We start from the raw sequence: 56633 nt of genomic DNA, 5'->3' as shown, positions 1-56633 counted from the left end.
GATGCCGGGCATGCCCGCCACCTACCCGGCCGTCGACACCCTCGTCGACCGCGCACGGAACCGGCCCGGCGTGCTCGTCGGCGCGATGATCTCGGGCGACTCCTTCGTGGACGGCCGCACCGTCGAGGCGCACCGGGCCACCTTCCCGCGAGCCCTCACCGCGGACATGGAGACCTGCGCCATCGCCCAGGTCTGCTACTCCTTCGGCATCCCCTACCTCGCGGTGCGGGGCGTGTCCGACCTGTGCGGGCCCACCGCCGGTGACGACTTCGGTCTCGCCGTCGACGACGTCGCCGCACTCGCCGCGGACGTCGTCCTCGACCTCCTCGACGTCCCCGCGCCCGTCCTCAACGGCTGACCGGCTCCCGCCCTCCCTGCCACGCCCGCCGGCGAGCGCCTGGCGCCCTCCTCGTGCCACCTCCGGCGCCCGTGGGTACTGTCACGGCAGAACGCCGACGACGAAGGAGGGTCTCGTGGGGACGTCACCGGAGACAGCGAGAAGCACCGACACCGAGCCGGCGGGGACCTCCCCCGCCGGGGAGCGCTGGTACCAGTCGATCCACCCGCAGGTGTTCTGGCCGTCACTCGTCCTCATCCTCGCCTTCGTCGCCCTCGCGATCATCGGCGGCGACACCGTCGGTGACGCCATCGGGACGGTCCAGAACGGCATCGTCAGCTACTTCGGGTGGTACTACACCGCTCTCATCTCCGCCTTCGTGGTCTTCGCCGTGTGGATGGGCCTGAGCCACTTCGGGGACATCACGCTGAGCAACGACGACGAGGGGCCCGAGTTCGGCCTCGGCTCCTGGCTCACCATGCTGTTCGGGGCCGGCATGGGCATCGGCCTGGTGTTCTGGGGGGTCGCCGAGCCGCTCCACCACTTCGCCGGCATCCCCAACCGCGCCTCCCGGATCGTCGCGGGCGACGAGGCAGGGGCGCAGGACTCCCTCGTCATCACCTTCCTCCACTGGGGCCTGCACCCGTGGGCGATCTACGTCGTCGTCGGCCTCGCGATCGCCTACGCCGTCCACGTCCGCAACCGGCCGATCTCCATCCGGTGGACGGTGGAGCCGGTGCTCGGGAAGGCGGCCAAGGGGTGGCTCGGCGACGTCGTCGACGTCATCGCCGTCGTCGGCACCGTCTTCGGCATCGCGACCTCGCTCGGGCTGGGCGTCACGCAGATCGCGGGCGGCCTGGCGTTCCTCGACATCATCTCCACGCCGAGCAACATGGTCCTCGTCATCATCATCGGCATCGTCACCGGTCTCGCCCTCTTCTCCGTCGTCAGCGGGGTGTCGAAGGGGATCAAGTGGCTCTCGAACATCAACATGTCGATGGCGGTCGCCCTCATGCTCTTCATCGCGATCGCCGGCCCGACGATGTTCCTGCTCCGCGAGCTCATCCAGGCCTCGGGCGCCTACTTCCAGAACCTCATCGCGCTGAGCTTCCGCACCTCCGCCCTTGCCGGGGAGCAGGGGATCGAGTGGCAGGGCTGGTGGACGGCCTTCTACTGGGGCTGGTGGATCTCCTGGGCGCCCTTCGTCGGTGTGTTCATCGCGCGGATCTCCAAGGGCCGCACCGTCCGGGAGTTCGTCCTCGGCGTCCTCCTCATCCCGACGATCTTCAGCTTCATCTGGTTCACCGTGCTCGGCGGCAGCGGCCTGTACCGCGAGCTGTTCGGCAGCGGCGGGCTGGTGGGGACCGACGCCGAGGGCAACGCCACGGTGGACGAGACGAACACGCTGTTCGTCCTCCTCGAGAACCTGCCCGCGGCCGGTCTCGTCATCGGCGTGGCGATCCTCATCGTCATCCTCTTCTTCGTCACCTCCTCCGACTCCGGGTCCCTCGTCGTCGACATGCTCGCCTCGGGAGGCGACGTCGACCCGCCGGTGTGGAGCCGCGTGCTGTGGGCCGTGCTCGAGGGCGCGGTGGCGGTGGCGCTCGTGCTCGCCGGCGGGCTGACCGCCCTGCGCGGTGTCGCCATCTCGATCGCGCTGCCCTTCAGCGTCGTCATGATCGTCATGTGCTTCGCCCTGGTCCGGCAGTTCCGGCACGAGCGGCACAAGACCCTGCAGGCGGAGCTGCGCCTCCGACGTGAGCAGTTCACCGCCCACGTCGCGCAGACGCTGCAGGAGGACGGCGGCCTCCTCACGGACGACGACACCGCACCCGCGGCCCGCCGCCCACGCCGGCGTCGGCGCACCTGACGCCACGCTGCCCGTGGGCTCCGCCGGCCCGACGCCAGCCGCTATGGTGAGCTGGATCACGGCCGGCGGCGGGGAACCCGCAGGCCCGACCGGTCGTCAACGACGAAGATCGGAGTGACGTGAACTCACTGCTTCTCGCCGCGATCGGCATCGCGATGCTGCTCGCCGGCTACTTCCTCTACTCCAGGTACCTCGGCAGCCGCGTCTACCGGCTCAACGCCCGCCTCCGCACACCGGCCCACGAGTTCCAGGACGGTGTCGACTTCGTCCCGACGAACAAGTACGTCCTGTGGGGCCACCACTTCACCTCGGTCGCCGGTGCCGCGCCGATCGTCGGTCCGGCCGTGGCCGTCATCTGGGGCTGGCTGCCGGCCTTCCTCTGGGTCACCCTCGGCACGGTGTTCTTCGCGGGCATGCACGACCTGGGCGCCCTGTGGGCCTCGATCCGCAACAGGGGCCAGTCCATCGGGACCCTGTCCGGCCGCTACATCGGGGCACGCGGACGCAACCTGTTCCTCGTCGTCATCTTCCTGCTGCTGCTCATGGTCAACACGGCCTTCGCCGTCGTCATCGGCGGGCTGCTCGTCAACACCCCCACGGCGGTCATCCCGGTCTGGGGCGCGATCCTCGTCGCGTTGCTCATCGGCCAGGCGATCTACCGGTGGAAGCTCAACCTCGTCGCCGTCTCGGTCATCGGCGTCGTCGCGCTGTACTCCCTCATCATCCTGGGCGACAACGCCCCGGTCGTCCTGCCCGAGACCGTCATGGGGCTGTCGGCAGAGGCCTTCTGGGTGCTCGTGCTGTTCCTGTACGCCGGCGTCGCCTCCATGCTGCCCGTGTGGATGCTGCTCCAGCCGCGGGACTACATCAACGGCCTGCAGCTGTTCATCGGGCTGGGAATCCTCTACGTCTCGGTGCTCATCGCCTCACCGGAGATCGTCGCCCCCGCGATGAACTCCAACGTCCCCGAGGGCACCCCGAGCCTCGTGCCGCTGCTCTTCGTCACCATCGCCTGCGGTGCCATCTCCGGCTTCCACGGCATCGTCTCCTCCGGCACCAGCGCCAAGCAGCTCGACAAGGAGACCGACGCACGGTTCGTCGGCTACTTCGGTGCGGTCGGGGAGGGCCTGCTCGCGCTCGGCTCGATCATCGCCGCCACCGCGGGCTACCGGACGCTCGCGGACTGGGAGGCCGTCTACTCGGCCTTCAACCAGGGTGGGGTCGCCGCGTTCGTCGAGGGCGGTGGGGCCATCGTCAACGCGGGCCTGGGCATCCCGGCGTCGCTCAGCGCCACCATCCTGGCGACGATGGCCGTGCTGTTCGCCGCCACCACCATGGACACCGGTGTGCGCCTGCAGCGCTACGTCGTCCAGGAGGCCGTCGGCCTCGCCGGCAAGCGGATCGGCACCGTCCTCGCGACGGTCATCGTGCTCGCCTTCGGCCTGGGGCTGTCCTTCAGCATCAGCACCGACGGCGCGGGCGGCATGCGCATCTGGCCGTTGTTCGGCACCACCAACCAGATCCTGGCGGGCCTGACGCTGTCGATCGTCGCGGTCATGCTCATGCGCAAGCGGCGCAGCCCGCTGCCTGCGCTGGTCCCGCTCGTGTTCGTCTTCTCCATGTCGGTGGCCGCCGCGATCGTCCAGGTCGGCCAGTTCTACTCCGACGGGGACTGGCTGCTGCTCGGTCTCGACGTCGTCATCCTCGTCGCCGCGCTGTGGGTGATCGTCGAGGCCGTCGGCTCGATGGCCAGGGCCCGCAGGGAGCCGGCCGACGAGGAGGACCCGGTCGACGCCGAGCCGGCCGTCGAGCGATGAGCGGAGGGGGCGGCGACCGCAGCCGCGCGGCACGGCTCGCCGCGGGACTGCGCGAGTTCTACGTCGCCCCCTACCGCCGCACCTTCGCCCGGGCGCAGCGCGACGAGGACGACCTCTTCATGATGATCGTGCTCTCCGACATGCTCGGCGTCCCCAACCCGGCCAGCTACTACACGGTGGAGCTGCTCCCCCTGATGTACGACCGCTTCCACGAGTGGCACCGCCGCATGGGCATGGACCACTCGCCGCTGGACCACGTCTCGTGCTGCTAGAGCTGGCCGCCCAGCGGCAGGTGCTGTTCGTCGGCGGCAAGGGCGGGGTCGGGAAGACGGCGGTGGCCTCCGCCGTCGCCCTCGCCCAGGCACGGGCAGGACGGCGGGTGCTCGTGGTCTCCACGGACCCCGCCCACAACCTCGGCCACCTGTGGGAACGGCAGGTGGGTGACCGGGAGGTCGCCCTCGCGCCGGGCCTCGACGGCCTGGAGATCGACCCCGCCCGCACCACCGACGAGCACCTGCGCGAGGTGGGCCACACCCTGCGGCGGCTCATGCCCGAGCACCTCTCCCGGGAGGTCGACAAGCACCTCGCGCTGGCGCGGGACGCCCCCGGCACGCACGAGGCCGCCGTCCTCGAGCGGATCGCCGAGGTGCTGGAGTCCTCAGACCACGACCTCGTCGTCTTCGACACCGCACCCTCGGGCCACACGGCGCGGCTGATGTCCCTGCCGGAGACGATGTCCGCGTGGACCGAGGGCCTGCTCCGGCGCCAGGACCGCTCCGCGCGCTTCGGGGCGGCGTTGCGGGGACTGGACGACGACGGCGCAGCAGCAAGCATCGTCGGCACCGGACGGCGGCGGGACCAGCGGGCGGACCGCGACCAGGAGATCCGCCGCATCCTCCTGCGCCGTCGCACCCGTTTCGCCCAGCTGCGGGACCTGCTGGCCGACGACACCCGCACCGCCTTCGTCATCGTCCTCGCGGCGGAGCGCCTCCCGGCCCTGGAGACGATCGAGCTCTACGGACGGCTGCTGCGCTCGGGGGTGAGCGTCGGTGCGCTCGTCGTCAACAAGCGGTCCCCCGCGGACCGCGGCGAGTTCCTCGCGCGGCGACGTGCTCAGGAGCAGGTGCACCTCGAGACGGTGCGTGAGGCCTTGCCGCACGTGCCGCTCCTCGAGCTGCCACTGCTCGCCGAGGACATCGTCGGCGAGCCCGCGCTCGAACGCCTCGCCGGCGAGATCGCCCGCGCCCGCTGAGCCCTGCGCCTCAGACGGCGTCCCGGCGACGGAAGACGACGGCACCCAGCGCGACGACGACCGCGGCGAGCACGAGCAGGTAGACCGCACTGTGACCGAAGGACAGTGCGTGCTCGGTGTAGTCGCACATCATGCCGTTGGCGTCGGTGGTGCACTCCTCGACGTAGTAGGTCGTCCCGTGCTTCACCCAGCCGCTCACGTTGGTGGTCGGGACCCAGGGGGCGGTGCGAGGCACGAGCCCCTGGACCATCTGGCTGGCGATGAAGCCGACGACGACGAGGCCCAGGACCGCAGCGGTGTGTCGCAGCAGGAAGCCCAGCGCGGCGCCCACAAGAGCGCCGATCACCGCGAGCCCGAGGATGCGCAGCACCATCCACCCGGTGTCGGCCCACTGGGTGGCCCCCATCCCCGTGGCGAGGTCGAAGTGGTCGGCGACCAGCCACGCACCGCCGGTGACGACGGCGAGGGCCAGCACGGCGGCAGGGAGCACACCCAGGGCGGCGGCAGTCACCTTCGAGGCGTACACCCGCAGGCGCCGCGGCTCGAAGCTCAGCCACGTGCTCATCGCTCCGGTGCTGATCTCCGCCGCCGTGAACGTCGCACCGACGAGACCGACGGCGAACAGGAGGACGGTGGACACGGCCTCGAGGGAGAAGGGCAGCGTCTCCTCCAACGGCGGCGCGGTGTGGATGTACCACTCGCGCTCCGGAGCGGTGTGCCCCTCCTCGCAGCCCCAGTCCGTCGCGTCCTCGCCCAGCCGCTCGGCCTCCTCGGCCTCCGCCTCGAGGCAGGCGGCCAGGTCCTCGTCGCCGTGCTCCTCCCAGTACGCCAGCTCCTGCTGGTACATCTCCTCGGCGAGGGCGAGGTCCTCGTCGGACATCGGCTGCGAGGACTCCCAGACCCCCCAGAGGACGAGCAGGGACGCCGCGAGCGCACCGAGCATCGTGAGGACGGCGAGGCGGCGCGAGAAGAGACGGCGCAGCTCCACACGGAGCAGGCGCATCATGCGGGGTCACCGCCGTTCGTCGCCGGCCCGGCTGGTCGCCCGTGGCGCCCTCCGGAGTGCTCGTCCAGGCCCTCGCCGGCGGTGAGGTCGAGGAAGACCCGCTCCAGGTCCACGCGTTCGGCGCTGAGCTCGTTGACGTACAGGCCCTGCTGGGCGAGCAGCTCGGTGACGCGGGCCGGGTCCTGGACCCCGCGCACCCGCAGCAGGCCGCCGTCGACGCGCACCCGCAGCCCGGCCCGGGCGAGGACCTGCTCAGCCGCTGCGAGGTCCGCGACGCCGACCTTGACCGCGCCGGCCTCGGAGCGGGAGCCGATGACGTCCACGACCCGGCCCTCGGCGAGAAGCCGGCCACGGCCGATGATGGAGACGGTGTCGGCGACCTGCTCGACCTCGGCGAGGATGTGGCTGGAGACGAGGACGGTGCGCCCCTCGTCGCCGAGGCGGCGCATCGTCTCCCGGATCTCGCGGATGCCGCCGGGGTCCAGGCCGTTGGTCGGCTCGTCGAAGATGAGGAGGTCGGGGGACTTGAGGAGCGTGGCGGCGATCGCCAGGCGCTGTTTCATGCCCAGGGAGTAGGTGGCGTACCGGTCCCCGGCGCGCTCCGCGAGCGCCGTCGACTCGAGCACCTCGCCCACCCGGCCACGCGGCGCGCCGATGGCGCCGGCGAGCAGCTCGAGGTTGCGTCGCGCGGTGAAGGTGGGGAAGAACTTGGGCGACTCGACGATCGCGCCGACCCTGCCGATGACGTCCGGCAGCCGCTCGGGAACCTGCTCGCCGAAGATCCGCATGGTGCCGGAGTCGGGGCGGATGAGACCGAGCAGCATGCGGATCGTCGTCGTCTTGCCCGAGCCGTTGGGACCGAGGAAGCCGTGGACGCCGCCGACCGGGACGCGGAGGTCGAGGTTCTCGACACCGACGCTGCGCCCACCGCGACGACGGTAGGTCTTGCGCAGCGCAGAGGTGTCGACCGCGAGGTCGCTCATGCGGGGCTCCAGGGGAAGACGACGACGGCCGACGGGAGCCAGCCTCCGGGGAGGCTACCGGCTCCTGGCCTGCTCGGACCCCGCTTTCGCGCGCGTCGTCGGGCGGGCGCGCGCCCACCTCGCGTCAGCTGTGCGCCGAGCTCGCGGTGGGTGCCGACCGCGCGGCTCCTGGGTCTAAAGTCGGGACTGTCGTCCCATAGTTGGGTATTGGGCCTGCGCACCTCCTCCTAAAGTAGGAGATATGTCACAGGCGAAACCGCTTGTCCCTCCCATGCGCCCCCCGCAGACTTCATCCGATCGCATGGATCTGCGAACCCTGGCCCCAGCCCGGTGACTCCCATGGAGGGAACCCAATGGCTTCGACATCTTCGACGTCCCGATCGGCACGCTACGCACGGTGGCTGGCCGTCCCGGTCGGCCTGGTCGTCAGCGCGGTGCTCATCTGGCAGGCCTCCTACGCGGCCTTCATCGACACCACGGAGAACGCCGGGAACTCCTGGACCGCGGGATCCGTCACGATCACCGACAACGACGAGGGCGCGGCCATGTTCACCGCCGCGAACCTCGTCCCCGGGTCGGACGAGTCCCAGGAGATCACCGTCACCTACGAAGGCACGGCCAACGCCAAGGTCAAGGTGTACGGGGCGGGGTTCCAGGTCCTCGCGCCTACGGCAGACGGCCAGTCCCTGGAGCCGGTCAGCACCACCGGCACCACCCTCGCGGACAACATCGAGATCACCATCGAGGGCAGCGAGGGGGGCACGTTCGTCGCGGGCTCCAGCGGAGAGCTCTTCACGGGAACACTGGCCGAGTTCGCGACGTCGCACGCCAAGGCGAACACCCCGATGCACTACGACGTCGCCGGGGAGAGCAACAGGCAGGGCACCTTCCGCTTCACCTACAGGGTCAAGGACGACGCCCCGTCATCCGTCCAGGGCCAGCAGGTGCGCCTCGACTTCGTCGCCGAGGCCACGAGCACCCGCTGACCGCTCCGGCCGCCGGGAAGGAGCACGCCATGAGCGAGGCGCCCCCGAACCGGTGGGTCCGGCACACCGTCGCCCTGTGCGCACGGTCGGTGCTGGCCACCCTGGCCGGCCTCCTCGTCTGGACGGTGCTGCCGGTCCTCATCGGCTGGCAGCCCGCCGTGGTCCTCAGCGGCTCGATGGAGCCGGCGATCCGCACCGGTGACGTCGTCGTCACCCGCGAGGTCCCCGCGAGCCGCTTGCGTCCGGGCCAGGTCCTCCTCGCCGATGCCCCCGGCGAGGAGGACAGCCGGCTCCTCCACCGCTTCGACAGCACGGACGACGACGGCGCGATCGTCCTGCAGGGCGACGCGAACGCTGCGCCGGACACCATGCCCGTCACGGCGGACGCCGTTCACGGCGTCGGGGTGCTGCGCGTTCCCTGGGTCGGGCTGCCGTACGCGTGGACGGTGCAGGGGCGATACCTTCCCCTCGCGCTCAGCGTCCTGGTGTTGGGCGCCTGCCTCGTGCTCGGCCGGGTCCGCGAGCTCGACGGGCGCCGTAGGGCCCCGGCCCACGCGGCTCGCCGGCGCACGTGGGGTCCGCTGGCCGCGGCCGCACTCCTCGCGGCGGCGGTCCCCGCGACGGGCAGCGCCGACGCGGCCTTCAGCTCCTCCGTCGTCTTCCCGGTGACCTTCACCGCACAGGCCCCCGCCGCGCCGTGACCCTGCGTGCGCCGCCGGCGACGCAGGCGGAGCATGGCACCCATGGCTTCCGAGGACCCGGCGACCGCACGCACGTCCCCCGCAGCACCCGGGAGCACCGGCGAGGTCGGTGGCTTCCTCGGGCAGCCACGCGGACTGGCGAACCTCTTCTCCGTCGAGCTGTGGGAGCGGTTCTCCTTCTACGGCATGCAGGGCATCGTCCTGCTCTACATGTACTTCGAGGTCACCCAGGGTGGCCTCGGGATCGACCGGACGGTCGCTGCCGGGATCGTCGGCGCCTACGGCGGGTCCGTCTACCTGTTCTCCATCCTCGGCGGCTGGGTGGCCGACCGCCTGCTCGGCGCCGAACGCACGATGTTCGCCAGCGCCGTCCTCATCATGCTGGGACACGTCGCGCTGGCGGTGGTGCCGGGCGTCGTCGGTCTCGGCATCGGGCTCGTCCTCGTCGCGATCGGCTCCGGCGGCCTCAAGGCGACCATCACCAACCTCGTCGGTGCCCTGTACACGGCCGACGACCCACGTCGTGACGCCGGCTTCTCCATCTTCTACATGGGGATCAACATCGGCGGACTGCTCGGGCCGCTCCTCACCGGGCTCGTCCAGGAGAGCTGGGGCTTCCACCTCGGCTTCGGCCTCGCCGCCGTCGGCATGGCCATCGGCCTCGTCCAGTACTCCCTCGCGCGCCGCCACCTGCCCCACCCCACCCGGCGGGTGCCCGACCCGCTCCCCCGCGAGCAGTACGGGCGGTACGGGGCGATCGCCGGCGGCGCCGTCGTCGTCGTCGCCGTCGCGGCCCTCACCGGGCTGCTGAACCCAGGAAACCTGTCCGACGTCGTCGTCGTGGCCACCGCCGTCGCCGCCGTGGTCCTCTTCGCGATCCTCCTCACCAGCGCGAAGGTCACGGGCGACGAGCACTCCCGGGTGGTCTCGTTCATCCCGATGTTCATCGGGTCGGTGGCCTTCTGGGCGCTGTTCCAGCAGCAGTTCACCGTCATCACGATCTACTCCGAGACGCGCCTGGACCGTGACCTGTCGCTGCCACTGGTCGGGGACTGGACGATGCCGATCCCGTGGGTGCAGTCCTTCAACCCCTTCTTCATCATCGTCCTCGCCCCGATCGTCGCGGCGCTGTGGACGAGGCTCGGGCGCCGGCAGCCGACGACGCCGGTGAAGTTCAGCCTCGGCGTCATGCTCATGGGCGCGGCGTTCCTCGTCTTCCTGCCCATGGCCGGCACCACCGCGGTGCCGGTGCTGTGGATCGCGCTCATCATGCTCGTCGCCACGTGCGGCGAGCTCCTGCTCTCCCCGGTGGGCCTGTCGCTGTCGACGAAGCTCGCCCCCACGGCCTACCCGGTCCTCATGGTGTCCCTGTTCTACCTGTCCGTGGCGCTGGGCACCGCACTGTCCGGCTCGCTCGCCTCGTTCTACGACGAGGACAACGAGGTGACCTACTTCGGGACGCTGGGCGCCGTGACGATCGGCGTCGGGCTGGTCCTGCTCGTGCTCGCCCCACGGATCACCCGGGCCATGCGCGGCATCAGATGAGGCGATGCCCCTCACGGCGCGCCTCACGCCAGTCGCGGAGGAAACCTCGGGCGATGAAGAAGAGCACGCCGGCCACGACGGCGGGCCACATGAGTACGTAGAAGGTCAGCATGTCTGCCTCTCAGCGGGTGGGGTTGGGGACGGGGTCAGCGGTGGGGACGTCGTCGTCCTCGTCGAACTCGCCCGTGCGACGGGCGATGAGCGAGAAGTCGAAGCTCTCGCGGTTGCGCAGGGTCAGCGCGACACACACGAGCGTGCTCACCGAGTACGCGACGAGCGAGGCGCTGAGGACCGTGTAGTCGTGGAGGAAGCCGATGCCGAAGGGCGCGACGACGACGGTCGCGAGCACCCCGACGACGAGAGCCACCCGGGTCCCGAAGAAGCCGAAGCACATGAGCCCCAGGACGACCCCGACGCCGATGACCGCGAGCACGTCGACGAGGAGGCCGATCGGCCCGGTCATCGGGACGAGCTCGAAGCGCACCGGGACGAACAGTGCGATCGCGCTGAGCGTCGCCGCCGTGAACGCCACGTTCGTCACCCGGCCCCAGTAGAAGCTGGCGATGACCGGGAAGACAAGGGCACCCCACAGCGCACCGACGAAGACGAGCAGATCCAGGATGTTGAGCTGGCCGCTGGCGAAGTACAGGCCCGCTCCCGTCGCCACGATCATCGTCACCCGCCCGACGAGCAGCATGGTGCGCGGGTCGGCCTTCTTCCGGCCGGCGACGTTCTGGCCGTAGACGTCGGCCATCATGATCGAGCTGAGGGCCGAGAGGTCGGAGTCCGCCGTGGAGGACAGCGCGCCGATGATCATGATGAAGAAGACGGCGAGCAGCACCGGCCCCAGGTAGGTGGCGGCCAGCTGCGGGATGAGGTTGTTGACGTCGCCCCCCGTCGGCTCGATCCCGAGGTAGAGCGCGATGACGCCGAGCATGCCGATCCCGATGATCGTCGCGCCGTAGCCGACGGTCGCCGTGACGAAGGTCGGCTTGATGAGGTCCTCACGGACGGCGAAGAGCCGCTGCGCGATCGTCTGGTTGCCGATCGCGTAGGCGAGGACCGCCGCGATGTAGGGCGCGCCCTGGTTGAGGAAGGCGTCGGAGGAGAAGAAGCTCTGCTGCTGCGGCGTGACGTTCGCGGCGCCCGCGGTGAAGAGCTCGGGCCCGCCCGCCGCGAAGAAGACGACGGGGATGATGACGACGACGGCGCCGAGCATCGCCATGACCTGGGTGAAGTCGGTGAGCACCGAGGCGCGGAAGCCGGACCACAGCGTGTAGAGCAGCACACCACCGGCGATCGTGACGATGCCCTGCTGGAAGCTGAACGGCGACAGCATCGCGACGAGCGCGCCGCCGGCGATGAAGTTCGAGGTGAGGCTGATGACGCTGCCCAGGACGTTGGAGCCGGCCAGCATGAGCTGGCTCGAGCGTCCGTGCCGGGCGTACATGACCTCGGCGAGCGTGTGGGCACGAGGGGCGACCTTCCGGATGCGCCGCCCGAAGGGGTAGATGAACAGGATCATCAGCGCGCCCCACAGCCCGTAGTGGATGGGCCCGGAGACGCCGTAGGTGTACCCGGCGGTGGCGGAGGCGTACATCGAGGAGGCCCAGATCCACGTCGCCGTCATCGACGCGGCGGAGACGCCGAAACCGATCTTCGAGCCGGCCGTCATGTAGTCGTCGGCGTTCTCCTTCTTCCTGCTGATGGTGAAGGAGATGAACAGGGTGCCGCCGTAGAAGAGGACGAGCAGGGCGATGATGAGGGGAGCACTCAGCTGGCCTGGAATTCCCTCGGGACTCATGGACTTCCTCTCCTCGGCGGGCCCCGGGCGGCCTCGCGGTTCTCCGGGCACGCGGGCGCGGCGGACTGCCGGAACCGCCTCACGGGGCGACCTCCGGGCATCCGTGCACACCGGGCGTGCGGCTCCCCGACATCGGGCCAGGAAGCCCGGTCAGCGTGCCCAGGCAAGCCCTCCAGCCGTCTGCGAGCGGGGGGCGCGGGCGCCGACCAACCCGAGGGACACTAGCAAGTTCGGTCAAAATTCCCTAAACGGCCGGCGAGAGTTCGGGCATGCGATCGCCGGTTTTCCGCACGACGACGCGGTGATCTGCCGCCCGGCGACCGTTCCTCAGGCGGGGGCGCGGTCGGGCGGGAAGCCGCCGGTGGCCACCGGCCCCCACCCGGTGACGGTGATCCGCAGCAGCGACTTGCCCTGGCGGCGCATGGCGTCGCGGTACTCGGCCCAGTCGGGGTGCTCGCCCGCGATGCAGCGGTAGTACTCGACCAGCCCGTTCTCGGCCTCGGGCGAGGGCATGTCCAGCACCTCCACGGTCCCGTCCACCTGCACCCACGCGTCGTCCCAGTCGTCGGAGAGCACGAGGACGGACGCCGCGGGGTTGCGCCGGAGGTTCACCGCCTTGGCGCGGTCCGGGTAGGTGGAGATGACGATCCTGCCCTCGGTGTCGACACCGCCGGAGACGGGCGAGAGCTGGGGGCGTCCGTCGGCCCGGCTGGTGAGCAGGACGAGGTGGTGCCGGTCCTGCACGAAGGCGAGGAGCTCCTCGCGGGTCACGCGGTCGGCGGTGGCGATGCGAGGCATGACGCCATCGTAGGTGCGGCGCGCAGGCTGCGCCGGGTCACTCCCCGCGCATCCCGAGGGCGAGCCACGAGCCGCCGAGCAGGAGACCGCCGAGCATGACCATGAGGCCCAGGCCCTCGGGGCCCGACTCCGGCAGCTCCGCGAGCGCCTCGACCGGCTCCATCACGTCCACGTCCTCCGCGGCCGGCTCGGGGGCGGCCGGAGGAACGGTGACCAGCGGTGCGGCGAGCGCGAGATGCCCGCCCGACTCCTCCGCCGGGTCGCGCGCCGGGACCTCGGCGGGCGCCTCGGCCACCGCCGGCGCCGGCGGCTCCTCAGGGGACGGAGCCGGCTCGGCCGTGGCGGGTGGCACGTCGGTGAGCACGAGAACCACCTCGACGGGGCCCCCCGCGCCCGGGACGGCCTCGACCGGGAGGCCGCCGACCTCGAGGCGGTGCCCCTCGGCGGCGGTGACGGTCAGGGTGACCGTGGCCTCGCCGTCGACGTACTCGGCCGTGACCGGGTGGATGCCGGCGTCGAGGACCTCGCCGGCGGCGTCGCGCACCACCTGGGTGGTGGCTTCGGGCACGACGACGGCGTCCTCACGCCCCTCGCCGTCGAGCGCGGTGGGGGCGACGAGCGCGGACGGGGCCCGGGGGTCGAGGACGGCGCGGACGAGGGAGGTCGTCCCGTCCGGCGCGAGCAGCGCGTGTCCGGGGGCGGCGACGACGGCGAGCACGAGCCGCTCGACGTCCGCGCCGAGAGCGGCGGCGCTGAGCTCGTACCAACCTCCGCCGGGCGACTCGACGAGCCGAGCGGCGGCGCCGAGCTCGTCGACGCGCACGCCGTCGACGAGCCAGGTGAAGCCTCCGTCCCCGAGAGGCAGGACGTAGCCGGGAGCGCCGTCGACGACGCCGCGGACAGGCTCGGGCACGACGACGAGAACGGGGCCGACCGGCTCCGTCTCCTCGCTGGGCGCCTCCTCCTCGGGCGCCTCCTCGGTCGGGCCGTCCTCGGCCGGTGGCTCCTCGTCCGGGCCGTCCTCGGCCGGCGGCTCCTCGACGGGCAGCTCGTCGAGCGGCGGCTCCTCAGCGGGAGGTTCGTCCACGGACGGTCCGTCCGCCGGAGGAACCGCCGGGCCGCCGTCCGTGGGACCGTCCGTGGGGTCGTCCCGGTCGGGCTGCTCCGGGACCTCGGGCTCGGGAGTCTCCTCGGTGGGAGCGCCGACAGGAGGAGCCGGGTCGGTCTCCGGCGGCTGGAGGTCGTCACCGGGAAGGGCGCTGCCGCCGGCGAGGAGGAGGGCCGCCGTGCCGGCAGCCCATCGGCTCGACCATGCGCTGGCGCTGATCACGGCGGGCTCCCCAGGGACGTCAGGCAGAAGGGGGCGCTGACGCGCCCACCGGACCTATCGGCAGGCTCGGGCCGACTTCAAGAGGTCGCGGCGAGCAGCTGGGCGAGGACCTCGCGGGCGCCGCGCCCACTTCCCCCACGTCGCCCCGGACCTGCGCCGGGGGGTGGCGGTGCAGGTACCGGGAGAACGCTGCCGGTGGCCGACGCACGAACGGCGGGGGCATCGCCGTCCGGGGCGACCTCCCGGCGGGTGGGGAGTGGCTCGAGGTCGGGGTCGGCGGCGATCGGCCTCAGGTACAGCCGTGCTCGCCTCATCGACCGTCTCCCTCAGCGGCTCCGTCCGCGAGTGGCCGATCCACTCCCGTGCCCAGTCCATCGGTCGCCGGTCCCACGAGTTGAGGCCTCGACGTGCGTCGTCGTGCTCGTCCCGAGGAGCGCGGCGTCGTCCCGCAGGTCGATCCCGCCGCCTTGCGGCAGGCTGGTCGGGGTGACCGTCCTGCTCCTGCTCGGTGGGTTCGCCGTCCTCGTCGTCGGCGGCGAGCTGCTCGTGCGCGGGGCGGGGGCGCTGGCGCGCTCCTTCGGGATGTCCCGGCTGGTCGTCGGCCTGACGGTGGTCTCCTTCGCCACGTCGGCGCCCGAGCTCGCTGTCACGGTGGACGCGAGCCTGTCCGGCAGCCCCGGGCTGGCCGTCGGGAACGTCGTGGGCAGCAACATCACCAACGTCCTGCTCGTCCTCGGCGCGGCCGGCCTGATCCTGCCGGTCGCCGTGCACCGCCCGGTCATCCGGCAGGACGTCCCGGTGATGGTCGGGATGTCGGTGCTGCTCCTCCTCCTCAGCCTCGGGGGCTCGGTGAGCAGGCTCGACGGCCTCGTGCTGCTGGCCCTCCTCGTCGGATACGTCGCGTGGCGCGTCGTCGCCACCCGCGGCAGCAACCACGACACTGACGACGACACGCCGGCCCGCCCGGGGAGCCCCTGGCTGAACGCTCTCCTCGTCGCCGTCGGTGTCGCGCTGCTCGTCGTCGGGGCGCGGTGGCTCGTCGTCGGCGCCACGGACGTCGCCACCGCCCTCGGCCTCAGCGAGCTCGTCATCGGCCTGACGGTCGTCGCCGTGGGCACCTCTCTGCCCGAGCTGGCGACATCGGTCATCGCCGCGCTCCGCGGGAACGTGGAGATGGCGGTGGGAAACGTCGTGGGGAGCAACATCTTCAACATCGGCGCCGTCATGGGCATCGCGGCTGGTCTCTCGCCCGGCGGCGTCCCGGTGGAGCCCGGAGCCGTGCGCTTCGACCTCCCGGTGATGATCGCCGTCGCCCTCGCCCTGCTGCCCGTAGCCTTCACCGGCTTCTGCGTGGCGCGCTGGGAGGCGGCGCTGTTCGTGGCCTACTACGTCGCCTACGTCGTCTACCTCCTGCTCGACTCCGCCGGCCATGACGCCCTGCCACAGTTCAGCAGCGTCATGCTCCTCTTCGTCATCCCGATCACCGTGCTCACCCTCGTGGTCCTCACGAGCTACGAGGTCGGGCTGCGCCGCGGGCGCCGTACCGCCGGAGGTGACGAGGCCCGACGTGCCGGGTCGTCAGGGTGACCGAGGGCGAGGAGCGAGGGCCGCGCCGAGACGGACAACGAAGACCCGGCCTCCTTGGTGGTGGCGGCGAACTGGCCGCCGACCGGGGAGCCTGCTGGTGGCGTGCCTGGGTCTCGTTGCTCACACCCCGCCTGTGTGCGGCGTGCCGGGTTGGGCACAGCGAAGGGCCCCTCCGGCTGGTGTGCCGGAGGGGCCCAGGTGTCGCTAGCTGCCGGTCAGATGACCTGGTCGCGGCGTCCGCGCAGGACCAACCACGCGGCCAGGATGAGGCTGCTGCTGACGGCTGCGAGGGCGCCGGCCTGACCGGCGCCGGTGTCGGCGAGCTTGTCCGTCTCGCCGACCTTCGGCGCGCCAGGCGGGTCGCCTGCGTCAGCGGGCTTGCCACCGGTGGGCGGGGTGTCCTCGTCGCTGTCGTCCACGGGGGTGATGACGACGGGAGTGGTGCCCCCGTCGTTGCTGTCACCGGTGTCGGGCGTGCCGGGCTCGCCTTCCCCGTCGCCGGGCGTGGAACCCTCGTCCTCACCGGTCTCCTCGTCCTCGTCGTCTCCGCCCTCCGGGCCGGGGACGTCGGTGAACGTGAGCTCGACGTGGAAGATGGCTGCCTCGCCGGGCTCAGAGTCGCCGACCTCGCCGCCGAAGGTGAGGCGGTAGCCAGGCAGCGCCGTGGCGAAGAGCCACTCGGAGGCGACGCCGTCGACGTACTCAGCGGTCACCGGGTAGGTGCCCGGAGCCACGGGGGTCTCGTCGATGTCGAGGAACACCAGGCCCGGGACGTCGGGGATCGTGTAGGAGTCCTCACGGCCCGGGCCGTCGTTCACGGTCGGGGCGGCGATCTCCGCGTCCTGGCGGGAGTCGTGGACGTACACGGTCTCGGCCGGCTCTCCCCCGCCGGTCGACAGGGTGTACCCGTCGTGGGCGCGGGCGGCGATGACGATGTCGTCGATGCTGTCGACCTCGAGGGTCTCGGTCGTCACCTGGTAGAGGCCACCGGTGGTCGCGACGGAGAAGCCGCCGCCGGGTGCGGGCACGAAGTTCGCCCAGCCGTGCTCGGCGAGGGTTGCGACGTCGGTGCCGTTGACGAACCAGTCGAAGCCGCCGCTGAACTGCGGAAGGGCGTAGCCCTCGGCGCCGTCGACGACGATGCGCTCGACGGCGGGCAGGTCGACCACGACGGGATCGTCGCTGCCAGGCTGCTCGTCGCCGTCGCCCGGGTCTTCGCCGTCGCCCGGGTCGACCGGCTCAGGAGTGGGCACCTGGCGATAGAGGGCGGCGGAGGTGTCGTACAGGCCCGGGGTGAAGTCGTAGAAGCCGGGGATGTCGTACCCCTCCTGCACGAGGACGTCGACCTCGTAGAAGACCGCGGTCCCGTGGTTGCTGGTGTACGCCTCCACCGGGACGGAATAGGTGCCCGCCGGCCACTCCTCGCCGTCGATGACGTAGGTGATGCCGCGTGCCTCACCGAGGATGAGGTAGTCGGTCTCCAGGCCCGGGTTGTCGACAGCGGAGACGTTCGGCAGGTCGGCGACGAGCTCCTTGGTGAAGCGCGCCTCGAAGCCCTTGGACTCGGCTCCGTCGAAGTAGTACCCCGCGAGCGGGGATGCCGAGACGAACACCGAGTAGCGGTCCTCACCGTCGTCGGTGGCCCGCTCCCCGATGAGGTAGGTGCCAGGGTCGACCTCGGAAAGGTGGCCGATCTGGTAGCGCAGCCCCTCGACGTCGGGGATGACGACGGCGTCGTTCTCGGTGCCGTCGAGGTCGATGATCTCGGGGTTGACGAACTCGATGAGCTGCTCCTCCCCGCGGTCCTCGGAGTACTCGTCCCCGCGGAACGGGAGGGTCAGGTCGCGGCCGTCGTCGTCGCCGTTCAGCACGTAGCCCGCCAGGACCTCCACGCGCACGGGCACCGAGTAGCTGATCCACTCGGGGTCGCCGTTGTAGAAGTGGCCGACGTTGTGGGTGCCGGGGGCGGCGGGCTCGTGTCCGGTGCCGATGTAGTACTGCAGGCCCGGCGCGTCGGGGATGATGACGACGTCGCCTGTGTGCCCGGGGGCGTCGTGGCGGGTGGGCGCCACGAAGTCCACCGTGGTGAGCTCCTCGGCGTCGGTGAAGACCTTCGTCCACTCCGACCGCTGCTCGTCCCACTCGGGCTGGGGGCGGAAGCCCTCGGCGACGACGACGCGCATGTGGATGGTCGCCTTGCCGTCGACGTACTCGGCGAACTGCCTCGCCCGCCATGTGGCGCCGTACAGGGGCACCCACTCGTCGTCGACCTTCACCTGGTACTCCAGCCCGTGGTGGAGGATGAAGGAGATCGTGTCGTCCTCGGTGCCGGGCAGATCCTTGAAGGTCGGCGGCACAGGGAGGGACGCCTCGCGCCAGTAGTCCGGCAGCTCCTCGGTGTCCTCGACCTCGCTGGCGTCGTCCTTGCCGGGGCCATTGCCCACGTACTTGGGCAGCCCGTCGCCGGAGCCGGTGTCGGTCTCCTCCTCGCCGGGATCGGCGGGCTCTTCGGCGGTCGGGGTGTCGGGCTCCTCGGTAGGCTGCGGCTCGACCGTCTCCTCGAGGAGCGGGTCGGGCTCGGCGTCGGTCTCGTCGGCGGGAGCCGGCTCGGTGTCGGACTCCGCGGCGCTCGGCTCGGTGTCCTCGGGCTCCGGAGCCTCAGGCACCTCGGTGTCGGAGGGCGTCTGGTCCTCCTCGAGCTCGGCGTCGCCCTCCTCGGCTGCGTCCTCCTGCTCCAGCACCGCCACTGCGGCGCCCTCGGGCTGTGCCTCGGCGGCACCGATGGCTGGGGTCGCCACGCTTCCGGCGACCAGGACACCGGCCAGACCGGCCGCCCACATGCGCGTTCGTTTCATCGTGTTCCCGGGCGAGTCCTTGCCCGGCTCCCTTCTGACAGGTCGAGCCCTGGTGGCTCGATCTGGTGAAGACGGACCCTCGCCTGCCCCTATGCGTGCGATGTCACCGATAGCGTGACGCCGCCCACTGTGCGGATCGGCAGTGGGGCAAGACCGTTGAGGAGCCTGGGCGCCGCTCTTGTGGAGGGGATGACGCCCGCGCGCACACAACCTGGTCAGCTCTCCACTCGAGACCGCACGAGACACGGTGCGGACGTCGATGCCCAGGACAGTCGCCACTTCCTCTCTCGTCACACCCTTGGTCGAGGCCCGGAGGCTGCCCAGGTCTGTGATCGCGGTGTTGGTCGTAGCGAGGCCTGCGCCGTGTCGTGCCTTCAGGGCAGGCCTTCATGGCCCGACCGGGCGGATGTCTGCACAACGACGTGCACACCACGGGAACGTGAAACGGCGGGACCCCAGGCTTGCCCTAGGATCCCGCCGCTTCCTGCTGTGCGCGAGGGGGGAGTTGAACCCCCACGCCCTTTCGGGCACACGGACCTGAACCGTGCGCGTCTGCCTATTCCGCCACTCGCGCGTTGTACAGCGTGGACGAGATTAGCACGGGGCCGGGACGACGGACGACGCCGTCGCCCGCAGGGAGAGGCGTCTCACAACAGGGTGCCCTGGGGTGCCGCATCGAGCCGTGAATGCGTCAGGCGCGATGCACAATCGTTACGATCATGAGGGTCGTGGGAGGAGGTGTACCGATGGGAACACTCGATCGCTTCGAGAAGAAGGTCGAGAACGCGGTGAACAACGTGTTCGCCAAGGCGTTCCGCAGCGAGGTCAAACCGGTCGAGATCGCGAGCGCGATCCGCCGGGACATGGACGACCGCGCCGCCGCCGTGTCACGTGACCGCACTGTCGTGCCCAACGAGTTCACGGTGCGCCTGAGCCCCTCCGACCGTGAGCGTGTGGACGACTGGGGCGCCGACGCGCTCGCCGAGGAGATGGTCGCCGCCGCCACCGCGCACGCCGACTCCCAGCACTACGCCTTCGTCGGCCCGGTGCGGGTGCACTTCGAGACGGACGAGTCCGTGAGCACCGGCCGCCTCGGTGTCACCTCGGCCACCCGTCGCGGCTCCACCGCACCCGCGACGTCGACTGCGGCCTCCACCCGCCACCCCATCATCGACATCGACGGTCAGCGCTACCTCCTCACCGGCCCGGTCACCGTGCTGGGCCGCGGAACCGAGGCGGACGTCGTCGTCGACGACACCGGCGTCTCCCGCCGCCACCTCGAGCTGCGGGTCACGCCGGCCGGCACCGTCGCCACGGACCTCGGCTCGACCAACGGCACCTTCGTCGAGGGGCACCGGGTGCAGGCCGCCACCCTGCTGGACGGCAACACCATCACGATCGGCCGTACCCGGATCATGTTCTGGAACGGCGCCGCAGACGACGAGGGTGGCTGACCATGACCGAGCTGGCCGTGACCCTCCTGCGCCTGAGCTACCTGCTCCTGCTGTGGGTCCTCGTCCTCGGCGCGCTCGCCGTGCTGCGCCGCGACATCTTCGGCACGAGGATCACCCGCCGCCGCTCGCGCGGCGACGCCCAGCGCGGCAACCGGTCCACGCCGGCCGCACCCAGGCGGCCCACTCGCTCGACCCCGACGCGCCTCGTCGTCACGCAGGGCCCGCTCACCGGTACGACGATGCCGCTGGGGCCCTCGGCCGTCGTCGTCGGTCGCGCGCCTGGCTCCACCCTCGTCCTCGACGACGACTACTCCTCCGGGCGGCACGCCCGCTTCTACCCGCAGGACGGCGCCTGGTGGGTGGAGGACCTCGGCTCGACGAACGGCACCTACGTCGGTGACCAGCGCCTGACCCAGCCCGTGCAGCTGACCGCCGGCACTCCCGTGCGCGTCGGGCAGACCGTCCTCGAGCTGCAGCGCTGAGCCCATGCCACTGACTGCCAACTACGCCGCCCGCTCCGACGTCGGGCTCGTGCGCTCGAGCAACCAGGACTCCGGTTACGCCGGCCCCTACCTGCTCGTCCTCGCCGACGGCATGGGCGGGCCGGCCGGCGGCGACATCGCCTCCTCCGTCGCGCTGGCCCACCTCGTCCACCTCGACGACGACCACCCGCCCGCGGATGAGCTCCTCCCCAGCCTGCGTGACGCGGTCTCCGCCGCCCACGCCGACCTCGAGGAGCGAGCAGAGGCCGATCCGGAGCTCGCCGGGCTCGGCACCACCTGCATCGCCCTCCTGCGCTCGGGCAACAAGATCGCCATGGTGCACATCGGCGACTCCCGCGCCTACCTCCTGCGGGACGGCGAGCTCACGCAGGTCACCACCGACCACACCTTCGTGCAGCACCTCGTCGAGACGGGACGGCTGAGCCCCGAGCAGGCCGAGCGCCACCCGCAGCGCTCGGTGCTCCTGCGCGTGCTCGGCGACACCGACGGGGACGTCATCCTCGACGAGTCGGTCCGCGAGGTGCGTGTCGGTGACCGCTGGCTGCTGTGCTCCGACGGGCTGTCCGGTGTCGTCAGCACCGAGACCATCGCCGAGACCCTCGTTCGCGTGACCGACCCCGGTCGCTGCGCCGAGGAGCTCATCGACCTCGCACTCCGCGGCGGCGGGCCAGACAACGTCACCTGCGTCGTCGCCGACTTCCTCGACTCCGACGACCTGCCCGCCGGTCTCGTCCCCGCCTCGGGTCCGCAGGTGGTCGGCGCGGCCGCCACGGACCGCCTCCGCGGCACCCGCGGCACCTCCGGCGCCGCCGGGCGGGCCGCCGCCCTCTCCCCCACCTCCCCGTCACCCGACGAGGACGACCCCGAGCCGCCCCGTCGGCGGCGGTGGATCGGGCGCACCCTCCTCACCCTGCTCGTGCTCGCGCTGGTCGGCGCCGGCGGGTGGCTCGGCTACCGGTGGACCCAGACCCAGTACTTCCTCGCGCCCGAGGGCGAGGTGGTGACGATCTATCGCGGCATCCCCCAGGAGCTCGGACCGCTGACCCTGTCCGCCGTCCACTCGCGCACCGACCTGCGCCTGGACGAGCTGCCCGGCTACGCGCGCGACCGCCTCGAGGCGACGATCACCGTCTCCTCGCTCGATCAGGCCCAGGACCGCGTGGCAGAGCTGCGCGACGAGGTACGTCCGGCCGAGCCGGCGCCCACGCCGTCCACCACCCGCTCCCCGAGCCCTACGTCCACGCCGACGGCGGAGGCCGGCTGATGGCGATCGTCAGCCAGCAGCCCGGCCGCCGGGGACGCGGCGTCGAGCTCGTCCTCCTCCTGCTCGGCCTGGCCATCGGCCTGTACGCCTACCTCCAGGTGGGACTGGCGACGGAGGGCACCCCACCCGCGGGCATCGTCACCCAGGCGGGGGTGCTCGTCGTCCTGGCCCTCGCCACGCACGTCGTCCTGCGGTGGCGCGCACCCTACGCCGACCCCGTCATCCTGCCGGTGGCCGTCGCCCTCAACGGCCTCGGCCTGGCGATGATCCACCGCATCGACATCGCCGAGGACAGTGCCTTCGCCTCCCGCCAGGTGCTGTGGACGATGCTCGGGATCGCGGCGGCCGTGGCCGTCGTCATCGCGCTGCGCGACCACCGGCTGCTGCGGCGCTACACGTACCTGTCGATGATCGTCGGCCTGGTCATGCTGCTCCTGCCGCTCCTGCCGGGGCTGGGCCGCACGATCAACGGCGCCCGCATCTGGATCTCCCTCGGCTCGATGTCCTTCCAGCCGGCCGAGCTCGCCAAGGTCCTGCTCGCCGTCTTCTTCGCCGGCTACCTCGTGACCAACCGCGACACCCTGGCACTGGCCGGCCGGCGCGTGCTCGGCCTGCAGCTGCCCCGGGTGCGCGACCTCGGCCCGATCCTCCTCGCCTGGGCCGTGGCGCTGGTCGTCCTCGTCTTCCAGCGGGACCTCGGCACCGCGCTGCTGTTCTTCGCGCTCTTCGTCGCCATGCTCTACGTCGCCACCGAGCGGGTGAGCTGGGTGCTCATCGGCCTGCTCCTCTTCGGCGGCGCCGCGGCGCTGGCCGCCACCGCGCTCGGGCACGTGAGCGACCGCTTCGACGTGTGGCTGAACGCGCTGGACCCCGACATCTACTCCCGTGAGTTCGGCGGCTCCTACCAGGTCGTCCAGGGCCTGTTCGGGATGGCGTCCGGCGGGCTCATGGGCACCGGCTGGGGCCAGGGCCGGCCGGACATCGTGCCCTACGCCCAGTCGGACTTCATCATCGCCTCGCTCGGTGAGGAGCTCGGACTCACCGGCCTGCTGGCGATCCTCCTCATGTACCTCGTCCTCGCCCAGCGCGGCATGCGGGCGGCCATCGGGGTGCGCGACGGCTTCGGGACCCTGCTCGCCTCCGGCCTGTCCTTCGTCGTCGCCTTCCAGTGCTTCGTCGTCGTCGGCGGTGTCACCCGCCTCATCCCCCTCACCGGCCTCACGATGCCGTTCCTCGCGCAGGGCGGCTCCTCGCTCGTGGTCAACTGGGTGATCGTCGCGCTCCTGCTGCGCATCTCCGACGCCGCCCGGCGCCCGGTCGCGATGAGCGGGGACCTGCCGATCGGGCCGCTCGACACGAGCGGTGACGTCGCCGAGGTGAGCTTCCGCCCCACCGGCGACGACGCGAACCCCACCGAGGTGGTGAGGCTCTCGTGAACACGCCCGTCCGGCGGCTGACGACCATCGTCGCGCTCATGTTCCTCGCCCTCATGATGGCCGCGACGTCCGTCCAGTTCGTCCAGGCCCCCTCCCTCAACGCCGACGGCCGCAACGTCCGCACGATCTACCGCGAGTACGGCCAGGACCGCGGCCCCATCATCGTCGCCGGGGAGGCGGTCGCCTCCTCCACGCCGGTCGACACCGCCTACGGCTACCAGCGCGGCTACGCCGAGCCGTTCCTGTACGCGCACACGACGGGCTACTTCGCGGCCGCCCTCAGCTCGATGACCGGTATGGAGCAGGCCGCCAACGGCGTCCTCGGCGGCACCGCCGACTCACTCGCCGTCCAGCGCATCCAGGACCTCGTCACCGGCCGCCAGCCGCAGGGCGGGTCCGTCGAGCTCACCCTCGACCCCGCCGCCCAGCAGGCCGCGTGGGACGCCCTGGGCGACCAGCGCGGCTCCGTCGTCGCCCTGGACACACGCACCGGCGCGATCCTCGCCTCGGTCTCCAAGCCGAGCTTCGACCCCAACGACCTCGCCACCCACGACGCGGCCGCCGCGCAGCAGGCCTACGACACGCTGCTCGCCGACCCGGCGGACCCGCTGGTCAACCGCGCCATCGCCGGTGACCTGTACGCGCCCGGCTCCTCCTTCAAGGTCGTCACGGTCGCCGCCGCGATCGAGGACCAGGACCTGGAGGCGGACAGCCCGGTGCCGTCCCCCGCCGAGCTCCAGCTGCCGCAGTCCACCCAGGTGGTCAACAACCCCGGCGGGATCGCCTGCACGTCCGAGGACACCGCTCCGCTGCGGTACACGATGGAGCAGTCCTGCAACACGACCTTCGCCCAGCTGGGGATGGACCTGGGGGCGGAGCGGCTCGCCGAGCAGGCCGAAGCCTTCGGCTTCGGCCAGGAGCTGCGCATCCCGTTGCGGGTCACGCCGTCCACCTTCCCCGCGGACATGGACGCCGCGCAGACCGCCATGTCCGCGATCGGCCAGCTCAACGTGCGGGTGACCCCGCTGCAGATGGCGATGGTGTCCCAGGCGATCGCCAACGGCGGGGAGCAGCTGCAGCCCCATCTCGTGGCGACCGAGCGCAACGCCGACCTCGAGGTCGTCGCCACCACCGAGCCCACCGTGCTGCGCCAGTCCGTCACCCCGGAGACGGCGCAGGTGCTGACCGAACTCATGACGAGCGTCGTGGCCGACGGGACCGGCAGCGCCGCCCAGCTGCCGGGTATCGCCGTCGCCGGCAAGACCGGCACGGCGCAGAGTGGCACCGACGCGCCCCCGCACGCATGGTTCACCTCCTTCGCACCGGCCGACGACCCGCAGGTGGCGGTCGCCGTCGTCGTCGAGAACGGCGGCATCGAGGGTGACGTCGCGTCCGGGGGGACGACCGCGGCACCGATCGCGCGCGAGGTTCTCGCCGCGCTGCTGGCGGACTGACCATGGCGATACGGGCCGGCCACCTCCTCCGTGAGCGTTACGAGCTCACCGACCGCATCGCCGTCGGCGGCATGGGTGAGGTGTGGCGCGCCCGCGACCTCCTCCTGGGCCGCACCGTCGCGGCCAAGGTGCTGCGCGAGGACCTCCTCGGGGACGCCGCGTCCCTCGCGCGCCTGCGCGCCGAGGCCCGCAACGCCAGCGGCGTCGTCCACCCCAACGTCGCGGTGCTGCTGGACTACGGGGAGCAGGACGGCGGTGGGTTCCTCGTCATGGAGTACGTGCCCGGCGAGCCGCTGTCGCAGGTGCTCGGGCGGGAGGGCACCCTGTCCCCCGCGCAGCTGCTGCCCGTGCTCGCCCAGTGCGCCGACGGCCTGCACGCCGCCCACCAGGCCGGGGTGGTCCACCGGGACGTCAAGCCGTCCAACATCCTGGTGATGGACGACGGCACCGCCAAGCTCACCGACTTCGGCATCTCCCTCGGCGCGGGACAGCCGGCGCTCACGGCCGCCGGGATGGTCATGGGCACCGCCCAGTACCTGCCGCCCGAGCTGGCCATGGGCCGCCCCGCCCGGCCCGCCGGGGACGTCTACGCCCTGGGCGTCATCGCCTACGAGGCCCTCGCCGGCCGGCGCCCGTTCACCGGCCCCACCCAGGTGGACATCGCGATGGCGCACGTGTCGACGCCCCTGCCGCCGCTGCCCGACGACGTGCCCCCGCCCGTCCGTGAGCTCGTCACGGCGCTGCTCGCCAAGGACCCGGCCGAGCGCCCTCCCTCCGCCGCGGCCGTCGCCCGGTGGATGAGGGCTCTCGTCGCCGCCGACGACGCCACCCCCTCCGCGGACGTCGTCCCGCCCTCGCCACCACCGAGCCGCCCCGAGCGCCGGTGGCGGCGCCCCACGTGGGCGGAGCTGGCCGCCGACCGGCTCTGGCTCACCGTCGTGGGCGCCGGCCTCGCGCTCGCCGCGGTGCTGGCGCTGACCCTCGGTACCCTTGCCCTGGGCGGGGACCAGCCGGCGAGCAGCAGCCCGGAGACTCGAGCCGAACGACTGACAGTGAGGAACCGCTAGTGGTGGACGAAGTACCCAAGGTGCTCGCCGGACGTTACGAGGTCCGCGAGCTCATCGGTCGCGGCGGCATGGCCGAGGTCTACATCGGCTACGACAACCGGCTCTCGCGGACGGTCGCGATCAAGGTGCTCCGCTCCGACCTCGCGCGCGACCCCACCTTCCAGGCCCGCTTCCGCCGCGAGGCGCAGTCCGCCGCGTCCCTCAACCACCCCGCGATCGTCTCCGTCTACGACACCGGCGAGGACGACGTCGTCACCTCCGCGGGCGAGCGCGCCCACGTCCCGTACATCGTCATGGAGTACGTCGAGGGCCACACCGTGCGGTCCCTCCTCACCGACGGCTCGGCCGTCCCCATCGACGAGGCGAGCGAGATCGTCATCGGGGTGCTGTCCGCGCTGGCGTACTCCCACCGCGAGGGCATCGTCCACCGGGACATCAAGCCCGGGAACGTCATGCTCACCCCCACCGGCCAGGTCAAGGTCATGGACTTCGGCATCGCCCGCGCGATGGCCGACTCCGCGGCCACCATGACCCAGACCCACGCCGTCGTCGGCACGGCACAGTACCTCTCGCCCGAGCAGGCGCGCGGCGAGGTCGTCGACGCCCGCTCCGACATCTACTCCACCGGCTGCCTCCTGTACGAGCTGCTCACCGGTCAGCCGCCCTTCAGCGGTGACTCCGCCGTCGCGGTGGCCTACCAGCACGTCCGCGAGATCCCCAAGCCGCCGAGCGAGGTCGCCTCCGACATCCCTGAGGCGCTGGACCGCATCGTCCTCAAGTCGCTGGCCAAGGACCGCGAGGACCGCTACCCCGACGCCACCGCGATGCGCAGCGACCTCGAGGCCGCGCTGCGTGGCGGCGCCGTGAGCGCGCCGGCCACGAGCACGTGGGCCGCCGCCGCTGCCGCCGCGAGCCAGCCCACCACCGTCATGGGGGCCAGCCCGGCTGCCACCCAGGCGATGCCGGCCGCCCGCACGCGCACCGCCGTCGCCGCCGAGGAGGACGCGGAGGAGGACCGGCGCTCCCCGTGGTGGGTGTGGCTGCTCGTGCTCGTCGGCCTCCTCGCCGCGGCCGGTGTGGCCTACCTGCTCCTCACGAGGGACGACGCGGACGAGCCCGTCGCGCCGGCCACCGTCACCGTGCCCGAGCTCGAGGGCATGGACCAGACCGAGGCCCGGGAGGCCGTGGAGGAGGAGGGACTCACCTTCGCCATCGGGGACCCGGAGTTCTCCGCCGAGATCGAGCCCGGCCTCTTCGTCAGCTCCGACCCGGAGGTCGGCGCGACGGTCGAGGAGGGTGAGACGGTCACCGTCAGCTTCTCCTCGGGCCCCGAGGCCGTGGAGATGCCCGACGTCATCGGCCTGAGCCAGCGCCAGGCGCAGGACCAGCTCTCCGAGCAGGAGCTGGGGATCCCCGTCCGCATCACCTACCGGCCCATCAACGATCCCGACTACGAGCAGGACCGCGTCGCCCAGACCGAGCCGGAGGCCGGCGTGGCCATCGAGCCCGACTCCGAGGTGGTCCTCCACATCGCGACCGGCAACGTCGAGGTTCCGGACTTCGCCAGCGACCCCTCAGGCGATCCGACGACGTTCGAGGAGGCGCGCGACGCGCTCGCCGAGCTCGGGATCTCCGTCACCCGCACCGCGCGGGAGACCGGCGACTTCGAACCCGGCACGGTCCTCGAGCAGAGCCGCTCCGGCACCGTGCCGAGGTTGACGTCGATCGAGCTCGTCGTCGCAGAGCCCGCCCCGGAGCCGCCGCCCGAGCCCACGACCCCGTCCGACGACGAGCCCCCGAGCGACGAGGAGCCGCCGCCCGAGGACGAGCCCACCGACGAGGAGACCTCCGCGGTCGGCCCCGGCAACAGCGACTTCGGCCGCGACCAGGGCCGCGGCAACGGACCCTGATCCGCAGCCTCGCGCACAGACGCACGAACGGTCACGCTCGACGCCCCCGACGGGGCTGCCGTTCGTGCGTTCACGGGTGGCCGGGATGCTCGCCCGCCGCGACGGGCGCCCCCGAGACGGCGCGCCTCGACAGCCGAGCGCCTGAGTGTGGACCTGTGGACCGCTGAGGGCCAGAACGCCACACCCTGAGCCCGCGGGGCGGGCGCGGGCGGCGCTACGCGCGGACGAGGGGCGCCAGGCCGGCGCTGCGGGCCGTCGCCTCGGCGTCGCCCGTGACGGTCAGCCAGGTCGCCAGCAGCCGGTGCCCGTGCTCGGTGAGCACCGACTCCGGATGGAACTGCACCCCATGGAGCGGCAGCTCCCGGTGCTGCAGGCCCATGACGACGCCCCCGGCCGTCGTCGCGGTGACGACGAGCTCCTCCGGCACTGTCGAGGTCTCGACCGCGAGGGAGTGGTAGCGGGTGGCCGTGAAGGGCGAGGGCAGGCCGGCGAACACGCCGGAACCGTCGTGCTCCACCGGCGAGGTCTTGCCGTGCATGAGCTCGGCGGCGTGGGTGACCGTGCCCCCGTAGAGCTCCCCGAGCGCCTGGTGCCCCAGGCACACCCCGAGCATCGGCACGCGGTGCTCGGCGCAGCGCTCGATGACCTCGAGGCTCGCCCCGGCCTCCTTGGGGGTGCCCGGTCCCGGAGAGACGAGGACGCCGTCGAAGTCCCGCGGGTCGGCGGTCACGTCGTCGTTGCGCTGCACGAGGGTGCTCGCGCCGAGCTGCTCGAGGTAGCCGACGATCGTCCAGACGAAGCTGTCGTAGTTGTCCACGACCAGGATCCGGGTCATGTGCCGTCCTCGATCGTCGTCTCGTTGAAGGGCATGTAGGGGGCGATCTCCGGGAAGAGCCACGTGAAGCAGGCGTAGACGACCGCCGCCGCGAGCAGGAGCGCGAGGATGACCCGGAACCACACGGGCCCCGGCAGGACCCGCCACAGTGCGCCGTACATCAGCGTCCCTCCTCGAGCAGCTCGGCCGGCTTGCCGTCGCTCTTGTCGATCCAGTACTGGAACTCGCCGTAGGTGATCCACCGCTCGGCCGCGGAGAACAGCGGGTGGCAGGTGGTCAGGGTGATCATCCGCTCGGTGGGCGCCACGCCCGGCTCGTTCGGCACGGGCGCGATGACCTCCACCTGGGAGGGGTGGACGATCTCGGTGTCCGTCACCTCGTAGACGAGGTAGGCGTCGGTCGTCTCCACGATGAGGGAGTCACCGACGACGATCTGCTCGATCTCCCGGTACGGCGCGCCGTAGGACTGCCGGTGGGCCGCCGTGGCGAAGTTGCCGGTCTCGCCCGGCAGCTGGCTGTCCGGGTAGTGCCCGATGTAGCCCTCGTTGAGGACGTCGCCCAGCCCCACGCCGTGGGCGATGGTGACGCGGTAGTCGTCGCCGAGCCGCGGGATGTACATCGTGCCCAGCAGCTCTCCCTCCGCGACGGCGTCGGGGATCGGCGGCGGGTCGGTGCGCCGCTCGCCCTCCTGGGGCGGTGCCTCGATGGTGTTCTCGCGCTTGTCCCACTCCTGGAGCACCTCGGCCTGGTAGCTGTGCGCCTCGACGTCGGTCCACCACAGCTGCCACACGACGAACAGGCCGAGGAGCACACCCGCGGTGATCATGAGCTCGCCGACGACACCGACGAGCGTGGAGAAGAAACCCCGCTTCTGGCGGCGCGGCCGGGCACGGCGCGGCGGCTCGTTGCCGTCCTGCTGCCAGGGCAGCTCCTCGAGCTGGTCGAGCGTGGCCATCACGGGGTCCTTTGTCGGTGGAAGTGTCCAGGTCGAGGGTAGTTCACCCGGCCTGGGCGTGGTTCAGACGCAGCGACCCGGTGTAGGCGGGCATGTCGATCGTCTCGGACTCCTCGAAGGACCACCCCAGTCCCACGCTGTCGACGTACTGCAGGTAGACGGCCACGCCCGGCGAGGTCTCCACCGCGTCGCGCAGGGCGTCCGGGTCGCCGATGGCGGAGATCCGGTAGGGCGGGGAGTAGTGCCGCCCGTGGAGGAGCAGGACGTTGCCGACGCAGCGCACCGACGACGTCGCCGTGATGCGCTGGTCCTGGATCATCATCGCCTCCGCCCCGCCGGACCACAGGGCGTTGATGACCGCCTCGAGGTCCTGCTGGTGGACGACGAGGTCGTCGGGGTGCAGGCCGCTGGCGGTGAGGTCGGGCGGCGCGGGCGCGTCCCAGAGCTCGACGACGACCCCAGGACCTGTCACGGGCAGCCGTCCGGCCGCGAGGGCGGCGAGGTCGCTGCCCGTGGCGTCCGGCTCGGTCGCCGGCTGCTGGGCCGCGACGAGCGCGTCGCGCTGCTTGCGCAGGGCGGCGACCTCGGCCTCGTTGTCCTCCAGGCGCGCCGTCTCGACCCGGGCGAGGTCGACGAGGTTGGTCGGGGAACGGTCCGCGTCGTCCTCGAGGAGCGTCGCGCTGGTCGCGAAGAGGAGGCCCGCGAGAGCCGCGACGAGCCCGACGGCGACGGACCCGCGTCGGCGGTCGGGTGTACCTGGCTCGGACATCCTCACCTCCCGGTCAACACGTTGGCCCCCACAGACGTTCCCGACCACTACGCTAAGGGAGGTGCCGCGGCCTCGAAAGGGCGGCGACGCCCCCGTACAGAACCGAGGTACCGCCAGCCGGGCGGAACACCCGAAGGAGAGCTGACAGTGCCGGAGTCCAAGCGCCGCAAGAAGAAGGCGACGTACACGCCCCCGACCGCGCCCGCCGAGGCCAAGGAGAGCCCTCGCTGGTGGGTGCCGACCGCCGTCGTCCTCATGGTCGTGGGGATGCTGTGGGTGGTGGTCACCTACATCGTCCAGGCCGCCGGCCCGATCCCGGGTATCGGCAACCTCAACCTGGCGATCGGCTTCGTCGTCCTGCTCGTCGGGTTCCTCATGACCCTGCGCTGGCGCTGAGGCCAGCCGCGTCGCGAGCGCCGGTTCCCTCTGGGGAGCCGGCGCTCCGTCGTCCCACCACGTTGCCCACAGCTGTGGAGCAACCTGTGGAGAACTACACCGGTGTAAGTCCACAGGTGTGCACAAGCCTGTGGAGAACTACACCCGTGTAAGTCTCAGGTGATCGCGTACTTCGCGACGGCCAGCGCGACGACGACGAGGGCCACGAGCACCGTGGCCGCCACACCCGTGGCGGTCTGCCTGCTGCGCGGCGCGTACACGTACGCCGCAGCCAGCAGCGCACCAGTCACCAGCCCACCGAGGTGGGCCTGCCAGGCGATGTTCGGGATGGTGAAGCCGATGACGGTGTTGATGACGATGAGGACGAGGATCTGCGTCGTGTCCCGGCCCAGGCGGCGTAGCGCCAGCCCCACGGCGCCGAAGAGCCCGAACACCGCACCCGAGGCACCGACCACCGGGGTGATCCACTCGATCTCGTACGGGGAGGCGAAGAGCAGCACCCCGACCGAGCCACCGACGGCGCTGACGAGGTAGAGCGCGGCGAAGCGCCAGCGACCCAGGGCCGGCTCGAGCACGGAACCGACGATCCACAGCGCGTACATGTTGACGGCCAGGTGGAGGAAGCCGCCGTGGAGGAACGCCGCGGACAGGAACCTGTAGGGCTCGCTCTCCCCGGCGAAGGGCACGAAGACGAGCGGCACCCGTGCGTCCGCCGCCCGGAGCACCACGTAGGCGACGAGGCACAGCGCGATGATCGCCATCGTCACGACCGGTCGCCCCTCGCGGGCGCGCCCGCCGAAGACGGTGCGCCGGGTGGGCAGGGCGGACTGGGCGCGGGCGACGCAGTCCACGCACTGCACCCCTACCGCTGCGGGCCGTTGGCACTCGGGGCAGACGGGGCGGTTGCAGCGCTGGCACCTGACGTAGGAGACCCGGTCAGGGTGCCGCGGGCAGGCCGGTGCCGCCTCGGCACCGGCCTGCCCGTACGGACTCTCGGTCATCCGATCAGTCGGTGACGGTGATCGAGGAGATGACGACGTCCTCGACCGGCCGGTCCCCGCGCCCCGTCGGCGTCGTCCCGATCTTGTCGACGACCGCGCGGCTGGCGCCGTCGGCCACGCGACCGAAGATCGTGTGCTTGCCCTGGAGCCAGGTGGTGGGCGCCGTCGTGATGAAGAACTGGGAGCCGTTGGTGCCGCGCCCACCGATCTTGCCGGCGTTCGCCATGGCGAGGACGTAGGGCTCGGTGAAGTCGAGCTCCGGATGGATCTCGTCGTCGAAGGTATAGCCCGGGCCACCGGTGCCGGTGCCCAGCGGGTCACCGCCCTGGATCATGAAGTTGGGGATGACGCGGTGGAAGACGACGCCGTTGTACAGCGGCTCGTTGGTCTCCTCACCCGTCTCGGGGTGGGTCCAGGTCCGCTCGCCCTTGGCGAGGGTGACGAAGTTGTCGACGGTCTTGGGGGCGTGGTTGGGGAACAGCTCGATGACGATGTCCCCGAGGTTCGTGTGCACAGTTGCTTCCATGCCGCCGATCCTTTCACGCCCTCCTCGGTGTGCGCAGGTGCGGCCCGTGCCCCCGGCGCGCGGACGTGGCAGGGTGGGACCAGAACAGGGTCGCCGAGCGCCGCACGGCGAGATATCGGCCCTGGGAATGGTGCGCTCGTCTGCCCGCGGTGGGACGATGAGCCACACGTACCTGTCAGTCACGAGGGAGAGCACATGTCGCGCAAGCAGAAGACCCGCGAGGTCGACACCGATAAGGTCCGCCAGCAGGCCGTCGAGCTCGGGCACGTCCTCGGCGAGCAGGCGGGCAAGGCCGGCGAGCTCGCCGCTTCTCTCGCCGGGCAGGGCAGGGACTGGGCCACCGACGTCGCGGCCCCCAAGATCGACAAGGCCCTGCGCGACGGCGTCAAGGTCGCTGCCCCGAAGATCGAGGCCGCGGCCGAGAAGGCGCGTCCCGTCGTCGACACCACCCGCGACCGGATCGTGGACGACTACCTGCCGCGTGTGCAGAGGGCGATGCACGACGCCGCGGAGGCCGCCGGGGGCAAGGGCACCGTCAGCGAGCGCGCCACCAAGGCGAGCAAGGCCGCCCAGAAGGCCATGACCACCAAGCCCAAGAAGGGTGGCGCCGGCAAGAAGGTCGGGTGGATCCTCGTCGGCACCGCTGCCGCTGGTACCGGCTACCTGCTGTGGCGCCGCACGCAGCCCGTGGACGACCCGTGGGCCGAGGAGTACTGGGAGGACACCACCGTGACGACACCGAACGACAGCTCGTCCCAGGTCTCGGCCGTCCCGGCCGGCACCGAGGACGGCGAGCCCGCGGGCGACGCCGCGACGGTGGCCGAGGAGACCGAGACCGAGGCCGGTGCCGTCAACACCGAGACCACGCCGATCGACGCAGGTCGCGACGAGAGCGACGTCGACACCACCCGCAACGCCTGACCCACACGCAGGAGGCCCGGGACCTGAGGTCCCGGGCCTCCTGCGTTCAGGTGCCGGCCGACGACCACATGGTCGTCGTGCTGCTGGCGGTGGTGGAGCCAGCGGGACTCGAACCCGCAACCCCCTGCTTGCAAAGCAGGTGCGCTACCAATTGCGCCATGGCCCCCGGCGCCGGTGCGTGACCGGCAGGGGAATGCTACCCGTGGTCAGGCGGTGGTGGTGCCCGGCTCGGGGAAGGTGTTCCCGCCGAAGCTGTCGGTGACCTCGGCCCACAGCTCCCGCTCCTCGCGGTCGGCCTTGACCTTGGTCCAGACGGCGTAGCCGGCGCCCGCCAGCGCGGCCAGTCCGAGGATCTTCTTCATGCGGGTCTCCTCCTCGGGTGATGATCGGGTGGGCCTAGCTGGACTCGAACCAGCGACCTCTTCCTTATCAGGGAAGCGCTCTAACCGTCTGAGCTATAGGCCCGATGCACCCTGGCGCGTGGCCGTGGGTGCCGCAGCAGACTACCCCAGCGCGCTCGTCGTTCCCAAACCCGTAGGGCCGGGCGCGGACGTCGCGTTCGCCACAGTTCAGTCGTCGGTCAGCGTCAGGTGCACGCCACCGACGAGAGCCGCGACGATGTTGTAGAGGAAGGCACCCAGGGTCGACAGCGCCGTGAGGAGCAGCACGTCGACGACGGCGATGATGGCCGCCATCGACATGACGCGGTCGAGCTGGACGTAGTCCATGAGCCGGAGGAAGTTCTCCGAGTCGAGCGTGACGAGAAGCTCCTCGACGTCCGCGAACACGTGCATCGAGTCGAGGACGAACCACATCGCGGCCGCCGCGACGACGATCCCGATGCCCACCGCGATCGACAGGAGGAACGACAGCTTCATGACCGACCACGGGTCCACGCGGGCGACGGACAGGCGCACGCGGCGCGGTCCGGCGGCCGGGCGCGCGCCCGAGCGCGGGTCGTCTGCCGCGGGCGCCGTCCGGGTCTCGCGCTCGGCCGGCTGCGCGGCCGGCTGCGGCGCCGTGGCCGGCCCGCTGCTGCTCGTGGCCGTGGCGCCGTAGCGGGGAGCCGCGGCCGAGCCACCGGCGACGCCGGAGGACCCGGGGCGGACGTGGCTGGTGGCCGTCGTGCTCACCGGTGCGGTGTCGTCGGGGCGCGGGACGACGGGGTGCTCCTCCACGCCGCGGGCTGCGGCGAAGCGCTCAGCGAGGCTGGTCCGCATGGCGGCACGGTCCTGCTGGGCCGGGCGGGGCGACTCACCCTCCGGCGGGGTCACGTCCCCCGCGCCGCCCTGACCGGGCGTGGTGCTGCTCATGCGTCTCCTCCATCGTCGCCCTCGGCGGGCTCCTCGGTCTCCTCAGGGGTCGACGCTACGCCATCGGCGTCGCGCTCGGCGTTGCGAGCGACCGCGATGATCCGGTCGCCCTTGTCGGGCTTGGCGAAGATGACGCCCTGGGTGTTCCGCCCGGTGAGGCTGACCTCGGCGACCGCGGACCGGACGATCTTGCCCCGCTCCATGATGACGAGAACCTCGGCCTCCGGGCTGGTGAGCAGCGCGCTGACGAGGTCGCCGCGTGCCTCGACGAGGTTGGCGACCTTGATCCCCAGACCGCCACGGCCCTGGACGCGGTACTCCTCGACGGCCGTGCGCTTGGCATACCCGCCCTCGGTGACGACGAACAGCGCCGCGTTCTCGTACCACGGACGGACGACGTCCATGGCGAGCAGCTCGTCGTCCTCGCGGAACTTCATGCCGGTGACGCCGGAGGTGGAGCGGCCCATCGGACGCAGGGCCTCGTCGGTCGCGGTGAAGCGGATCGACTGTCCCTTGCGCGACACCAGCAGCAGGTCGTCGTCGCTGTTGACGAGCTGGGCGGACACGAGCCGGTCCCGCTCGCCGTCGCCGTCCTCGCGGAGGTTGATCGCGATGATGCCGCCGGTGCGGTTGGTGTCGTACTCCTGCAGACGGGTCTTCTTCACCAGGCCCGAGCGGGTCGCGAGGACCAGGTAGTCGGCGTCCTCGTAGCTGCGCAGCGCCACGACCTGCGCGATGCGCTCGTCGGGCTGGAAGGCGAGGAGGTTGGCCACGTGCTGGCCCTTGGAGTCGCGCCCACCCTCGGGAAGCTCGTACCCCTTGGCACGGTAGACGCGGCCCATGTTGGTGAAGAAGAGCAACCACTGGTGGGTGGTGGTGACGAAGAAGTGCTCGACGATGTCGTCCTCGCGCAGCTGCGCGCCACGCACGCCCTTGCCGCCACGGCGCTGGGAGCGGTAGTTGTCCGTCCGCGTGCGCTTGGCGTAACCGCCCCGGGTGATCGTGACGACCACGTCCTCCTCGGGGATGAGGTCCTCCATCGACATGTCACCCTCGTAGGGCACGACGGTGGTGCGGCGCTCGTCGCCGTACTTCGCGACGATGGAGCCGAGCTCCTCGGACACGATGGTCCGCTGCCGCTGCGGGGAGGCGAGGATGTCCTTGTACTCCCGGATCTCCGCCTCGATCTTGTCGTGCTCGTCGACGATCTTCTGACGCTCGAGGGCCGCGAGGCGGCGCAGCTGCATCGCGAGGATCGCGTCGGCCTGGACCTCGTCGATCTCGAGAAGGTCCATGAGCCCCCCGCGCGCGGCGTCCCCGCTCTCGGAGGCGCGGATGAGCGCGATGACCTCGTCGAGCATGTCGAGGGCCTTGAGCTGGCCGCGCAGGATGTGGATACGCTCCTCGGCCCGGTTGAGGAGGAACCGGGTCCGCCGGACGATGACCTCGATCTGGTGCGTGACCCAGTGGCGCACGAAAGCGTCCAGGCTGAGCGTGCGGGGCACGCCGTCGACGAGGGCGAGCATGTTCGCCGGGAAGTTGTCCTGCAGCTGGGTGTGCTTGAAGAGGTTGTTGAGGACGACCTTGGCGACGGCGTCACGCTTGAGCACGATGACCAGGCGCTGGCCGGCGCGCCCGGAGGACTCGTCGCGCATGTCGGCGATGCCCTGGAGCCGGCCGTCGTGGACGAGTGAGGCGATCTTCGTGACGAGGTTGTCCGGGTTGACCTGGTAGGGCAGCTCGGTGATCACGAGGCACTGCCGGCCCTGGATCTCCTCGACGTTGACCACGGCGCGCTGGGTGATGGACCCGCGTCCGGTGCGGTAGGCGTCCTCGATGCCGCGGCGTCCGAGGATGGTCGCGCCGGTGGGGAAGTCGGGGCCCTTGATGCGCTCCAGGAGCGCCTCGAGCAGCTCCTCCTTGCTCGCGTCCGGGTTCTCGAGGAACCACTGCACGCCGTCCGCGACCTCGCGGAGGTTGTGCGGCGGGATGCGGGTGGCCATGCCGACGGCGATGCCCTCGGAGCCGTTGACGAGGAGGTTGGGGAACCTCGCCGGCAGGACGTCGGGCTCCAGGTTCTTGCCGTCGTAGTTGTCGTGGAAGTCGACGGTGGCCTGGTCGATGTCGCGGACCATCTCCATGGCCAGCGGCGCCATCTTGCACTCGGTGTAGCGGGGGGCCGCCGCGCCGAGGTTGCCCGCGGAGCCGAAGTTGCCCTGCCCGGCGATGAGCGGGTAGCGCATCGACCACGGCTGCACGAGACGCACGAGGGCGTCGTAGATCGACGTGTCACCGTGCGGGTGGTACTGCCCCATGACCTCGCCGACGACGCGCGAGCACTTGTTGAACGACGCGTCGGGGCGGTACCCGCCGTCGTACATCGCGTAGAGCACGCGGCGGTGCACCGGCTTGAGGCCATCGCGAACGTCCGGCAGCGCTCGTCCGACGATGACGCTCATCGCGTAGTCGAGGTACGAGCGCTGCATCTCGAGCTTGAGGTCGACCTGCTCGACGTGGTCGATGGGGGGCTGGGTCACTTCGTCCTTCTATCCTTCGGCAGGCAGAGCGGGGCAGGGAGGGTCTAGATGTCCAGGAAGCGCACGTCGTGCGCGTTGCGCTGGATGAACTCACGACGGGACTCGACGTCCTCGCCCATGAGCACGGAGAAGACCTCGTCCGCGGCCGCGGCCTCTCCCACCGTGACCTGCCGCAGTGTGCGGGTGTCGGGGTCCATCGTGGTGTCCCACAGCTCCTGCTCGTTCATCTCGCCCAGACCCTTGTAGCGCTGGATCCCGCTGTCCTTGGGCAGCCGCTTCCCGGCGGCGGCGCCCTCGGCGAGGAGGGCGTCCTTCTCGCGGTCGGTGTACACGTACTCGTGCGGCGCGTTGGTCCACTTGAGTCGGTAGAGCGGCGGCTGGGCGAGATAGACGTGCCCGCCCTCGATGAGGGGGCGCATGTAACGGAAGAGCATGGTGAGCAGCAGCGTGGTGATGTGCTGGCCGTCGACGTCGGCGTCGGCCATGAGCACGATCTTGTAGTACCGCAGCTTGGAGATGTCGAAGTCCTCGCCGATCCCGGTCCCGAACGCCGTGATGAGCGCCTGGATCTCGAGGTTGCCCAGCGCCTTGTCCAGGCGGGCCTTCTCGACGTTGAGGATCTTCCCGCGCAGCGGCAGGATCGCTTGGGTCTCGGGGTCGCGCCCCTGGACGGCGGAGCCGCCGGCGGAGTCGCCCTCGACGATGAAGATCTCCGAGCGGGTGGCGTCGCGCGTGGAGCAGTCCTTGAGCTTGCCCGGCATCGACGCCGACTCCAGGGCACCCTTGCGGCGGGTTGCCTCACGAGCCTTGCGGGCCGCCATCCGTGCCGCCGCCGCCTGGAGCGCCTTGCGGATGACGTCCTTGGCCTCGTTCGGGTGCGCGTCGAGCCAGTCGCCGAGGTGGCTGTAGACGACCTGCTGGACGAAGGTCCGCGCCTCGGTGTTGCCGAGCTTCGTCTTCGTCTGCCCCTCGAACTGCGGCTCGCCGAGCTTGATCGAGATGACGGCGGTCAGGCCCTCACGGATGTCGTCGCCCGTGAGGTTGTCGTCCTTGTCCTTCAGCAGGCCCTTGTCCTTGGCGTACCTGTTGATGAGCGAGGTGAGAGCCGAACGGAAGCCCTCCTCGTGGGTGCCGCCCTCGGAGGTGTTGATGGTGTTCGCGTAGGTGTGGACCGACTCGGAGTAGGCGCTGGTCCACTGCATGGCGATCTCGAGGGAGATCTGCCGGCTGGTGTCCTCGGACTCGATGTCGATGATCTCGCGGTTGACGAGCTCGACCTTCTTGGCCGAGTTCAGGTGCTCGACGTAGTCGCGCAGCCCGTTCTCGTAGCGGTAGCTGACCTCCCGGTGGCCCGGGCGGGCGTCGTCGGCGGTGCCCTGGTCGTCACCGGTCACCTCGTCGCCCGCGTCGGTGACGCCGGCGCGCTCGTCGACCAGGGTGATGCGCAGGCCCTTGTTGAGGAAGGCCATCTGCTGGAAGCGGGCGCGCAGCGTCTCGAAGTCGAAGTCGGTGGTCTCGAAGATGTCGCCGTTGGGCCAGAACGTCACGGTGGTCCCGGTCCGCTCGGTGCTGCCCACGCGGGCGAGCGGCGCGGTGGGGACACCGTCCTGGTAGCTCTGGCGCCAGATGTCGCCGGCCCGGTGGACCTCGACGTGCAGGCGCGTGGACAGGGCGTTGACGACGGACACGCCGACGCCGTGCAGCCCACCGGAGACGGCGTAGCCGCCGCCACCGAACTTGCCGCCGGCGTGCAGGACGGTGAGGACGACCTCGACGGCCGGCTTGCCCTCGGACTCGACGATGTCGACGGGGATGCCGCGACCGTCGTCGACGACGCGCACGCCGCCGTCGGGAAGGATCGTCACGTCGATGGTCGTCGCGTGCCCGGCAAGGGCCTCGTCGACGGAGTTGTCGACGACCTCGTAGACGAGGTGGTGCAGGCCGCGCTCACCGGTGGAACCGATGTACATGCCCGGACGCTTGCGGACGGCCTCCAGGCCCTCGAGAACCGTGATGTTCGTTGCGTCGTAGCCGGCGTCCGGCTGGCTCGTCCCGGTACTCGGGGGCATCTCGTCAGCCACTGTCTGGGGCTCTCCTCGTCATTCGTCGCGGCGCAGTACCGCACCGTCGCCTGGTCCGGGACGGTGCACCTGGCACCACTACTGCCCGGGGGTGTGACTCCAGCCGACACCCCGCGGGCGGGGTCACCCGATTCTACTGCGTGGGCGCCCGAATCACCGCATATCCACAAGTTCATCCACAGTGTGATTGGTCGCCCGACGGTGTCCTGCGCAGCGGCTCAACCGTAGGTGTCGCGCGGTCCCCGGCCGCGGACCGAGCGTGGTCCACGGGTCCAGCTCGGTCCGCCGGGCCCGCGGATGACGATCTTCTCCACGACGTCCTCGCCGACCTCCTCGGCCAGCCGACGCTCGAGCTGCGGCTGGAGCAGTCGCAGCTGGGTGGCCCAGGCGGTGGAGTCGGCACGCACGACGAGCACGGCCTCGTCGAAGGTCTCGACGACGCAGTGGTCGGCGAGCTGGTCACCGACGATCTCCCGCCATCGGCCGACGACGCCACCCATGCTGACCGGGGCGGTCCACCCGCGCTCGGTGAGGACCTTGTCGACGATCGGGCCGAGCATCTGCGGGTCACGGCGGGAAGGTCCGGACCCGCTGCCGACGTCGCCGAGGCCGGGCCCCGGGCGGAAGCGCCGCTTGCCCGGCACCGGCCGACCGGCGGCGCTGCGCCGCAGGCCCTTCGCCGCCGCCGCGGCCCGGGCCCTGGCCAGCGCCTGGCTGGCAGCCGAGGACGTCGAGTCCTCCTCCTGCTCCGGAGGCTGCGCGTCACTCACGGGCGACCTCGCCGTTCGCCACCGTGAACCGCGCCCCGCGCAAGGACTCGGGGACGTCCTCGGCGACGGCGGCGGTGATGAGGACCTGCTCGGCGCCACCGACCATGGTGGCCAGCCGCTCGCGCCGTCGGACGTCGAGCTCGGCGAACACGTCGTCGAGGATGAGGACCGGACCGCCGTCGTCGTCGTCCGAGAGCACCTCGAAGGAGGCGAGCCGGAGGGCCAGCGCGTAGGACCACGACTCCCCGTGACTGGCGTAGCCCTTGGCGGGCAGACCGCCGAGGGTGAGGACGAGGTCGTCCCGGTGCGGCCCGATGAGGCTCACGCCGCGGTCGATCTCCTTGCTCCGCACCCTGGCCATGGCCTCGACGAGTCGCTCCTCGAGCGGACCCACGTCGGTGAGCGCGTGCTCCTCCTCCGGGGTCGCCTCTCCCTCGCCGTCGAGGCCGAGAAGGGCGGACCGGTAGCCGAGACGGGCCTCGCCCTGCCCGGCGCTGACCTGCTCGTAGGCCTGCGCGACTCGCGGCCGCAGCCGGCCGAGGAGGTCGATCCGGGCGGCGACGACCTCCGCGCCCGCGGCGGCGAGGTGACGGTCCCACACGTCGAGGGTGGACAGGTCAGGACTGGCCCCGCGGCGACGGGCGGCACCGGCGGTCTTGAGGAGCGCCCCACGCTGGCGCAGGATCTTGTCGTACTCGCTGCGGACGCCCGCCAGTCGCGGGGCGAGGAGCACGAGGAGGTCGTCGAGGAACCGGCGGCGGACCTGTGGGTCACCCTTGACGAGCTCGAGGTCCTCGGGGGCGAAGACGACGCTGCGCACGATGCCCAGGACGTCGCGCGTGCGGCTGACGGGAGCGCGGTTGAGGCGCGCCCGGTTCGCCTTGCCGGCGACGATCTCGAGCTCGACGAGGGTCTCGCGTCCTTCACGGACAGCCTTGGCGCGGACGACGGCACCGCCTGTGCCGTGGCGGACGAGGGCGGCGTCGGAGGCCACCCGGTGGCTGGAGAAGGTGCCGAGGTAGGCGACGGCCTCGACGATGTTCGTCTTGCCCTGGCCGTTGTGGCCGACGAAGGCGGTGACGCCCGGGTCCAGGGCGAGGACGAGCTCGGCGTAGGAGCGGAAGTCGTGCAGGGAGAGGTTGGAGACGTACATCCTCAGCGCTCGTCGGCGCGACGGACTGCGTGTCCCCCGAACTCCTCGCGGAGGGCGGCGATCGCCTTCATGGCCGGGGACTGCTCCTGCCGGGAGGCGAAACGGGCGAAGAGTGCGGCGGAGATCGTCGGGGCGGGGACCGCGTTGTCGATCGCCTCCTCGAGGGTCCAGCGGCCCTCGCCGGAGTCGTTGGCGTAGTCGTCGACGCTCGCGAGGCCCGGGTCGCCCTCGAGGGCGTCGACGAGCAGCTCGAGCAGCCAGGACCGCACGACGGTGCCGCGCTGCCACGCACGTAGGACGGCGGCGACGTCGGGGACGAGGTCCGACCGCGAGGCGATGATCTCGTACCCCTCGGCGTAGGCCTGCATGAGGCCGTACTCGATGCCGTTGTGCACCATCTTGGAGAAGTGGCCGGCGCCCACGCCGCCGGCGTGGACGAAGCCCTCCTCGCGGGGCCCGTCGGGACGCAGGGCGTCGAAGACCGGCATCGCGCGCTCGACGTCCTCGGCGCTGCCGCCCACCATCGTGCCGTAGCCGTACTCGCGTCCCCAGACCCCGCCGGAGATCCCGGCGTCGATGTAGCCGATGCCGCGCTCGGCGAGCATGGCCGCATTCGTCTGGTCGTCGCGGTAGTAGGAGTTGCCGCCCTCGATGACGAGGTCACCGGCCTCCAGCCGGGTGGCCAGCTCCTCGAGCACCGCGAGCGTGGGCGCGCCGGCGGGCACCATGATCCACACGACCCGGCTGCCGGCGGGCAGTGCCTCGGCGAGCTCGGCGAGAGACGCGACGTCGCTGATCTCGGGGTTCGTGTCGTAGCCCGTGACGGTGTGACCGGCGGCCTCGATGCGCTGGCGCATGTTGCCGCCCATCTTGCCCAGGCCAACCATGCCGATGTGCATGTCTGCTCCCCTCGTGGACGACTGCAGCGAACGTACCCGGAGTGTGACTACCCGGCGAACCGGATGGGCATGAGGAGGTAGCGGAACTCGTCCTCGCTCTCGCCCTCCGCGCTGCCCTGGCCGGTCATCACGGCCGGCTTGCTCGGGTGGGTGAAGGACAGACGCACGAAGTCCGTGGACAGTGCCCCCAGCCCGTCGAGCAGGTAGTGCGGGTTGAAGGCGGTGACGATGTCCTCTCCCACGAGCGTGGCCTCGAGGACCTCCGAGGCCTGGGCGTCCTCTCCCTGGCCGGCCTCGAGGACCACCTGCCCGTCGGAGAAGCTGAGGCGGATCGGGGTGTTGCGCTCGGCGACCAGGGAGACGCGGCGGGCGGCCTCGACGAGCGCCGCGGTGGCGACGACGGCATGCGTCGTGGTCTCGTCAGGGAAGAGACGCCGGACCGGCGGGTAGTCGCCCTCGACGAGCAGCGAGGTCGTCTGGCGACCACCGGCGGCGAAGCCGACGAGCGAGGCGGAGTCGCCACCCAGGGCGACGTCGACGCTGCCCGCGCTCGTGAGGGACTTGGCGACGTCGGAAAGCGTGCGGGCGCGGACGAGGGCGACCGAGGAGATGGACGGGTCGGTCGGGTGCCAGCTCAGCTCGCGCATGGCGAGGCGGTAGCGGTCGGTGGCCATGAGGGTGAGCTTCTCGCCCTCGATCTCCACCCGGACGCCGGTGAGCAGCGGCAGGGTCTCGTCGCGGCTCGCGGCGATGCTCACCTGGGCCACGGCCTCGGTGAGGACGTCGGCGTCGATGGTGCCGGAGAGCTCGGGCATCGCCGGGAGGGCCGGGTAGTCCTCCACCGGCATGGTGAGGAGCGTGAAACGGCTGGCGCCGCAGCGGAGCACCACCTTCGTGCCGTCGAGCGTGAGGTCCACGGGCTTGGCGGGCAGCGCCTTGGCGATGTCGGCGAGGAGGCGGCCGGAGACGAGCACGACCCCGGCCTCCTCGACCCCTGCGGGGACCGTGGACCGGGCCGAGACGTCGTAGTCGAAGGTCGACAGGGTGAGGGACCCCTCGCTGCTCGCCTCCAGCCGGACACCGGCGAGCACCGGGACCGGCGGGCGCGCGGGAAGGGAGCGAGCTGTCCAGGCGACGGCCTCGGCAAGGACGTCCCGTTCGACCCTGAGCTTCACGATTGTTGACCTCTCTCGGAGCGTGACGGCGCAGCGCATGGTGCTGCGCACGGGAAACCTTACGCGAGTGGACGGACGCTCCGGACGCGAGTGGAGCGGGTTCGTCCGGCCGGATCTTGTTATTCACAAGCGATCTGGAAAGGGGGTCTCGTCATCATCGTCGGTGGTGTGGACACTGTGGACATCGCACGTTCGTGCAGGTCACCGAGGGTCCCGAGCTGTGAGGGGCGGTCCTGACGGACCTGTGGAGAACGGCCCGGGCCAGTGGATTGTCGTCACTGCTCGCGGCGTCGTCCACCGACGGGGGATGCTCTGTCCACTGACAAGTTTCCGCTGTCCACGTCAATCCACAGGGTTGTCCACAACTGTGCATTAGCCCGCGGAGCCGATCTCCTTCGTGGAGCACCACCGTGCGGGGCGAGCGGGAGGTCAGCCTCCGGTGCGCGCCTTCTGCTTGATCCGGTTGGTCAGCTCCGTGACCTGGTTGAAGGTCGAGCGCTTCTCCGCCATCTGCTCGCGAATCTTGCGGTTGGCGTGCATGACGGTCGTGTGGTCGCGGCCGCCGAAGAGCTGGCCGATCTTGGGAAGGGACAGCTCGGTCAGCTCGCGGCACAGGTACATGGCGATCTGGCGGGCGTTGACCAGCACACGGGAACGGTCGGCACTGCACAGGGCATCGATCGACACGGAGAAGTAGTCCGCGGTCTGGCCCATGATGAGCGTCGGGGTGATGTCCTCGCCGTCGGTGTCGGTGATGAAGTCCTTGAGCACCATGACGGCCAGTGACTCGTCGACCGGCTGACGGTTGAGGTTGGCGAAGGCCGTGACGCGGATGAGAGCGCCCTCGAGCTCGCGGATGTTCGTCGAGATCCGCGAGGCGATGTAGGAGAGGACCGCGTCGTCGATCTCGAGGTTCTCGTTGTTCGCCTTCTTGCGCAGGATCGCGATGCGGGTCTCGAGGTCGGGCGGCTGCACGTCGGTGAGCAGGCCCCACTCGAAGCGGGAGCGCATCCGGTCCTCGAAGCCGTTGAGCTGCTTGGGGGCGAGGTCGGAGGTGATGACGACCTGCTTGTTCGCGTTGTGCAGCGTGTTGAAGGTGTGGAAGAACTCCTCCATCGTCTGTTCCTTGCCCTGGAGGAACTGGATGTCGTCGATGAGAAGGACGTCGACCTCACGGTAGCGGCGCTGGAATGCCTCGGCCTTGTCGTCGCGGATCGAGTTGATGAAGTCGTTGGTGAACTCCTCGGAGTTCACGTAGCGCACCCGGACGCTGGGGTCGAGGCTGCGGGCGTAGTGGCCGATCGCGTGGAGCAGGTGGGTCTTTCCCAGTCCGGAGCCGCCGTAGATGAACAGTGGGTTGTACGCCCGGGCCGGCGACTCCGCGACGGCGGTCGCCGCCGCGTGGGCGAACCGGTTGCTCGAGCCGATGACGAAGGTCTCGAAGGTGTACTTCGGGTTGAGCCGGGCGGCGTCGGCCTCGGCGACGGCAGAGGCACGGCGGGCCGCGGCGCGGGTCTCCTGCGGGGTGGGCGGCGCAGGAGCGTCGTCGGGGGTCTCGGCGCTGGGTACGCGCGGGGACGTCTCCTCCAGCGTCGGGTCGACCGTGACGGCGAAGCGGACAGCCGCTCCGAAGGCCTCGGTCAGCGCCTCGGTCAGGGCCACCCGGGCCCGGGTCTCGAGGAAGTCCTTGGCGAAGTCACTGGGAACCGCGAGGAGGAGGGTGCCGTCGACGGCACCGAGCGGGCGGGTGAGGCGGATGAAGGCGCGTTGGGCGCCACCGATGTCCCCACTCTCCGTGAGGATGTCCACGGCACGTGCCCAGACGTCGGTAATGTCGTCGTTCTCGGGCACAGCGGTCCTCTCCAGCAGGGTGTCAGGGCCACGAGTGTCGCACCTCGCCCCTCGATCCACATAGATATCCACAGATGTGCAGAAGAGGCGTGAGGGACGGCATACTCGGGCGCCCGGAGGTCGGATTGACCGGTGTTCTCCGGCTCGCGTATCGTGGGCAAGCCGTCCCGACGGCTCTTCCGTGGTGCCTGCGCACCGGTTCTGTCACGCGGAGGAGCGGCGCAGCCGCGCATCTGCTGCCCAGCGGCAGCGTAGACAACCGACGTTTTGGAGTACTGCCGTGAGCAAGCGGACTTACCAGCCGAACAACCGGAAGCGTGCCAAGGTGCACGGGTTCCGGCTGCGCATGCGCACGCGCGCCGGGCGCGCCATCCTCGGCGCCCGTCGTCGCAAGGGCCGCGAGAAGCTCTCGGCCTGAGCCGTGCTGCCGCCGCAGCACCGGATGCGTCGGTCGGAGGACTTCACCGACGCGGTGCGCGGTGGTGCTCGCAGCGGCACTCGACGGCTCGTCGTCCATTTGCGGACCGCCGAGAACACCGCGCCGACTGCACCCCGGGCCGGACTCGTCGTGTCCAAGGCAGTCGGCAACGCAGTCGAGCGCAACCAGGTCAAGCGCCGGTTGCGCGGGTTGCTCGCGTCTCGGATCAGCGCCCTGCACGACGGCGACAAGCTCGTCGTGCGGGCGCTTCCCGCTGCCCGGGGGGCGTCGAGCGCCGCGCTCGGCGAGGACCTCGACGCCGCACTGAGCGGAGCGCGCCGACGGGCGGTGCGGCGATGACCGGCCGGCTGAGCGGTCTCCTGGGCCGCGGCCTGGCGCTGCTCGTACGGGGCTACCAGCTCGTCGTCTCTCCCTGGATGGGACCGACGTGCCGCTACTACCCCTCGTGCTCCGCGTACGCGATCACCTCGTTGACGCGGCACGGTGCGGTGCGTGGGGTCGGACTCGCCACGTGGCGACTGCTGCGCTGCAACCCGTGGAGCCGAGGCGGGGTCGACCACGTCCCGCAGCCGGGTGAGCCTATGCCGTGGTCAAGAAGCGGGGCACGAGCACGTACCCTCGGTGTAGCTGCCGGTGGGGCGCGTGCGAACGACGCGCCGGAAGACCTCTAGGAGACGACCCGCATGGGTGTTTTTGACACGATCCTGTACCCCATCAAGTGGGTCGTCGCGTGGATTCTCCACCTGTTCCACGAGCTGTGGACGTTCGTGGGTCTGGACCCGGCCAGCGGCTGGACCTGGGCCCTGTCGATCGTCGGCCTGACGGTCATCATGCGCATCCTGCTCATCCCGCTGTTCTTCAAGCAGATCAAGGCATCTCGCGGGATGCAGGTCCTCCAGCCGGAGCTGCAGAAGCTCCAGAAGAAGTACAAGGGCAAGAACGACCCGGCGTCCCGGCAGCAGATGCAGTCGGAGATGATGGCGCTCTACCAGAAGCACGGGACGAACCCCTTCGCCTCCTGCCTGCCGATCCTCGCGCAGTCGCCGATCTTCTTCGCCCTCTTCCGGGTGCTGTACTCGATGCCGCAGATCGCCGACGGCACCTACCGCGACGGAGAGCCTCTCGGTCCGATCGGCCAGGCGGCGGCCTCCCAGTTCCTCGACGCAACGCTGCTCGGGGCACGGCTGTCGCAGTCCTTCCTGGGTGAGGGAGCGACGCTCAACGTCCGGATCCTCACCGCGGTGCTCATTGTCCTCATGTCGGTGACGACGTTCACCACGCAGCGGCAGCTCACGATGAAGAACATGCCGCAGAGCGCGCTGGACAACCCGATGGCCAAGCAGCAGCGCATGCTCATGTACCTCATGCCGCTGATCTTCGCCTTCTCCGGCGTCTACTTCCCGATCGGCGTCCTCATCTACTGGCTCACGACGAACCTGTGGACGATGGGCCAGCAGTTCTACACGATCCGCAGGATGCCGGCGGCCGGATCCGAGGCGGAGAAGCGCTTCAAGGAGCGCGAGCGGGCCAAGCTGGAGCGCAAGGCCGCCCGCAAGGGCGTGCCCGTGGAGGAGCTCCTGCCGGAGCCGCCGGAGCCAGAGCGCCCCGTCCAAAAGGGCCAGCGGGTGCAGCCCAAGCGCAAGGATCGACAGCGGCGCCCGGGCACGCCCGGTGCGACGAACGGGCCGTCCCCGACCGGTGCCAGTGCGGCATCCGCGGACGATGCCGTCGAGGCCGAGCCCAGCGCACCGGCGCCCTCCGGCAGCCCTGCCGACGACGGCAAGACCCCTCAGCAGCGTGCTGCTGAACGCCACGCGAAGCGCGCAGCCCAGCGACGGGCCGAGATCGAGCGTCGTGGCAAGGGCCCGAGCAAGCCGGGCAAGTAGAGACCTGTTCAGCGCCCGGGGCGACGGGCCGAGAGAGAAGGATCAACCCGTGAGCGAGCAAGACGTCACGACCGACGACACGACGTCGGAGCAGAGCGCGGCGGCCCCCGAGGAGCCGGCCGCGGAGCGTACCCCCGCGCCGGCAAGCGTGAAGCGCCTCGAGGAGGAGGGCGAGATCGCCGCGGACTACCTCGAGGAGCTGCTCGACATCGCCGACCTCGACGGCGACATCGACCTGTCCATCGACCACGGTCGAGCGGCGGTGGAGATCGTCAACGAGGGTGGCTCCGACCGTGATCTCCGGCGGCTCGTCGGCGACGACGGAGAGGTCCTCGACGCCTTGCAGGAGCTGACCCGCCTCGCGGTCCAGGCTCGGACGGGCGAGCGCAGCCGACTCATGCTCGACATCGCCGGCCACCGGCGCGGTCGGCGAGCCGAGCTGACCGCCGTGGCGGAGGAGGCCATCACCAAGGTGAAGGCCGGCGCCGAGAAGGTCTCCCTGGAGCCGATGAACCCCTTCGAGCGGAAGGTCGTGCACGACGCCGTCGCGGCTGCCGGCCTGCTCAGCGACTCCGAGGGCGTGGAGCCGAACCGCTACGTGGTCATCACGCAGAAGTAACCGACACCTGTCGATTATATCGAGGAGTTCGTCGTGACCGTCGAGCGCGTTCCCGAGTCGGCGGCCCGCGTCTTCGGCGACTCGACGGCCACGATGGGGGCGTTCGCCTCGCTCCTGGCAGCGGAGGGCGAGCTTCGGGGACTCATCGGGCCCCGGGAGCTTCCCCGCCTGTGGACTCGGCACCTGCTGAACTCCAGCGCCGTCGCATCGTTCGTGCCGCAGGGCGCGCGGTTCGTGGACATCGGATCGGGGGCCGGCTTCCCTGGCGTTGTCGTCGCGATCATGCGAGCAGACCTCGAGGTTCACCTCGTCGAGCCGATGGACAGGCGCACGACATGGCTCGAGCACGTAGCCCGAGAGCTGGCGCTCTCGAACGTCACCGTGGTGCGTGCGCGGGCGGAGGAGCTGCACGGCAGTGCTGCGTATGACGTCGTGAGTGCACGCGCGGTGGCGGCACTCAAGAAGCTCGTGCCGTGGACGGCTCCGCTCGTCCGCCCCGGTGGGCAACTGGTCGCGCTCAAGGGCGAGCGTGCTGCTGCCGAGGTTGACGAGGCTGCGAAGACTCTCCGAAAGTACGGACTCGCCGACCCGGTTGTTCACGAGATCGTCGTGGAGGGAACGGACGAGCTGACCCGGGTCGTCACAGCTCAGAAGGGCAACTAGGCCGTACGGCTCAGCCCGACCGGACTGTTGTCAGCTGTTCCAGCCCTCGCGGGTTCGACCAGGCGAGGCATCGACTCCTCGTTGCACTCCGCTGTTTCACGTGGAACATACCTGCCGGATGCCGTCTAGGCCGACGAACGCGTCGTGTGCCGATGCGACGCGGTCTGGGAAGAGCAGTCGCCCCGGTCCTCTCTCGCACGGGAAGACGGTAGGGCTAGCGGGGCCACAGGCGGCAGTGCCGCCACAGAGTGCCGGGCGCGGCGCTCGCCTGCTGCGAGACGCGCACGATGGCCGGCGAGTTTCACGTGAAACCTGCTGCGTGCGGCGACTGGTTCGACGCATCGGGCAGAGGTGCCGGCGGGCATCAGGCCAGGAGGCGGTCCGCCGCGGTCCGCTAGGCCCTGACCGTTCCGGTCCTGCCCAGTTCATCCGCGGTGATACGCGACCGTGACGTCGGATCACGCTAGGTCACCCCCGTCGTCGGCACGGTGGTCGGCACGGTGCGACCCCCTCGTCGGTGCACCGAAGGTCTGTCGCTGCCGATACGCCTGTCGTCCGGAAGCGGCTCAAGGAAGGTCGGAACGCCCACGCAGCACCATCCAACGCCGAGGCTCGGGACGATGCCGGCAGTAGGCGACTCGCCGGTTCCACGTGAAACACGCGCACCTCGGATCTGCATCCATGGCTCCGTCAGCGGTCGTTCTGAGCGTGCCGTCGCTCCACTACGCCAGCGAAGCGATTCAGCTCCCAGGCCGCACACTGCGGACCCCTTCGCACCGACGACTCCATTAGAGCTGTCAATGCCGCGGGTGGTGGTGCGTCATCTATCGCGCGGAGCCGACGCGTGACCGGGGCGCCTGTAGGACTTCTCGTGAGTGGCGCCGCGTCGATATCGAGGCGCGGGCGGCAGACGCAGTGTGCGGCTCGTCGGGCGCACCCGCCTGGTGGCAGCTATGGCCCGTGCTTTGACGTTCCACCGTGGGTGCAGAGCCGGTGCGCAGGGGGGTTCGAGCGCGTCGAAGCTGTGAAGGCACCTGAGGCTGCACTGTGAGCGCGGCGCCTCGGCGGATGGAGACCGCGACTGGAGGCGCCAGGTGCGCGCAACCGGCGGTCCAGCGAGGCCCGGTGCGCGCGCGGGATCCTGTTCGCGCTCGTTTCACGTGAAACACAGGGTGCGCACGATTGCGATGTCGATCGTTCGTGCGTTCCGCGTGACTTCGTCATCGAGCCACACGAGTCCGCGTAGTCGGTTCTGCGGGTTCGAGATCAGGAGCACGCGCATAGCTGACTTCAGGGGCTTCCACACCGAGGACGATTCAGGCGCGTACTGCTGTTGGTTCCACGTGAAACGACGCGGGCCCGGAGCCAGCGCTCCGGTCGGAAAGGCAGGTCGAAGCGAGAGAACAGGCGACGCCTCATGCTTGGCTGGTGCGCGTGCAGGTGCTCCGAGCCCTTCAGGCGCTCATGAGCCATGGGGCTTCGACCAAAGCCGATCTCCGTACGTGCAGGCGTGACGGGGTTCTCTGCCATCCAATGTCATGTCGTCATCGAGCCTGACACCGTGCTGCGCGGGTTGCCCAGGCTCGCCGGCGCGGTCGATGTTCCACGTGAAACATACCGGCGCGGAGGCCGGCTGAGGCGGTGGCGCTGTCGTCCAGGAGGACGTTCGGTTGTACGTCCTCCTCTACCAAAGCGCGCTCAGGATGAGCTGCGGACGTAAGAGCAGCCACCGCGTCATAGCGGCGCCCCATGCAGGGATACGTTCCACGTGAAACCCGGGACGGTTCCACGTGAAACGGAGGACGACTGACGCGGTCCGCGGACCGCGCGTCGATGTACGACGGTGTCATCGCGACGGGATAAGCTGACGGCAGGGCGCGCCACAACTGCGATTCGAGGGGTACGTGTGACGGAGTCGGACGACACGACCGCCATGGTGAGACACGGCAACACAGGTGACCAGGAGGCTCGGAGCATCCTGGGAGGCCTGCACCACTTCGACGACTCCACGCCGTTGGCGGCCCAGCTCGCAGAGGACGCCCGACGGCGGATCGCGCTCGAGGGCAAGACCTTCCCCCGCCCGCCCGAGACGCGGATCCTCACCGTCGCGAACCAGAAGGGCGGGGTCGGAAAGACGACCACCACGGTCAACCTCGCCGCCGCGTTGGCGACAGGTGGTCTGCAGGTGCTCGTCATCGACAACGATCCGCAGGGCAACGCGTCCACTGCACTCGGCATCGACCACCATGCCGGGACACCGTCGACGTATGACGTGCTGATCGACGACGCACCGTTCGCCGACGTCATCCAGCGGTGCCCCGACGTGGACAACCTCTACTGTGCTCCCGCGACGATCGACCTGTCGGGCGCCGAGATCGAGCTCGTCTCGATGGTGGCAAGGGAGAACCGTCTCCGTAACGCCATCGCCGCTCTGCTCGCCGGCCAGTCCGACGAACAACGCTACGACTACATCTTCATCGACTGCCCACCGAGCCTGGGGCTCCTGACCGTCAACGCCTTCGTCGCGGCGCGCGAGGTCCTCATCCCGATCCAGTCGGAGTACTACGCCCTCGAGGGCCTCAGCCAGCTGCTGCGCAACATCGAGCTCATCCGCGGGCACCTCAACCCTACGCTACACGTGTCGACGATCTTGCTGACGATGTTCGACAAGCGGACGAATCTCTCGCGCCAGGTCGCCGACGAGGTGCACACCCACTTCCCGAGCCAGACGCTCGAGGTCTCCATCCCCAGGTCGGTGAGGATCTCCGAGGCGCCGTCCTACGGCCAGACGGTCCTCACCTACGACCCGGGGTCCACCGGCGCGCTCGCCTACCGTGCAGCCGCCCAGGAGATCGCCTCACGCGCCGAGCCAGCGGGCGCCGACCCATCAGCACAACCACAGCCCACCGAGGCGCACCGTACGGAGGATGTCCATGACTGAGAAGCGACGCGGCCTTGGAAAGGGCCTCGGTGCGCTGATTCCGACCGCTCCCGCAGCCGGGCGGCCGGTGGACGTCTTCTTCCCCGACCAGCGGACCGAGCGGAGCTCTCGGGCTCCCCAGGCACCCGTGACCGAGGCGGCGGAGGCACCGCCCGCACCAGCGCGGGACAGCACCCCCCGCACGAGTCGTACCACGAGCGCCACGACGACCAAGACGGCCGGCAAGACGCGCAAACGTGCCTCCATCCCCAAGGACACGGTGACCCCGCGCCGAGGCTCCGGCCCGGGGGCGCCCACCGCAGACACCCCCGCAGCCGCCGGCTCGGCGGAGGGCCCGCCGTCCACCCAGGCGCCTCCTGCGGAGGAGGCAGTGACGCCTGAGCAGCCGGCGGCTGCGTCGCCGGCCGAGGCAGCGAGTGAGGACTCGCTGGTCCCCGTCCCGGGTGCCACCTTCGCCGAGATCCCGGTCGACGAGGTCGTCGCGAACCGCCGTCAGCCGCGGCAGGTCTTCGACGAGGACGAGCTCGAGGAGCTTGCGGCCTCGATCCGCGAGGTCGGCGTGCTCCAGCCCATCGTCGTCCGCGCGCTGCCCGAGGGCGAGGAGGCACGCTACGAGCTCATCATGGGCGAGCGCCGGTGGCGCGCCTCCCAGCTCGCCGGGAACGCGACGGTCCCGGCCATCATCCGTGAGGTCGAGGACGACGCCCTCCTTCGCGACGCGCTCCTCGAGAACCTCCACCGTGCCCAGCTCAACCCCCTCGAGGAGGCCGCCGCCTACCAGCAGCTGCTCGAGGACTTCTCCTGCACGCACGAGGAGCTGGCATCCCGCATCGCCCGCTCGCGGCCCCAGATCTCCAACACGCTGCGGCTGCTCAAGCTGCCCCCGCTCGTCCAGCGGCGCGTGGCTGCCGGGATCCTGTCCGCCGGCCATGCGCGGGCCCTCCTGGGACTGTCGGACCCGGCGGCCATGGAGCGGCTGGCGCAACGCATCGTCGCCGAGGGGCTGAGCGTCCGCACCACCGAGGAGATCGTCGCCCTCGGGGACGAGCCGACGGCGCCGGAGATGCGCCGTCGTCCTCGCACGGGCACCTACACCGCGGAGCTCAACGAGATCGCCACGCGGCTGTCGGACCGCTTCGACACCCGGGTGAAGATCGGCATGGGACAGCGCAAGGGGAAGATCAACATCGAGTTCGCCAGCATCGAGGACCTCAACCGGATCCTCGACGTGCTGGCCCCCTCGGTGGAGCGGCCCCCGCTGGAGGACGCCACCTCCTGAGCGCCGCCGGGACCCCCTCACGACGCGTGAGGGGGTCCTGCCGTGTCAGGCGCGGGCGGCGGCGGTGCGCACGAGCCCGACGAGGAGCTCGGTGAAGCTCGGGCCGCCCTGCGCGGCCCAGGCCTGGGCGGCCTGCGGGTACAGGGACGTCTCCGTCATCCCCGGCGCGACGTTCATGTCGAGGAACCACGGCGTCCCGGCGGCGTCGACGACGAGGTCGGTGCGGGACAGGTCCCGCAGGCCCAGCGCGCGGTGGGCGGCGACGGCCGCGTCGCACGCGGCCTGTGCCGCTGCCGCGTCCAGACGGGCGGGCACGAAGTACTCGGTGCGGCCGGCGTTGTAGCGCGCGTCGTAGTCGTAGGGCCCGTCGGTGACGATCTCGACCGGCGGCAGCGCCACGGGCCCCTCCGCCGTCTCGACGACGGACACCGCCACCTCCGTGCCCACGACCGCCCGCTCGACGAGCGCGGCGTTCCCGTAGGAGAAGCACGCGACCATCGCGTCGGGCAGGTCCTCGGCACGCTCGACGACGCTGACGCCCAGGGCGGAGCCGCCGTCCTCCGGCTTCACCACGAGCGGCAGGCTGAGCCCGGCGACCGCCGTGGACAGCACGGACGCGGAGCCGATCTCGTGGAACAGCCCGCGCGGCAGGGTGACGAACGCGGGAGTGGCCACGCCCGCGGCCGCGACGATCGCCTTGGCCACCGGCTTTCGGGAGGCCAGTCGGCACGGGCCGGACGTGCTGCCGACGTAGGGGATGTCGAGGAGCTCGAGCAGCCCGCGGATCGAGCCGTCCTCCCCGGTGGAGCCGTGGACGAGCGGCACGACGACGTCTGGACGGTTCTCACGTAGGTAGGGCAGCAGCCCGGCGTCGAGGTCGCGGACCTCCACCGTGAGACCGGCGTCGCGCAGGAGCTGGGCGACACGGCGCCCCGAGCGCAAGGACACGTCGCGTTCGTGGGAGAGCCCGCCGGCAAGGACGACGACGCGCGGGTCGGCAGGCACGGTCTCGGCAGTGGTCATGGTGGCTCCGCTCTGTCTCAGGCCTGGTCGGGGCTCGGGGCGTCGACGAGGTGCTCGCCCTGCGGGCGGGTCCCGGCCGTGCCGAACATCTCGGTCAGCTCCGCCTCCGCGCGGACCACGCCGGCCAGGCGTCGCACACCCTCGCGGATACGCTCCGGCGTCGGGTAGCAGAAGGACAGCCGCACGTGGTCCGCGCCCTGGCCGTCGGCGTAGAACGCCGTGCCGGACACGTAGGCGACGAGGTTGGTGACGGCGCGCGGCAGCATGGCCTTGGCGTCCAGCCCCGCAGGCAGCGTGACCCACGTGTAGAAGCCGCCCGTGGGGACCGTCCAGCGTGCCTCGGGCAGGTACTCGGTGAGTGCCGACATCATCGCGTCGCGGCGGGTGCGGTACTCCTCGCGGAACTGCTTGACCTGCCCGTACCAGTCGTAGCCGTCGAGGTAGGAGGTGATCGAGAGCTGGCTGAAGCGCGAGGGGGACAGGATGGCCGCCTCGCTGGCCAGGACGAGCTTCTCGCGCACCGCGTGCGGGGCAGCGGCCCAGCCCACCCGGTAGCCCGGCGCGAAGGTCTTGGAGAAGGACCCGAGGTAGACGACGCCGTCGGGGTTGTAGCTCTTGAGGGAGGGCAGCGGGTCGCCGTCGAAGCCGAGCAGGCCGTAGGGGTTGTCCTCGAGGATGAGGACGCCGTGGCGGCGGCAGATCTCCACGACCTGGGGACGTCGGGCCTCGGCGAGCGTCACACCGCCGGGGTTGTGGAAGTTGGGCACGGTGTAAAGCATCTTCACGCGCCGGCCCTCGGCCGCCAGGCGGCGCAGGGTGGACTCGAGCTCCTCGGGCACCAGGCCGTCCTCGTCCATCGGGACGTGGACGATGTCGGCCTGGTAGGCGCGGAAGACACCGAGTGCGCCGACGTAGCTCGGTGCCTCGGCGACGATGACGTCGCCCGGGTCGATGAAGATCTCCGTGACGAGGTCCAGCGCCTGCTGCGACCCGGTGGTGACGACGACGTCGTCCGGGTGGGCGTGGACGTGGTCGTAGCGCATGACCTCGACGATCTGCTCGCGCATGGCGACCTCGCCCTGCCCGCTGCCGTACTGGAGCGCCTCCGGCCCGCGATCACGCAGCAGCTTGGCCGTCATGTCGGCGAGGTAGTCGATCGGCAGGCCGGAGATGTTCGGCATGCCCCCGGCCAGCGACACGACCTCGGGCCGGCTGGCGACGGCGAAGAGCGCCCGGATCTCCGAGGAGCGCATCCCGTGGGCGCGCTCGGCGTAGGAGTCGAACCACGGGTCGAGCCGTGTGCCCGCGGCAGCACGGTCACCGCCGGGGGTCCGGGGCTCGGGGTTCGTCATGTGGGTGCCTCCTCCTGCGCGCTCGTCGACGCGTCTGCCAGGCTACGCCGACCGCGGCCCGGATCCGCGCACCGTGTCAGGGAACGAGCGTGGCGAGCTGGGCCGCGAGGGCCGGCTTGGGCCGCGCCCCGACGATCGAGGCCACCGGCTCACCGTCCCGGAAGAGGAGCAGCGTGGGGATCGAGACGACGCCGTACGCCTGGGTGGTGTCCGGGTTCTCGTCGACGTCGAGGGCGACGACGCGCAGCCGGTCCCCGTACTCGACGGCGAGCTCGGAGAGCACCGGAGCGAGCTTGAGGCAGGGCTGGCACCACGGCGCCCAGAAGTCGACGAGGACCGGGCCGGAGGCGCCCAGCACCTCGGTGGCGAAGGTGTCGTCGGTCACCTGCGCCACCGAGGAGGGGGAGCCGGTCACAGGGAGACGGCGCCCTGGGGGGTCTGGGAGGCGTCGGTGGCGGGTTCGGCGGCTTCGCCGAGGGCGGCGAGGTAGCGCTCGGCGTCCAGGGCGGCGGCGCAGCCGGTGCCGGCGGCGGTGATGGCCTGGCGGTAGGTGTGGTCCACGGCGTCGCCGCAGGCGAAGACGCCGGGCACGGTGGTGGCGGTGGATGGGTGGGTGACGAGGATGTAGCCGTTTGGGTCGAGGTCGACCTGGCCGGTGAGGATGTCGGTGCGCGGGACGTGGCCGATGGCGACGAACAGGCCGGTGGCGTCCATCTGGCGCTCCTGGCCGGTGAGGGTGTCGCGCAGGGTGAGGCCGGTGACCTTGTCGGTGCCGTGGATCGCGGTGATCTCGCTGTTCCAGGCGAAGTCGATCTTGGGGTTGGCCATGGCGCGGTCGGCCATGATCTTGGAGGCGCGCAGCTCGTCGCGGCGGTGGACGATGGTCACGCGGGAGGCGAACTTGGTGAGGAAGGTGGCTTCTTCCATGGCGGAGTCCCCACCGCCGGCGACGACGATGTGCTGGTCGCGGAAGAAGAAGCCGTCGCAGGTGGCGCAGTAGGACACCCCGCGTCCACCGAAGGTCTTCTCGCCCTCCAGGCCGAGCTCCTTGTAGGCCGAGCCGTTGGCGAGGATGACGGCGCGGGCGCGGTAGGTGTCGCCCTCGGCGGTGGTGACGGTCTTGATGTCGCCGGTGAGGTCGACGGAGGTGGCGTCGTCGTAGATGACGGTGGCGCCGAACTTCTCGGCCTGGGTCTGCATCTTGTCCATGAGCTCGGGGCCCATGACGCCCTCGGGGAAGCCGGGGAAGTTCTCGACCTCGGTGGTGTTCATCAGTGCGCCACCGGCGGT

The 56633-nt window shown here is 71.0% G+C and carries 51 protein-coding genes, 3 tRNA genes and 1 pseudogene (1 of these 55 running past the window's edge); 26 read left to right on the top strand and 29 right to left on the bottom strand.

Annotated elements, in window-relative coordinates; translation table 11 throughout:
- The 5 genes from mtnN to DSZ44_RS14835 all read left to right on the top strand — a co-directional run.
- On the top strand, positions 1-358 hold the end of the coding sequence (gene mtnN / locus DSZ44_RS14855; protein WP_110853408.1) for a 5'-methylthioadenosine/S-adenosylhomocysteine nucleosidase. 398 nt of this gene lie to the left of the window's left edge; 358 of the gene's 756 nt are visible here — the last part of the coding sequence; its start codon lies off the left edge, out of view; it ends in the stop codon at positions 356-358.
- A 115-nt stretch (positions 359-473) separates the two neighbouring features.
- Positions 474-2207: a BCCT family transporter gene (locus DSZ44_RS14850; RefSeq protein ID WP_220035220.1), complete on the top strand. Its 1734-nt coding sequence runs from the start codon at positions 474-476 to the stop codon at positions 2205-2207.
- A gap of 119 nt (positions 2208-2326) precedes the next feature.
- Positions 2327-4024 carry a carbon starvation CstA family protein gene (locus DSZ44_RS14845; protein ID WP_110853407.1) on the top strand — a complete coding sequence of 566 codons (1698 nt, stop codon included), beginning with the start codon at positions 2327-2329 and terminating at the stop codon, positions 4022-4024.
- Complete coding sequence (locus tag DSZ44_RS14840; RefSeq protein ID WP_110853406.1) at positions 4021-4296, top strand: cory-CC-star protein; 276 nt, start codon at positions 4021-4023, stop codon at positions 4294-4296. Before DSZ44_RS14845 ends, DSZ44_RS14840 begins: the two co-directional genes overlap by 4 nt.
- Complete coding sequence (locus DSZ44_RS14835) at positions 4287-5276, top strand: ArsA family ATPase (protein WP_110853405.1); 990 nt, start codon at positions 4287-4289, stop codon at positions 5274-5276. Before DSZ44_RS14840 ends, DSZ44_RS14835 begins: the two co-directional genes overlap by 10 nt.
- Positions 5277-5286: 10 nt before the next feature.
- Here DSZ44_RS14835 and DSZ44_RS14830 read toward each other — a convergent pair whose 3' ends face one another.
- Together DSZ44_RS14830 and DSZ44_RS14825 are read right to left on the bottom strand one after the other, a co-directional pair.
- Positions 5287-6282 (bottom strand): ABC transporter permease subunit, encoded by a 996-nt coding sequence (locus DSZ44_RS14830; RefSeq protein ID WP_110853404.1) that lies wholly within the window; start codon positions 6280-6282, stop codon positions 5287-5289.
- Positions 6279-7265, bottom strand: coding sequence for an ABC transporter ATP-binding protein (locus tag DSZ44_RS14825; RefSeq protein ID WP_110853403.1), 987 nt, complete (start codon positions 7263-7265; stop codon positions 6279-6281). The genes DSZ44_RS14830 and DSZ44_RS14825 overlap by 4 nt, the downstream gene beginning before the upstream one ends.
- A 353-nt stretch (positions 7266-7618) precedes the next feature.
- Here DSZ44_RS14825 and DSZ44_RS14820 point away from each other — a divergent pair, with 353 nt between their 5' ends.
- The 3 genes from DSZ44_RS14820 to DSZ44_RS14810 are packed head-to-tail and all read left to right on the top strand — an operon-like array spanning position 7619 to position 10497.
- Positions 7619-8251, top strand: coding sequence for a hypothetical protein (locus tag DSZ44_RS14820; protein WP_146237577.1), 633 nt, complete (start codon positions 7619-7621; stop codon positions 8249-8251).
- A 29-nt stretch (positions 8252-8280) separates the two neighbouring features.
- Positions 8281-8952: a signal peptidase I gene (locus tag DSZ44_RS14815; protein ID WP_110853401.1), complete on the top strand. Its 672-nt coding sequence runs from the start codon at positions 8281-8283 to the stop codon at positions 8950-8952.
- A 33-nt stretch (positions 8953-8985) separates the two neighbouring features.
- Positions 8986-10497 carry a peptide MFS transporter gene (locus DSZ44_RS14810; RefSeq protein WP_110853400.1) on the top strand — a complete coding sequence of 504 codons (1512 nt, stop codon included), beginning with the start codon at positions 8986-8988 and terminating at the stop codon, positions 10495-10497.
- Here DSZ44_RS14810 and DSZ44_RS18600 read toward each other — a convergent pair.
- The 4 genes from DSZ44_RS18600 to DSZ44_RS18875 form a co-directional block, all read right to left on the bottom strand.
- Entirely contained in the window at positions 10490-10609 is a 120-nt protein-coding gene (locus tag DSZ44_RS18600; protein ID WP_220035218.1) for a putative transporter small subunit, read from the bottom strand. The genes DSZ44_RS14810 and DSZ44_RS18600 overlap by 8 nt on opposite strands.
- Positions 10610-10618: 9 nt before the next feature.
- Positions 10619-12301 (bottom strand): sodium:solute symporter family protein, encoded by a 1683-nt coding sequence (locus tag DSZ44_RS14805; RefSeq protein ID WP_110853399.1) that lies wholly within the window; start codon positions 12299-12301, stop codon positions 10619-10621.
- 327 nt (positions 12302-12628) lie between these two features.
- Positions 12629-13099 (bottom strand): PPOX class F420-dependent oxidoreductase, encoded by a 471-nt coding sequence (locus DSZ44_RS14800; protein ID WP_110853398.1) that lies wholly within the window; start codon positions 13097-13099, stop codon positions 12629-12631.
- Between the two features lie 37 nt (positions 13100-13136).
- Complete coding sequence (locus tag DSZ44_RS18875) at positions 13137-14429, bottom strand: hypothetical protein (protein WP_110853397.1); 1293 nt, start codon at positions 14427-14429, stop codon at positions 13137-13139.
- Positions 14430-14915: 486 nt separating this feature from the next.
- Here DSZ44_RS18875 and DSZ44_RS18870 point away from each other — a divergent pair, with 486 nt between their 5' ends.
- Positions 14916-16016 carry a calcium/sodium antiporter gene (locus DSZ44_RS18870; protein WP_309146721.1) on the top strand — a complete coding sequence of 367 codons (1101 nt, stop codon included), beginning with the start codon at positions 14916-14918 and terminating at the stop codon, positions 16014-16016.
- Positions 16017-16231: 215 nt separating this feature from the next.
- On the opposite strand, the gene DSZ44_RS14785 is transcribed toward DSZ44_RS18870, so the two are convergent.
- Together DSZ44_RS14785 and DSZ44_RS14780 are read right to left on the bottom strand one after the other, a co-directional pair.
- Positions 16232-18871 (bottom strand): hypothetical protein, encoded by a 2640-nt coding sequence (locus tag DSZ44_RS14785; protein WP_146237576.1) that lies wholly within the window; start codon positions 18869-18871, stop codon positions 16232-16234.
- A gap of 490 nt (positions 18872-19361) precedes the next feature.
- Positions 19362-19445, bottom strand: a tRNA-Leu gene (locus tag DSZ44_RS14780).
- Between the two features lie 172 nt (positions 19446-19617).
- On the opposite strand from DSZ44_RS14780, the gene DSZ44_RS14775 reads away from it, so the two are divergent.
- From DSZ44_RS14775 to pknB, 7 genes are read left to right on the top strand one after another with little or no spacing between them, the layout of a single operon-like run.
- The gene (locus DSZ44_RS14775) at positions 19618-20325 is read left to right on the top strand and encodes an FHA domain-containing protein (RefSeq protein ID WP_110853395.1); all 708 of its coding nucleotides are present in this window, start codon (positions 19618-19620) and stop codon (positions 20323-20325) included.
- A gap of 2 nt (positions 20326-20327) precedes the next feature.
- Complete coding sequence (locus DSZ44_RS14770; RefSeq protein ID WP_110853394.1) at positions 20328-20807, top strand: FHA domain-containing protein FhaB/FipA; 480 nt, start codon at positions 20328-20330, stop codon at positions 20805-20807.
- Positions 20808-20811: 4 nt separating this feature from the next.
- Positions 20812-22092, top strand: coding sequence for a PP2C family protein-serine/threonine phosphatase (locus DSZ44_RS14765; protein ID WP_110853393.1), 1281 nt, complete (start codon positions 20812-20814; stop codon positions 22090-22092).
- Complete coding sequence (locus tag DSZ44_RS14760) at positions 22092-23528, top strand: FtsW/RodA/SpoVE family cell cycle protein (protein WP_110853392.1); 1437 nt, start codon at positions 22092-22094, stop codon at positions 23526-23528. The genes DSZ44_RS14765 and DSZ44_RS14760 overlap by 1 nt, the downstream gene beginning before the upstream one ends.
- Entirely contained in the window at positions 23525-24982 is a 1458-nt protein-coding gene (locus tag DSZ44_RS14755) for a peptidoglycan D,D-transpeptidase FtsI family protein (protein ID WP_110853391.1), read from the top strand. Before DSZ44_RS14760 ends, DSZ44_RS14755 begins: the two co-directional genes overlap by 4 nt.
- A 2-nt stretch (positions 24983-24984) precedes the next feature.
- The gene (locus DSZ44_RS14750; protein WP_110853390.1) at positions 24985-26049 is read left to right on the top strand and encodes a serine/threonine-protein kinase; all 1065 of its coding nucleotides are present in this window, start codon (positions 24985-24987) and stop codon (positions 26047-26049) included.
- A gap of 2 nt (positions 26050-26051) precedes the next feature.
- Positions 26052-27959 (top strand): Stk1 family PASTA domain-containing Ser/Thr kinase, encoded by a 1908-nt coding sequence (pknB, locus tag DSZ44_RS14745; RefSeq protein WP_110853445.1) that lies wholly within the window; start codon positions 26052-26054, stop codon positions 27957-27959.
- A 214-nt stretch (positions 27960-28173) separates the two neighbouring features.
- Here the strand turns inward: pknB and DSZ44_RS14740 are convergent, their stop codons facing one another.
- From DSZ44_RS14740 to DSZ44_RS14730, 4 genes are read right to left on the bottom strand one after another with little or no spacing between them, the layout of a single operon-like run.
- A complete protein-coding gene (locus tag DSZ44_RS14740; protein ID WP_110853389.1) occupies positions 28174-28794 on the bottom strand; it encodes an aminodeoxychorismate/anthranilate synthase component II in 621 nt (206 codons plus the stop codon).
- Positions 28791-28955, bottom strand: a complete 165-nt coding sequence (locus DSZ44_RS18400) for a hypothetical protein (RefSeq protein ID WP_181424663.1) — start codon at positions 28953-28955, stop codon at positions 28791-28793. The genes DSZ44_RS14740 and DSZ44_RS18400 overlap by 4 nt, the downstream gene beginning before the upstream one ends.
- Positions 28955-29749: a class E sortase gene (locus DSZ44_RS14735; protein ID WP_110853388.1), complete on the bottom strand. Its 795-nt coding sequence runs from the start codon at positions 29747-29749 to the stop codon at positions 28955-28957. Before DSZ44_RS14735 ends, DSZ44_RS18400 begins: the two co-directional genes overlap by 1 nt.
- Positions 29750-29792: 43 nt before the next feature.
- Positions 29793-30518 carry a DUF881 domain-containing protein gene (locus DSZ44_RS14730; protein WP_110853387.1) on the bottom strand — a complete coding sequence of 242 codons (726 nt, stop codon included), beginning with the start codon at positions 30516-30518 and terminating at the stop codon, positions 29793-29795.
- Between the two features lie 147 nt (positions 30519-30665).
- On the opposite strand from DSZ44_RS14730, the gene DSZ44_RS14725 reads away from it, so the two are divergent.
- Positions 30666-30914, top strand: a complete 249-nt coding sequence (locus DSZ44_RS14725) for a cell division protein CrgA (protein WP_110853386.1) — start codon at positions 30666-30668, stop codon at positions 30912-30914.
- 155 nt (positions 30915-31069) lie between these two features.
- Here the strand turns inward: DSZ44_RS14725 and DSZ44_RS14720 are convergent, their stop codons facing one another.
- Positions 31070-31765, bottom strand: a complete 696-nt coding sequence (locus tag DSZ44_RS14720) for a rhomboid family intramembrane serine protease (RefSeq protein WP_309146720.1) — start codon at positions 31763-31765, stop codon at positions 31070-31072.
- 154 nt (positions 31766-31919) lie between these two features.
- On the bottom strand, positions 31920-32441 hold the full coding sequence (locus DSZ44_RS14715) for a peptidylprolyl isomerase (protein WP_110853384.1): 522 nt from the start codon (positions 32439-32441) through the stop codon (positions 31920-31922).
- Positions 32442-32636: 195 nt separating this feature from the next.
- Between DSZ44_RS14715 and DSZ44_RS14710 the strand changes: the two genes are divergently transcribed.
- Positions 32637-33362: a hypothetical protein gene (locus DSZ44_RS14710; RefSeq protein ID WP_110853383.1), complete on the top strand. Its 726-nt coding sequence runs from the start codon at positions 32637-32639 to the stop codon at positions 33360-33362.
- 90 nt (positions 33363-33452) lie between these two features.
- Here DSZ44_RS14710 and DSZ44_RS14705 read toward each other — a convergent pair.
- The 11 genes and pseudogenes from DSZ44_RS14705 to dnaA all read right to left on the bottom strand — a co-directional run bounded on the left by DSZ44_RS14705 (position 33453) and on the right by dnaA (position 45141).
- Positions 33453-33528: transfer RNA gene (locus DSZ44_RS14705), tRNA-Ala, on the bottom strand.
- A 40-nt stretch (positions 33529-33568) separates the two neighbouring features.
- Positions 33569-33724 carry a DLW-39 family protein gene (locus tag DSZ44_RS18395; RefSeq protein ID WP_181424662.1) on the bottom strand — a complete coding sequence of 52 codons (156 nt, stop codon included), beginning with the start codon at positions 33722-33724 and terminating at the stop codon, positions 33569-33571.
- 29 nt (positions 33725-33753) lie between these two features.
- Positions 33754-33827 (bottom strand) — tRNA-Ile (locus DSZ44_RS14700).
- A gap of 104 nt (positions 33828-33931) precedes the next feature.
- Positions 33932-34297, bottom strand: a pseudogene (locus DSZ44_RS19100) (DUF3566 domain-containing protein); the annotation flags it as partial.
- A 374-nt stretch (positions 34298-34671) separates the two neighbouring features.
- On the bottom strand, positions 34672-37161 hold the full coding sequence (gene gyrA, locus DSZ44_RS14690; RefSeq protein WP_110853443.1) for a DNA gyrase subunit A: 2490 nt from the start codon (positions 37159-37161) through the stop codon (positions 34672-34674).
- Positions 37162-37256: 95 nt separating this feature from the next.
- Positions 37257-39281, bottom strand: coding sequence for a DNA topoisomerase (ATP-hydrolyzing) subunit B (gyrB, locus tag DSZ44_RS14685; RefSeq protein ID WP_110853442.1), 2025 nt, complete (start codon positions 39279-39281; stop codon positions 37257-37259).
- A 230-nt stretch (positions 39282-39511) separates the two neighbouring features.
- Positions 39512-40063 (bottom strand): DciA family protein, encoded by a 552-nt coding sequence (locus DSZ44_RS14680; protein WP_110853382.1) that lies wholly within the window; start codon positions 40061-40063, stop codon positions 39512-39514.
- Complete coding sequence (gene recF, locus DSZ44_RS14675) at positions 40056-41216, bottom strand: DNA replication/repair protein RecF (RefSeq protein ID WP_110853381.1); 1161 nt, start codon at positions 41214-41216, stop codon at positions 40056-40058. The genes DSZ44_RS14680 and recF overlap by 8 nt, the downstream gene beginning before the upstream one ends.
- A 2-nt stretch (positions 41217-41218) precedes the next feature.
- Positions 41219-42115 (bottom strand): phosphogluconate dehydrogenase (NAD(+)-dependent, decarboxylating), encoded by an 897-nt coding sequence (gene gnd / locus DSZ44_RS14670; protein WP_110853380.1) that lies wholly within the window; start codon positions 42113-42115, stop codon positions 41219-41221.
- 47 nt (positions 42116-42162) lie between these two features.
- A complete protein-coding gene (dnaN, locus tag DSZ44_RS14665; protein ID WP_110853379.1) occupies positions 42163-43290 on the bottom strand; it encodes a DNA polymerase III subunit beta in 1128 nt (375 codons plus the stop codon).
- A gap of 429 nt (positions 43291-43719) precedes the next feature.
- Positions 43720-45141: a chromosomal replication initiator protein DnaA gene (dnaA, locus tag DSZ44_RS14660; protein WP_110853378.1), complete on the bottom strand. Its 1422-nt coding sequence runs from the start codon at positions 45139-45141 to the stop codon at positions 43720-43722.
- A 280-nt stretch (positions 45142-45421) separates the two neighbouring features.
- Here dnaA and rpmH point away from each other — a divergent pair, with 280 nt between their 5' ends.
- From rpmH to DSZ44_RS14620, 8 genes are all read left to right on the top strand, one after another.
- Positions 45422-45559: a 50S ribosomal protein L34 gene (rpmH, locus tag DSZ44_RS14655; RefSeq protein WP_110853377.1), complete on the top strand. Its 138-nt coding sequence runs from the start codon at positions 45422-45424 to the stop codon at positions 45557-45559.
- Between the two features lie 24 nt (positions 45560-45583).
- Complete coding sequence (gene rnpA / locus DSZ44_RS14650; RefSeq protein ID WP_373681255.1) at positions 45584-45919, top strand: ribonuclease P protein component; 336 nt, start codon at positions 45584-45586, stop codon at positions 45917-45919.
- Positions 45916-46251, top strand: coding sequence for a membrane protein insertion efficiency factor YidD (yidD, locus tag DSZ44_RS14645; protein WP_181424661.1), 336 nt, complete (start codon positions 45916-45918; stop codon positions 46249-46251). Before rnpA ends, yidD begins: the two co-directional genes overlap by 4 nt.
- A 12-nt stretch (positions 46252-46263) precedes the next feature.
- Positions 46264-47466 (top strand): membrane protein insertase YidC, encoded by a 1203-nt coding sequence (gene yidC, locus DSZ44_RS14640; protein WP_110853375.1) that lies wholly within the window; start codon positions 46264-46266, stop codon positions 47464-47466.
- Positions 47467-47515: 49 nt separating this feature from the next.
- A complete protein-coding gene (locus tag DSZ44_RS14635) occupies positions 47516-48085 on the top strand; it encodes a Jag family protein (protein ID WP_110853374.1) in 570 nt (189 codons plus the stop codon).
- A gap of 33 nt (positions 48086-48118) precedes the next feature.
- The gene (gene rsmG, locus DSZ44_RS14630) at positions 48119-48748 is read left to right on the top strand and encodes a 16S rRNA (guanine(527)-N(7))-methyltransferase RsmG (protein ID WP_258369553.1); all 630 of its coding nucleotides are present in this window, start codon (positions 48119-48121) and stop codon (positions 48746-48748) included.
- Between the two features lie 1933 nt (positions 48749-50681).
- The gene (locus DSZ44_RS14625) at positions 50682-51689 is read left to right on the top strand and encodes a ParA family protein (protein WP_110853439.1); all 1008 of its coding nucleotides are present in this window, start codon (positions 50682-50684) and stop codon (positions 51687-51689) included.
- Positions 51682-52968 (top strand): ParB/RepB/Spo0J family partition protein, encoded by a 1287-nt coding sequence (locus DSZ44_RS14620; protein ID WP_110853373.1) that lies wholly within the window; start codon positions 51682-51684, stop codon positions 52966-52968. The genes DSZ44_RS14625 and DSZ44_RS14620 overlap by 8 nt, the downstream gene beginning before the upstream one ends.
- A gap of 45 nt (positions 52969-53013) precedes the next feature.
- Here the strand turns inward: DSZ44_RS14620 and DSZ44_RS14615 are convergent, their stop codons facing one another.
- From DSZ44_RS14615 to trxB, 4 genes are all read right to left on the bottom strand, one after another.
- Positions 53014-53991, bottom strand: a complete 978-nt coding sequence (locus DSZ44_RS14615; RefSeq protein ID WP_110853372.1) for a D-alanine--D-alanine ligase family protein — start codon at positions 53989-53991, stop codon at positions 53014-53016.
- Between the two features lie 17 nt (positions 53992-54008).
- A complete protein-coding gene (locus DSZ44_RS14610; protein ID WP_110853371.1) occupies positions 54009-55343 on the bottom strand; it encodes an aminotransferase-like domain-containing protein in 1335 nt (444 codons plus the stop codon).
- A gap of 76 nt (positions 55344-55419) precedes the next feature.
- Complete coding sequence (trxA, locus tag DSZ44_RS14605; RefSeq protein ID WP_309146719.1) at positions 55420-55758, bottom strand: thioredoxin; 339 nt, start codon at positions 55756-55758, stop codon at positions 55420-55422.
- Positions 55755-56633, bottom strand: an 879-nt coding sequence (gene trxB, locus DSZ44_RS14600; RefSeq protein WP_110853370.1) for a thioredoxin-disulfide reductase, incomplete at its 5' end; no start/stop codon positions are given. The genes trxB and trxA, both read right to left, overlap by 4 nt.

Source organism: Georgenia satyanarayanai (genome assembly GCF_900116375.1).
Classification (GTDB): domain Bacteria; phylum Actinomycetota; class Actinomycetes; order Actinomycetales; family Actinomycetaceae; genus Oceanitalea; species Oceanitalea nanhaiensis.
This window is presented reverse-complemented; position numbering and strand designations above follow the sequence as displayed.

Coding starts and splice junctions, on each gene's coding strand:
- DSZ44_RS14840 (WP_110853406.1), top strand. CDS start 4,021: ATGAGCGGAGGGGGCGGCGACCGCAGCCGCGCGGCACGGCTCGCCGCG.
- DSZ44_RS14830 (WP_110853404.1), bottom strand. CDS start 6,282: ATGATGCGCCTGCTCCGTGTGGAGCTGCGCCGTCTCTTCTCGCGCCGC.
- DSZ44_RS14825 (WP_110853403.1), bottom strand. CDS start 7,265: ATGAGCGACCTCGCGGTCGACACCTCTGCGCTGCGCAAGACCTACCGT.
- DSZ44_RS14820 (WP_146237577.1), top strand. CDS start 7,619: ATGGCTTCGACATCTTCGACGTCCCGATCGGCACGCTACGCACGGTGG.
- DSZ44_RS14815 (WP_110853401.1), top strand. CDS start 8,281: ATGAGCGAGGCGCCCCCGAACCGGTGGGTCCGGCACACCGTCGCCCTG.
- DSZ44_RS14810 (WP_110853400.1), top strand. CDS start 8,986: ATGGCACCCATGGCTTCCGAGGACCCGGCGACCGCACGCACGTCCCCC.
- DSZ44_RS18600 (WP_220035218.1), bottom strand. CDS start 10,609: ATGCTGACCTTCTACGTACTCATGTGGCCCGCCGTCGTGGCCGGCGTG.
- DSZ44_RS14805 (WP_110853399.1), bottom strand. CDS start 12,301: ATGAGTCCCGAGGGAATTCCAGGCCAGCTGAGTGCTCCCCTCATCATC.
- DSZ44_RS14800 (WP_110853398.1), bottom strand. CDS start 13,099: ATGCCTCGCATCGCCACCGCCGACCGCGTGACCCGCGAGGAGCTCCTC.
- DSZ44_RS14785 (WP_146237576.1), bottom strand. CDS start 18,871: ATGAAACGAACGCGCATGTGGGCGGCCGGTCTGGCCGGTGTCCTGGTC.
- DSZ44_RS14775 (WP_110853395.1), top strand. CDS start 19,618: ATGGGAACACTCGATCGCTTCGAGAAGAAGGTCGAGAACGCGGTGAAC.
- DSZ44_RS14770 (WP_110853394.1), top strand. CDS start 20,328: ATGACCGAGCTGGCCGTGACCCTCCTGCGCCTGAGCTACCTGCTCCTG.
- DSZ44_RS14765 (WP_110853393.1), top strand. CDS start 20,812: ATGCCACTGACTGCCAACTACGCCGCCCGCTCCGACGTCGGGCTCGTG.
- DSZ44_RS14760 (WP_110853392.1), top strand. CDS start 22,092: ATGGCGATCGTCAGCCAGCAGCCCGGCCGCCGGGGACGCGGCGTCGAG.
- DSZ44_RS14750 (WP_110853390.1), top strand. CDS start 24,985: ATGGCGATACGGGCCGGCCACCTCCTCCGTGAGCGTTACGAGCTCACC.
- DSZ44_RS14740 (WP_110853389.1), bottom strand. CDS start 28,794: ATGACCCGGATCCTGGTCGTGGACAACTACGACAGCTTCGTCTGGACG.
- DSZ44_RS18400 (WP_181424663.1), bottom strand. CDS start 28,955: ATGTACGGCGCACTGTGGCGGGTCCTGCCGGGGCCCGTGTGGTTCCGG.
- DSZ44_RS14735 (WP_110853388.1), bottom strand. CDS start 29,749: ATGGCCACGCTCGACCAGCTCGAGGAGCTGCCCTGGCAGCAGGACGGC.
- DSZ44_RS14730 (WP_110853387.1), bottom strand. CDS start 30,518: ATGTCCGAGCCAGGTACACCCGACCGCCGACGCGGGTCCGTCGCCGTC.
- DSZ44_RS14715 (WP_110853384.1), bottom strand. CDS start 32,441: ATGGAAGCAACTGTGCACACGAACCTCGGGGACATCGTCATCGAGCTG.
- DSZ44_RS14710 (WP_110853383.1), top strand. CDS start 32,637: ATGTCGCGCAAGCAGAAGACCCGCGAGGTCGACACCGATAAGGTCCGC.
- DSZ44_RS18395 (WP_181424662.1), bottom strand. CDS start 33,724: ATGAAGAAGATCCTCGGACTGGCCGCGCTGGCGGGCGCCGGCTACGCC.
- gyrA (WP_110853443.1), bottom strand. CDS start 37,161: ATGCAGCGCTCGTACCTCGACTACGCGATGAGCGTCATCGTCGGACGA.
- gyrB (WP_110853442.1), bottom strand. CDS start 39,281: ATGCCCCCGAGTACCGGGACGAGCCAGCCGGACGCCGGCTACGACGCA.
- recF (WP_110853381.1), bottom strand. CDS start 41,216: ATGTACGTCTCCAACCTCTCCCTGCACGACTTCCGCTCCTACGCCGAG.
- gnd (WP_110853380.1), bottom strand. CDS start 42,115: ATGCACATCGGCATGGTTGGCCTGGGCAAGATGGGCGGCAACATGCGC.
- rnpA (WP_373681255.1), top strand. CDS start 45,584: ATGCGTCGGTCGGAGGACTTCACCGACGCGGTGCGCGGTGGTGCTCGC.
- yidD (WP_181424661.1), top strand. CDS start 45,916: ATGACCGGCCGGCTGAGCGGTCTCCTGGGCCGCGGCCTGGCGCTGCTC.
- yidC (WP_110853375.1), top strand. CDS start 46,264: ATGGGTGTTTTTGACACGATCCTGTACCCCATCAAGTGGGTCGTCGCG.
- DSZ44_RS14625 (WP_110853439.1), top strand. CDS start 50,682: ATGGTGAGACACGGCAACACAGGTGACCAGGAGGCTCGGAGCATCCTG.
- DSZ44_RS14620 (WP_110853373.1), top strand. CDS start 51,682: ATGACTGAGAAGCGACGCGGCCTTGGAAAGGGCCTCGGTGCGCTGATT.
- DSZ44_RS14615 (WP_110853372.1), bottom strand. CDS start 53,991: ATGACCACTGCCGAGACCGTGCCTGCCGACCCGCGCGTCGTCGTCCTT.
- DSZ44_RS14610 (WP_110853371.1), bottom strand. CDS start 55,343: ATGACGAACCCCGAGCCCCGGACCCCCGGCGGTGACCGTGCTGCCGCG.